Source organism: Microbacterium rhizosphaerae (assembly GCF_034120055.1).
Taxonomy (GTDB): domain Bacteria; phylum Actinomycetota; class Actinomycetes; order Actinomycetales; family Microbacteriaceae; genus Microbacterium; species Microbacterium rhizosphaerae.
Genome location: NZ_CP139368.1, coordinates 3,535,789 through 3,591,729 on the forward strand (window position 1 = coordinate 3,535,789; position 55,941 = coordinate 3,591,729).

57 protein-coding genes (2 of these 57 cut by a window edge) are annotated in these 55,941 nt (G+C 70.6%); 20 read left to right on the forward strand and 37 right to left on the reverse strand.

Going from position 1 to position 55,941, the window contains the following annotated elements:
- Together xylA and xylB are read left to right on the forward strand one after the other, a co-directional pair.
- Positions 1-214, forward strand: partial view of a xylose isomerase gene (gene xylA, locus SM116_RS16025; protein ID WP_320941965.1) — the 3' portion only. 980 nt of this gene lie to the left of the window's left edge; the window shows 214 of its 1,194 coding nt (coding positions 981-1,194); the start codon falls outside the window, past its left edge; its stop codon occupies positions 212-214.
- 1 nt (position 215) lies between these two features.
- A complete protein-coding gene (gene xylB / locus SM116_RS16030; RefSeq protein WP_320941966.1) occupies positions 216-1,610 on the forward strand; it encodes a xylulokinase in 1,395 nt (464 codons plus the stop codon).
- Here xylB and SM116_RS16035 read toward each other — a convergent pair.
- Complete coding sequence (locus SM116_RS16035) at positions 1,574-2,152, reverse strand: MarR family winged helix-turn-helix transcriptional regulator (protein WP_320941967.1); 579 nt, start codon at positions 2,150-2,152, stop codon at positions 1,574-1,576. The two genes, xylB and SM116_RS16035, sit on opposite strands and share 37 nt — an antisense overlap.
- Before the next feature lie 102 nt (positions 2,153-2,254).
- Here SM116_RS16035 and SM116_RS16040 point away from each other — a divergent pair, with 102 nt between their 5' ends.
- Complete coding sequence (locus SM116_RS16040; RefSeq protein ID WP_320941968.1) at positions 2,255-2,854, forward strand: NADPH-dependent FMN reductase; 600 nt, start codon at positions 2,255-2,257, stop codon at positions 2,852-2,854.
- A 56-nt stretch (positions 2,855-2,910) separates the two neighbouring features.
- On the opposite strand, the gene SM116_RS16045 is transcribed toward SM116_RS16040, so the two are convergent.
- The 4 genes from SM116_RS16045 to SM116_RS16060 all read right to left on the reverse strand — a co-directional run bounded on the left by SM116_RS16045 (position 2,911) and on the right by SM116_RS16060 (position 8,611).
- Positions 2,911-3,324, reverse strand: a complete 414-nt coding sequence (locus SM116_RS16045) for a DUF1622 domain-containing protein (RefSeq protein WP_320941969.1) — start codon at positions 3,322-3,324, stop codon at positions 2,911-2,913.
- Positions 3,321-5,423, reverse strand: a complete 2,103-nt coding sequence (locus SM116_RS16050) for a heavy metal translocating P-type ATPase (RefSeq protein WP_320941970.1) — start codon at positions 5,421-5,423, stop codon at positions 3,321-3,323. The genes SM116_RS16045 and SM116_RS16050 overlap by 4 nt, the downstream gene beginning before the upstream one ends.
- A gap of 344 nt (positions 5,424-5,767) precedes the next feature.
- Positions 5,768-6,733, reverse strand: coding sequence for an acetylxylan esterase (locus SM116_RS16055; RefSeq protein WP_320941971.1), 966 nt, complete (start codon positions 6,731-6,733; stop codon positions 5,768-5,770).
- A 45-nt stretch (positions 6,734-6,778) separates the two neighbouring features.
- Complete coding sequence (locus SM116_RS16060; protein ID WP_320941972.1) at positions 6,779-8,611, reverse strand: DUF2207 family protein; 1,833 nt, start codon at positions 8,609-8,611, stop codon at positions 6,779-6,781.
- 37 nt (positions 8,612-8,648) lie between these two features.
- On the opposite strand from SM116_RS16060, the gene SM116_RS16065 reads away from it, so the two are divergent.
- The gene (locus SM116_RS16065) at positions 8,649-9,089 is read left to right on the forward strand and encodes a MarR family winged helix-turn-helix transcriptional regulator (RefSeq protein ID WP_320941973.1); all 441 of its coding nucleotides are present in this window, start codon (positions 8,649-8,651) and stop codon (positions 9,087-9,089) included.
- Between the two features lie 13 nt (positions 9,090-9,102).
- On the opposite strand, the gene SM116_RS16070 is transcribed toward SM116_RS16065, so the two are convergent.
- From SM116_RS16070 to SM116_RS16090, 5 genes are all read right to left on the reverse strand, one after another.
- Complete coding sequence (locus tag SM116_RS16070) at positions 9,103-10,932, reverse strand: ATP-binding cassette domain-containing protein (RefSeq protein WP_320941974.1); 1,830 nt, start codon at positions 10,930-10,932, stop codon at positions 9,103-9,105.
- Positions 10,929-12,098 carry an ABC transporter permease gene (locus SM116_RS16075; protein ID WP_320941975.1) on the reverse strand — a complete coding sequence of 390 codons (1,170 nt, stop codon included), beginning with the start codon at positions 12,096-12,098 and terminating at the stop codon, positions 10,929-10,931. Before SM116_RS16075 ends, SM116_RS16070 begins: the two co-directional genes overlap by 4 nt.
- A gap of 41 nt (positions 12,099-12,139) precedes the next feature.
- Positions 12,140-12,748 (reverse strand): TetR/AcrR family transcriptional regulator, encoded by a 609-nt coding sequence (locus SM116_RS16080; protein WP_320941976.1) that lies wholly within the window; start codon positions 12,746-12,748, stop codon positions 12,140-12,142.
- A gap of 38 nt (positions 12,749-12,786) precedes the next feature.
- Positions 12,787-14,631, reverse strand: coding sequence for a peroxidase family protein (locus tag SM116_RS16085; protein ID WP_320941977.1), 1,845 nt, complete (start codon positions 14,629-14,631; stop codon positions 12,787-12,789).
- A gap of 164 nt (positions 14,632-14,795) precedes the next feature.
- Complete coding sequence (locus tag SM116_RS16090) at positions 14,796-16,292, reverse strand: L-serine ammonia-lyase, iron-sulfur-dependent, subunit alpha (RefSeq protein ID WP_320941978.1); 1,497 nt, start codon at positions 16,290-16,292, stop codon at positions 14,796-14,798.
- 153 nt (positions 16,293-16,445) lie between these two features.
- Here SM116_RS16090 and SM116_RS16095 point away from each other — a divergent pair, with 153 nt between their 5' ends.
- From SM116_RS16095 to SM116_RS16115, 5 genes are read left to right on the forward strand one after another with little or no spacing between them, the layout of a single operon-like run.
- Positions 16,446-17,738, forward strand: coding sequence for an efflux RND transporter periplasmic adaptor subunit (locus SM116_RS16095; protein WP_320941979.1), 1,293 nt, complete (start codon positions 16,446-16,448; stop codon positions 17,736-17,738).
- A complete protein-coding gene (locus SM116_RS16100; RefSeq protein ID WP_320941980.1) occupies positions 17,735-18,517 on the forward strand; it encodes an ABC transporter ATP-binding protein in 783 nt (260 codons plus the stop codon). Before SM116_RS16095 ends, SM116_RS16100 begins: the two co-directional genes overlap by 4 nt.
- Positions 18,514-19,740, forward strand: coding sequence for an ABC transporter permease (locus SM116_RS16105; RefSeq protein ID WP_320941981.1), 1,227 nt, complete (start codon positions 18,514-18,516; stop codon positions 19,738-19,740). The genes SM116_RS16100 and SM116_RS16105 overlap by 4 nt, the downstream gene beginning before the upstream one ends.
- Before the next feature lie 32 nt (positions 19,741-19,772).
- Positions 19,773-20,693 (forward strand): DUF5666 domain-containing protein, encoded by a 921-nt coding sequence (locus SM116_RS16110; protein ID WP_320941982.1) that lies wholly within the window; start codon positions 19,773-19,775, stop codon positions 20,691-20,693.
- Positions 20,686-22,341, forward strand: a complete 1,656-nt coding sequence (locus tag SM116_RS16115) for an HlyD family efflux transporter periplasmic adaptor subunit (RefSeq protein WP_320941983.1) — start codon at positions 20,686-20,688, stop codon at positions 22,339-22,341. The genes SM116_RS16110 and SM116_RS16115 overlap by 8 nt, the downstream gene beginning before the upstream one ends.
- Positions 22,342-22,415: 74 nt before the next feature.
- Here the strand turns inward: SM116_RS16115 and SM116_RS16120 are convergent, their stop codons facing one another.
- Together SM116_RS16120 and SM116_RS16125 are read right to left on the reverse strand one after the other, a co-directional pair.
- The gene (locus SM116_RS16120; protein ID WP_320941984.1) at positions 22,416-22,853 is read right to left on the reverse strand and encodes a hypothetical protein; all 438 of its coding nucleotides are present in this window, start codon (positions 22,851-22,853) and stop codon (positions 22,416-22,418) included.
- 127 nt (positions 22,854-22,980) lie between these two features.
- On the reverse strand, positions 22,981-23,346 hold the full coding sequence (locus tag SM116_RS16125) for a VOC family protein (RefSeq protein WP_320941985.1): 366 nt from the start codon (positions 23,344-23,346) through the stop codon (positions 22,981-22,983).
- Positions 23,347-23,493: 147 nt separating this feature from the next.
- Between SM116_RS16125 and SM116_RS16130 the strand changes: the two genes are divergently transcribed.
- On the forward strand, positions 23,494-24,351 hold the full coding sequence (locus SM116_RS16130; RefSeq protein WP_320941986.1) for an aldo/keto reductase: 858 nt from the start codon (positions 23,494-23,496) through the stop codon (positions 24,349-24,351).
- Between the two features lie 57 nt (positions 24,352-24,408).
- Here SM116_RS16130 and SM116_RS16135 read toward each other — a convergent pair whose 3' ends face one another.
- Entirely contained in the window at positions 24,409-25,602 is a 1,194-nt protein-coding gene (locus SM116_RS16135; RefSeq protein ID WP_320941987.1) for a metallophosphoesterase family protein, read from the reverse strand.
- Between the two features lie 152 nt (positions 25,603-25,754).
- On the opposite strand from SM116_RS16135, the gene SM116_RS16140 reads away from it, so the two are divergent.
- On the forward strand, positions 25,755-27,170 hold the full coding sequence (locus tag SM116_RS16140) for an outer membrane protein assembly factor BamB family protein (RefSeq protein ID WP_320941988.1): 1,416 nt from the start codon (positions 25,755-25,757) through the stop codon (positions 27,168-27,170).
- Positions 27,171-27,196: 26 nt separating this feature from the next.
- Here the strand turns inward: SM116_RS16140 and SM116_RS16145 are convergent, their stop codons facing one another.
- The 5 genes from SM116_RS16145 to SM116_RS16165 all read right to left on the reverse strand — a co-directional run bounded on the left by SM116_RS16145 (position 27,197) and on the right by SM116_RS16165 (position 33,429).
- Entirely contained in the window at positions 27,197-27,574 is a 378-nt protein-coding gene (locus SM116_RS16145; protein ID WP_320941989.1) for a group I truncated hemoglobin, read from the reverse strand.
- A gap of 76 nt (positions 27,575-27,650) precedes the next feature.
- Positions 27,651-28,286, reverse strand: a complete 636-nt coding sequence (locus SM116_RS16150; protein WP_320941990.1) for a DivIVA domain-containing protein — start codon at positions 28,284-28,286, stop codon at positions 27,651-27,653.
- Between the two features lie 12 nt (positions 28,287-28,298).
- Positions 28,299-29,516 (reverse strand): globin domain-containing protein, encoded by a 1,218-nt coding sequence (locus SM116_RS16155; protein ID WP_320941991.1) that lies wholly within the window; start codon positions 29,514-29,516, stop codon positions 28,299-28,301.
- Positions 29,517-29,728: 212 nt separating this feature from the next.
- Complete coding sequence (locus SM116_RS16160) at positions 29,729-30,097, reverse strand: DUF2255 family protein (protein WP_320941992.1); 369 nt, start codon at positions 30,095-30,097, stop codon at positions 29,729-29,731.
- A gap of 167 nt (positions 30,098-30,264) precedes the next feature.
- Positions 30,265-33,429: a beta-glucosidase gene (locus SM116_RS16165; RefSeq protein WP_320941993.1), complete on the reverse strand. Its 3,165-nt coding sequence runs from the start codon at positions 33,427-33,429 to the stop codon at positions 30,265-30,267.
- A gap of 210 nt (positions 33,430-33,639) precedes the next feature.
- Between SM116_RS16165 and SM116_RS16170 the strand changes: the two genes are divergently transcribed.
- A complete protein-coding gene (locus tag SM116_RS16170; protein ID WP_320941994.1) occupies positions 33,640-34,812 on the forward strand; it encodes an ROK family transcriptional regulator in 1,173 nt (390 codons plus the stop codon).
- 18 nt (positions 34,813-34,830) lie between these two features.
- On the opposite strand, the gene SM116_RS16175 is transcribed toward SM116_RS16170, so the two are convergent.
- The 8 genes from SM116_RS16175 to SM116_RS16210 form a co-directional block, all read right to left on the reverse strand.
- Positions 34,831-36,021 carry an ROK family transcriptional regulator gene (locus SM116_RS16175; protein ID WP_320941995.1) on the reverse strand — a complete coding sequence of 397 codons (1,191 nt, stop codon included), beginning with the start codon at positions 36,019-36,021 and terminating at the stop codon, positions 34,831-34,833.
- Between the two features lie 104 nt (positions 36,022-36,125).
- Positions 36,126-36,803 carry a substrate-binding domain-containing protein gene (locus SM116_RS16180; RefSeq protein ID WP_320941996.1) on the reverse strand — a complete coding sequence of 226 codons (678 nt, stop codon included), beginning with the start codon at positions 36,801-36,803 and terminating at the stop codon, positions 36,126-36,128.
- A gap of 14 nt (positions 36,804-36,817) precedes the next feature.
- A complete protein-coding gene (locus tag SM116_RS16185; protein WP_320941997.1) occupies positions 36,818-37,807 on the reverse strand; it encodes an aldo/keto reductase in 990 nt (329 codons plus the stop codon).
- On the reverse strand, positions 37,804-38,760 hold the full coding sequence (locus tag SM116_RS16190; protein ID WP_320941998.1) for a Gfo/Idh/MocA family oxidoreductase: 957 nt from the start codon (positions 38,758-38,760) through the stop codon (positions 37,804-37,806). Before SM116_RS16190 ends, SM116_RS16185 begins: the two co-directional genes overlap by 4 nt.
- Positions 38,757-40,106, reverse strand: a complete 1,350-nt coding sequence (locus SM116_RS16195) for a protocatechuate 4,5-dioxygenase subunit alpha/beta (protein ID WP_320941999.1) — start codon at positions 40,104-40,106, stop codon at positions 38,757-38,759. The genes SM116_RS16190 and SM116_RS16195 overlap by 4 nt, the downstream gene beginning before the upstream one ends.
- Before the next feature lies 1 nt (position 40,107).
- Entirely contained in the window at positions 40,108-41,058 is a 951-nt protein-coding gene (locus SM116_RS16200) for an amidohydrolase family protein (RefSeq protein WP_320942000.1), read from the reverse strand.
- 1 nt (position 41,059) lies between these two features.
- Positions 41,060-41,752 (reverse strand): 4-carboxy-4-hydroxy-2-oxoadipate aldolase/oxaloacetate decarboxylase, encoded by a 693-nt coding sequence (gene ligK, locus SM116_RS16205; RefSeq protein ID WP_320942001.1) that lies wholly within the window; start codon positions 41,750-41,752, stop codon positions 41,060-41,062.
- Between the two features lie 27 nt (positions 41,753-41,779).
- A complete protein-coding gene (locus tag SM116_RS16210) occupies positions 41,780-42,808 on the reverse strand; it encodes an amidohydrolase family protein (protein ID WP_320944198.1) in 1,029 nt (342 codons plus the stop codon).
- Positions 42,809-42,949: 141 nt separating this feature from the next.
- Between SM116_RS16210 and SM116_RS16215 the strand changes: the two genes are divergently transcribed.
- Entirely contained in the window at positions 42,950-43,873 is a 924-nt protein-coding gene (locus SM116_RS16215; RefSeq protein ID WP_320942002.1) for a LysR family transcriptional regulator, read from the forward strand.
- 12 nt (positions 43,874-43,885) lie between these two features.
- On the opposite strand, the gene SM116_RS16220 is transcribed toward SM116_RS16215, so the two are convergent.
- Complete coding sequence (locus tag SM116_RS16220) at positions 43,886-44,536, reverse strand: hypothetical protein (RefSeq protein ID WP_320942003.1); 651 nt, start codon at positions 44,534-44,536, stop codon at positions 43,886-43,888.
- 168 nt (positions 44,537-44,704) lie between these two features.
- Here SM116_RS16220 and SM116_RS16225 point away from each other — a divergent pair, with 168 nt between their 5' ends.
- A complete protein-coding gene (locus SM116_RS16225; protein WP_320942004.1) occupies positions 44,705-45,211 on the forward strand; it encodes a GNAT family N-acetyltransferase in 507 nt (168 codons plus the stop codon).
- A 68-nt stretch (positions 45,212-45,279) separates the two neighbouring features.
- Here SM116_RS16225 and SM116_RS16230 read toward each other — a convergent pair whose 3' ends face one another.
- Positions 45,280-45,534 (reverse strand): hypothetical protein, encoded by a 255-nt coding sequence (locus SM116_RS16230; protein WP_320942005.1) that lies wholly within the window; start codon positions 45,532-45,534, stop codon positions 45,280-45,282.
- A gap of 292 nt (positions 45,535-45,826) precedes the next feature.
- Here SM116_RS16230 and SM116_RS16235 point away from each other — a divergent pair, with 292 nt between their 5' ends.
- Positions 45,827-47,239, forward strand: coding sequence for an HNH endonuclease signature motif containing protein (locus SM116_RS16235; protein ID WP_320942006.1), 1,413 nt, complete (start codon positions 45,827-45,829; stop codon positions 47,237-47,239).
- Positions 47,240-47,319: 80 nt separating this feature from the next.
- Here SM116_RS16235 and SM116_RS16240 read toward each other — a convergent pair whose 3' ends face one another.
- Complete coding sequence (locus tag SM116_RS16240) at positions 47,320-47,754, reverse strand: nuclear transport factor 2 family protein (protein WP_320942007.1); 435 nt, start codon at positions 47,752-47,754, stop codon at positions 47,320-47,322.
- 41 nt (positions 47,755-47,795) lie between these two features.
- On the opposite strand from SM116_RS16240, the gene SM116_RS16245 reads away from it, so the two are divergent.
- A complete protein-coding gene (locus SM116_RS16245) occupies positions 47,796-48,296 on the forward strand; it encodes a MarR family winged helix-turn-helix transcriptional regulator (RefSeq protein WP_320942008.1) in 501 nt (166 codons plus the stop codon).
- Positions 48,297-48,428: 132 nt separating this feature from the next.
- Here the strand turns inward: SM116_RS16245 and SM116_RS16250 are convergent, their stop codons facing one another.
- Positions 48,429-48,965, reverse strand: a complete 537-nt coding sequence (locus SM116_RS16250; RefSeq protein ID WP_320942009.1) for a MarR family winged helix-turn-helix transcriptional regulator — start codon at positions 48,963-48,965, stop codon at positions 48,429-48,431.
- A gap of 24 nt (positions 48,966-48,989) precedes the next feature.
- Positions 48,990-49,226, reverse strand: coding sequence for a hypothetical protein (locus SM116_RS16255; protein ID WP_320942010.1), 237 nt, complete (start codon positions 49,224-49,226; stop codon positions 48,990-48,992).
- Positions 49,227-49,378: 152 nt separating this feature from the next.
- Between SM116_RS16255 and SM116_RS16260 the strand changes: the two genes are divergently transcribed.
- From SM116_RS16260 to SM116_RS16270, 3 genes are read left to right on the forward strand one after another with little or no spacing between them, the layout of a single operon-like run.
- Positions 49,379-49,588 (forward strand): hypothetical protein, encoded by a 210-nt coding sequence (locus tag SM116_RS16260; protein WP_320942011.1) that lies wholly within the window; start codon positions 49,379-49,381, stop codon positions 49,586-49,588.
- A 47-nt stretch (positions 49,589-49,635) separates the two neighbouring features.
- Positions 49,636-49,800 (forward strand): hypothetical protein, encoded by a 165-nt coding sequence (locus SM116_RS16265; protein ID WP_320942012.1) that lies wholly within the window; start codon positions 49,636-49,638, stop codon positions 49,798-49,800.
- A gap of 53 nt (positions 49,801-49,853) precedes the next feature.
- Entirely contained in the window at positions 49,854-50,048 is a 195-nt protein-coding gene (locus SM116_RS16270) for a CsbD family protein (protein ID WP_320942013.1), read from the forward strand.
- Positions 50,049-50,126: 78 nt separating this feature from the next.
- Here the strand turns inward: SM116_RS16270 and SM116_RS16275 are convergent, their stop codons facing one another.
- The gene (locus tag SM116_RS16275) at positions 50,127-50,957 is read right to left on the reverse strand and encodes a ribokinase (RefSeq protein ID WP_320942014.1); all 831 of its coding nucleotides are present in this window, start codon (positions 50,955-50,957) and stop codon (positions 50,127-50,129) included.
- 49 nt (positions 50,958-51,006) lie between these two features.
- Between SM116_RS16275 and SM116_RS16280 the strand changes: the two genes are divergently transcribed.
- The gene (locus tag SM116_RS16280) at positions 51,007-51,972 is read left to right on the forward strand and encodes a nucleoside hydrolase (protein ID WP_320942015.1); all 966 of its coding nucleotides are present in this window, start codon (positions 51,007-51,009) and stop codon (positions 51,970-51,972) included.
- Between the two features lie 9 nt (positions 51,973-51,981).
- On the opposite strand, the gene panD is transcribed toward SM116_RS16280, so the two are convergent.
- The 5 genes in view from panD to SM116_RS16305 are tightly spaced (at most 46 nt apart) and all read right to left on the reverse strand, a layout consistent with a single transcriptional unit that may run on beyond the window.
- Positions 51,982-52,362, reverse strand: coding sequence for an aspartate 1-decarboxylase (gene panD / locus SM116_RS16285; RefSeq protein ID WP_320942016.1), 381 nt, complete (start codon positions 52,360-52,362; stop codon positions 51,982-51,984).
- 46 nt (positions 52,363-52,408) lie between these two features.
- Entirely contained in the window at positions 52,409-53,932 is a 1,524-nt protein-coding gene (locus SM116_RS16290) for an acyl-CoA synthetase (RefSeq protein WP_320942017.1), read from the reverse strand.
- A gap of 42 nt (positions 53,933-53,974) precedes the next feature.
- Positions 53,975-54,427: a MaoC family dehydratase gene (locus tag SM116_RS16295; RefSeq protein WP_320942018.1), complete on the reverse strand. Its 453-nt coding sequence runs from the start codon at positions 54,425-54,427 to the stop codon at positions 53,975-53,977.
- 23 nt (positions 54,428-54,450) lie between these two features.
- Complete coding sequence (locus tag SM116_RS16300) at positions 54,451-55,332, reverse strand: amidohydrolase family protein (protein WP_320942019.1); 882 nt, start codon at positions 55,330-55,332, stop codon at positions 54,451-54,453.
- Positions 55,329-55,941, reverse strand: partial view of an SDR family NAD(P)-dependent oxidoreductase gene (locus SM116_RS16305; RefSeq protein ID WP_320942020.1) — the 3' portion only. It continues 305 nt past the right edge of the window; only the last 613 of its 918 coding nucleotides appear in the window; the start codon falls outside the window, past its right edge; the stop codon is at positions 55,329-55,331. The genes SM116_RS16300 and SM116_RS16305 overlap by 4 nt, the downstream gene beginning before the upstream one ends.

The following is a 55,941-nucleotide window of genomic DNA, read 5'->3' on the forward strand; positions in this document are numbered from 1 at the left end:
CCGCGCCGACCCTGAGGTGCAGGAGGCGCTCGCGGCCTCCCGCGTCGCGGAGCTGCGCACGACGACGCTCGCCGAGGGCGAGTCGTACGACGACCTGCTCGCCGACCGCTCGGCGTTCGAGAACTTCGACCCGAGCCAGTACTTCGGCGGCAAGGGCTTCGGATTCGTGCGCCTGCAGCAGCTCGCGAGCGAGCACCTCATGGGCGCTCGCTGACATGCCCGCACGGACGTTGGTGGCGGGCGTCGATTCCTCGACGCAGTCCTGCAAGGTCGTGATCGTCGACGTCGCCACCGGCGCCACCGTGCGCACGGGGCGCGCGGCGCACCCGGAGGGCACCGAGGTCGATCCCGAAGCGTGGTGGGTCGCCCTCCAGGCCGCGATCACGGATGCGGGCGGTCTCGCCGATGTCGCCGCGATCTCGATCGCGGGCCAGCAGCACGGCATGGTCGCGCTGGACGCGCAGGGAGCGGTCATCCGTCCCGCCCTGCTCTGGAACGACACCCGTTCGGCGGAGGCCGCGGCCGACCTCGTGACGGAGGTCGGCGCTGCGGAGTACGCGGAGCGGACGGGTGTCGTCCCCGTCGCGTCGTTCACTGCGACGAAGCTGCGGTGGCTGCGCGATGCGGAACCCGAGAACGCCGCGCGCGTGGCCGCCGTCGCGCTGCCGCACGACTGGCTGACGTGGCGGCTGCGCGGATTCGGCCCATCACGACCGGACTTCTCCGAGCTCATCACGGACCGGTCGGATGCCTCGGGCACGGCGTATTGGGGCGACGAAGGATACGACCGCGACCTGCTCGTCCGGGCGCTCGGACACGACGTCGTCCTGCCCCGCGTGCTCGGACCCGCCGAGAGCGTGCGGGCGGGCGAACTCGTCGTGGGCGCGGGCGCAGGCGACAACGCGGCCGGGGCTCTCGGTCTCGACGCTGCACCCGGCGATGTCGTCGTCTCGCTGGGCACCTCCGGCACGGTCTTCGCCGTGACGGATGCGCCCGTGGCCGACCCGACGGGCACGGTCGCCGGCTTCGCGGATGCCGCCGGCGGCTTCCTCCCGCTCATCGCGACCCTGAACGCCGCCCGGGTGCTCGACGCGATCGCGGCTCTGCTCGGCGTGACCCACGACGAGCTCGGCGACCTCGCGCTCGAGGCTCCGGCAGGCTCGGGCGGCGTGGTGCTCGTGCCGTGGTTCGAGGGCGAGCGCACGCCGAATCTCCCCGACGCCCGCGCATCCGTCTCGGGGCTGTCGCTCGCCACGGCGACGCGGCCGCACCTGGCCCGGGCCGCGATCGAGGGGATGCTGTGCTCCCTCGCGCTGGGCCTGGAGGCGATACGCGACCTGGGCGTTGACGCGCAGCGCATCCGGCTCATCGGCGGTGCCGCGCGCAATGCCGCCGTCGCGCGCATCGCTGCGCAGGTGTTCGACATCCCGGTGACCGTGCCGCAGCCGGGCGAGTACGTCGCCATGGGCGCCGCGCGCCAGGCGGCGTGGGCGCTGACGGGCACGCGTCCCGCGTGGGACGTCGAGGTCGAGGCCTCCCCGGCCGTCGACACCCGGCCCGAGATCCTCGCGGGCTATCGGATCGCGGCGGAGAGGGCGGCTTCGGCCTGATCGCTCCGGGGCGGGACCGCATCGGCGGTCTCGCCCTGAGCGTGCGCGGCCTCGGACTCCGCTTCGGCTTCGGCGCACGCAGACTCGCACTGCGCGCTCGCCGCGGCCAGGACCTTCGCCGAGATCTCGCCGAGTGCGCGCTGCTCGCGCTCGTCGAGGACGTCGAAGAAGATCTCGCGCATGGCCGTGAGGCGCTCGGGGAGCGCCGCGGCGACAGTCGCACGCCCGGCCTCGGTGAGCTCCACCCACGTGCCGCGCATGTCCGCACTGCACTCGCGGCGCGCGATGAGTCCGCGCGACTCCATGCGGCGGAGCTGATGCGAGAGCCGGCTCTTCTCCCAGCCGATGGATGCGGCCAGCTCACCGGCGCGCAGCGCCTGATCGTCGGCCTCGAGAAGCGCCGAGAGCACGTCGAAGTCCGGGCCGGACACGGATGCGCCGTTGAGCCGCGCCTCGACGGCGGCCTCCAGCATCCGGTGCATCGTCGTGAACGCGCGCCACACGGACCATTCGGTCTCGCTCACCGCCGGGCATTCATCCATGGATTCGATTCTCCCACGGGTTGGGTGACACGTCAATTTATGCGTTAGCATAAGTTGACGCGTCATCAACAGACGCGCGTCTCCCCAGAGATTGGACTCCCCGTGACTGACCTCACCATCGGCATCATCGTCGGCAGCACCCGCCCCGGCCGCGTCGGACATCTCGTCGGCGACTGGGTCAAGGCGAACGCATCGGCGCCCGGCGTGACCTTCGAGCTCGTCGACCTGCACGACTACAAGCTGCCGCTGCTCGAGGAGTCCTTCCCCTCCCCCGCCGGCTCGTTCGCGGGCGCCGAGGCCAACCGCTGGGCGCACAAGGTCGACGAGTTCGACGGCTACATCTTCGTCGTCGGCGAGTACAACCACTCGCTGCCCGCCGCCATCAAGAACGCCCTCGACTACGTGAAGTTCGAGTGGGCGAACAAGTCGGCCGGCATCGTGAGCTACGGCTCGATGGGCGGCGCCCGCTCGGCCGAGCACCTGCGCCAGATCTTCGGCGAGCTGCAGGTCGCCGACGTGCGCCAGCAGGTCATGTTCTCGCTGTTCACGGACTTCGCCGGCTTCGGGACGGCTGAGGTCGCGTTCACCCCGGCCCACATGAAGGTCTCCGAGCTCGACACGCTCGTCGAGCAGGTCGTGTCGTGGGCCGGCGCGCTGCGCTCGGTGCGCGAGCTCGCGACCGAGGAGCAGGCCGCAGCCTGACCCATCGCCATCGCGAAGCCCCGGCCGCCTCGGCCGGGGCTTCGTCGCGTCCGGCGTCAGGCCTGCCGGTTCGCGCCCGGCCGGACCGCATCCCGGATGCCGGACGCCATCACCTGGCCGCCGCTCGTGAGCAAGGCCCGCCGCCACGGCAGGATGCCGTCGATCTCGATCTGGATGGAGATCGAGAGGATCGTCCGGATCAGAACGATGATGCCGAGGATCAGCGCCTCCTCGAGGGTGGGCTCGCGCAGCGTGCGGATGAGGTCGGCCGCGACGAGCACCTCGAGGGCGAGCAGGATGGCGCCGCCGAGCGTCGAGCGAACGGTCCGGAAGGTGCTCACGGCACCCTCACGACGGATGACCGACCGGATGCTGAGAGCCAGCGCGAGGATGAACCCGACGACCAGCACCGCCGCACCCGCGATCTCGAACACGATCGCGAGGGAGTCGAAGAGGTGCTCGATGCTCATGACGCCGATCGTAGGGCGTGTCCGGGGCGAAGGTCGAGGCGGCGCAGCAGCTGCGCGTTGAGCGCCACGACGATCGTGGACAGCGACATGAGGATCGCGCCGACGGACATCGGCAGCACGAACCCGATCGGCGCGAGGACGCCCGCGGCGAGCGGCACCGCGATCAGGTTGTACCCGCCCGCCCACCACAGGTTCTGGGTCATCTTGCGATAGCTGGCGTGGGACAGCTCGATGACGGAGACCACCGAACGCGGATCGGAGCTCGCGAGGATGACGTCCGCCGATGCGATCGCCACGTCGGTGCCGGCGCCGATCGCGAGACCGACGTCGGCCTGCGCGAGCGCCGGCGCGTCGTTCACCCCGTCGCCCACCATCGCGACCCGGCGACCGGAACGCTGGAGCTCGGCGACCCTCCCCGCCTTGTCCTCGGGTCGCACCCCCGCGAACACCCTGTCGATGCCGAGATCGGCGGCGACGGTCCGGGCGACCGCCTCGGCGTCTCCCGTCATCATCACGACGTGGATGCCGCGCGCGTGGAGCGCGTCGACGGCCTCGCGGGATTCGGGGCGCACCTCGTCGGCGAGCGCCAGGGCTCCGACGATCAGCCCGTCGCGCACGACGTGCAGGACGATGGCACCCTCGCGGCGCCACCGGGTCACGGCATCCGAATCGGGCCGGGCGGCCCCCTCGATGTCGTCCCGCAGCCGCGGGCCGCCGACCCTGACGTCGTGGCCGTCGACGACGGCGCGCACACCGACCGCGGGCGACGACGCGAACCCGGTCGCCGGTCGGATCGGGATGCCGCGCTGCGCAGCCGCGCGCACGACGGCCTTGCCGAGCGGATGTTCGCTGTCCGCCTCCGCCGCCGCGGCCAGGGCGAGCAGCTCGTCGTCGGTCGTGAGGGATTCGACGCCGATGACCGAAGGCTCGCCCTTGGTGAGCGTGCCCGTCTTGTCGAAGATCACGGTGTCGACGATCCGCATGGCCTCCAGCGCCGAGCGCTCGGTGACGAGGATGCCGCCGCGGGCGGCGCGCTCGGTCGCGATCGAGACGACGAGCGGGATCGCGAGACCCAATGCGTGCGGGCAGGCGATCACGAGCACGGTGATCGTGCGCACGACGGCGTCGTCGGGAAGGCCGATCAGGGTCCAGACGACGGCCGTGACGAGCGCGGCGCCGAGCGCGAACCAGAAGAGCCACGCCGCGGCGCGATCCGCGAGCAGCTGCGCGCGGGACGTCGAGTTCTGCGCCTGTTCGACGAGTCGCCGGATGCCGGCCAGCGTCGTGTCGTCGCCGGTCGCGGTCACCTCCACCCGCAGCCCGGAGTCGGTGGCCACGGTGCCGGCGGTGACCGGATCGCCGACCGTCCGGTCCACGGCGCGGGACTCGCCCGTGATCATGGACTCGTCCATCGCCGCGCTCCCGTCGACGATGCGCCCGTCGGCCGGGACGCCGCCACCGGGACGCACGAGCACGACGTCTCCGACCATCAGATCCGAGGGGCTCACGGTCTCGATGCCGTCCGGGGTGACACGTTCGGCCTCGTCGGGCAGCAGAGCAGCCAGCGAGTCGAGCGCGGACATGGTCTGGACGAGCGCGCGCATCTCGAGCCAGTGCCCCAAGAGCATGACGACGATCAGGAGCGCCAGCTCCCACCAGAACTCGAGCTCGTGATCGAGGACGCCCACAGTCGCGCCCCATGATGCGACGAAGGCGACGGTGATCGCGAGACCGACGAGGAGCATCATGCCGGGCTTGCGCGACCTCAGCTCTGCGACCGCCCCGCTGAGGAACGGCCACCCGCCCCAGAAATACATGACGGTTCCGAGCACGGGCGCGATCCACGCCGCCCAGGACGGGACGTCGTAGCCGACGATCATGGCGAACATCGTCGATGTCGCGACGACAGGGACGGCGAGGACGAGGTTGATCCAGAACAGCCTTCGGAACCTCAGGGCGTGGCCGGCGCCGTGCCCCGCGTGCCCCGCGTGACCACCGTGATCGGCAGGGCTTGCGGCGCCGGAGTGGTCCGAGTGATCGGCGTGCGGCCTCCCGTGGGCGGGGTGATCGGCGTGATCGGTGCCGTGGTGATCTGTCATCTCGCCGTCCTTCGTGTCGCGGTCTCCACACCTTCAATCAAGATACCCCAGGGGGGTATTCCCGGAGGGAGGCCATCACGTCCCGTCTCCCGCCTCAGACCCGTGCCCCCGCTCGGGCGACGGAGCACGAGCTATGAGTCGCATAAGAATCACGAAAAGATAACGCCAACCCCTTCCCCCTCGTTACCGTTCCGTTATAGAGTGTGAACACGGTAGTTGTTTTGCTGTGGCAGCTGCCGACATGTGATTGCAGGACACTCTTGGTGCAAGGGACAAGGGCCGATCGGGAGCCTCTCCGATCGGCCCTTTCTCCTGCGCCAGCCCGTGGCGAGGAGCGCTGAGCACTAGACGCGAGCGCGCAGGAACGCCGCCTGCTCGAGCCACTGGTAGGCCTGGCCGCCCTCGTGGTCGTTGAACGGGTACACCGAGATCTCGCGCGGGGCCGCGTACCGGTTGAACGCCGCGTAGACCGTGGAGGGCGGGCAGGTCTGATCCATCAACGCGACCGAGAACAGCGCCGGTGTCGTGGCGCGCCGGGCGAAGTTCGCGCCGTCGAAGTACGAGAGCGTGTCGAAGATCCGGCTCTCCGCGCCCCGGTGCACGGAGAGATAGCGGACGATCTCCTCATACGGGAAGTGGTCGGTGAGACCCACGGCTCGCTCGAAGTGGCAGAGGAAGGGGACGTCCGGCATGACCGCGACGAGCCCCTCGCAGAGGGCGCCGGCCGCCAGCGTGATCCCGCCGCCCTGGCTGCCGCCGGTGACCGCGACGCGAGAGGGGTCGACCTGCGACATGGTGCGGACGGCATCCACCGCGCGGGCCGCATCCGTGAACACACGCCGGTAGTAGTAGTCGGCGGGGTCCTCGATGCCGCGCGTCATGAAGCCCGGCGTAGACGGGCCGGTGCCGTGCGGATCGGGTGTGTGGCCGCCCATCCCCCAGCCCGCACCCTGCCCGCGTGTGTCCATCAGGAAATACGCGAACCCGGCCGCGGGCCACTGCAGGCGCTCGGTGGGAAGGCCCCGGCCGCCGCCGTATCCGATGAACTCGACGACGGCGGGCAGCGGCTCGCTCGCTCCCGCCGGAACGACGAACCATCCCTTGACGGGATCGCCGCCGAAGCCGGGGAAGGTGACATCGAAGACGTCGAACGCGGTGAGCGGCGTCTCCACGCGTTCGGCGACGACCTCGCCCCCCATCGCACGGGCTTCGGCCAGCGTCGCCCGCCAGAAGTCGTCGAAGTCGGCGGGCTCGCGCACGTCCGGACGGTAGGACTCGAGTTCGGGAAGGGTCATCTCCAGCCACGGCATGCATCCCACGCTATCGGGGCCGCGAGGTGCGAGAGGACATCGCGGCTACACCCCGCCCCCGCCTCCGCCACCGCCGCCACCGCCGGCGCCGCCTCCGCCGCCGGAGCCGCCCGACGTCGACGATGAGGACGCCGCGGCCGCCGACAGCGTGCCGACCTGAGAAGAGAAGGTCGACGCGTCGAAGCCGTTCACGCCGACGTACCAGTACGGGCCGGCGACACCCGTGGCGGCGTAGAGCACGACGAGCTGCTTCGCCCACTCCTTCTCCTGGCCGAAGATCACCGCGAAGGGCAGGAGCTTCTCGTAGAGCTTCAGCATCTGTCCCGGGTCGTTCACGTCGATCTGCCTGCGCTCCGCGCCGCGCGGGGACTGCAGCATCCGGATGCGGTCGGCCTCCGCCCATTCGATGAAGACACGGAGGCCTTCCAGGTGGTCGCGGGCCTCCGCTCCGGCGGCAGACAGCGGCCGGCGGGAGAGCAGGCCCGCCGTCACGAAGGCCGCCACGACCGACACGATGATCACCGGGATGACCCAGATCGCCGCCACGCCCGCCCCGATCGCCGCGATCCCCGCGACGATGACGAGGGCGGCGAGGAGCCAGGCGAGAAGGATCGGCACGGCGCGCACGCGGCGCGGCACCTGCCGCCGCAGGCCGCGCGTGCTCAGCTGCGCCGACGCCCAGGACGACACCTTGCGGGCCGCGGCCGCGAAGGCGCTGTTCTGCTTGCCGAAGAGGAACACCGTGTCGGAGCCGAACATGCCGTCCAGCAGCATCTGCCCGTCCACATCGGCGCGCGCCCGATCGACGAGCTCCGCCTGCAGCCGCGTGCGCCCCAGGATCCCGTGCTCGACCTCGACGATCCGGATGCTGCCCGCCACCGCCTGCTCGAGCACCTCGGCGGGGACGACCTTCGACGTCCGGGTGAGCAGGGCCGCGCTCAGCGCGGCGTCGAAGCCCGCGGGCGGCTCGTACTCCGCGATGATCGTCGGGCGTCCGGGGTCGTCGCGCAGCCGCCGGATGCGGACCACGATGGCCGCGACGAGCATCCCGATCGCACCCACGAGTCCCACGAGCTGGATCCAGCCCCACGGCGACGCGAAGGGCGAGTTGTCGAAGAGCACGAACGTGCCCTTCGCGAAGCCGACGGCGATCGTGAGCGTCTCGTGCGGCGGCACGTTCGTGATCGCGGCGTCGGCGGTCGCACCGCCCGACGTCGTCGTCACCGTGATGTCGCACTGCTGCGTCGACCCCTGCGGTCCGTGGTAGCAGGCCTGCCGGCCGGTGAGCGCCGCGGCGAGCGACGCATCCATCGTCAGCGTCGTGCTGACGCGACCGAATGTCTGGGGCCAGTCGACGCCGTTCACGTCCCAGTAGAACTCGTCTGCTCCGGTGTCCGCGAAAGTCCACGTGACGTTGCGCAGCGTGTACGTGAAGACGTACGTCTGCTGCCCGTGCACGAACTGCGCAGAGCGCGAGGTCATGGTGAACGTGCCGTCGCTGCTGTCCGTCTCGGACTCGCGGGGATGACCCTGCCCGTCGGTGATCGACACGAGCTTCGGGAAGAGCGGCTGGCCGTTGTACGAATCGGGGATGCTGCGCCGCATCCCGTGGTTCTGATCCGTCCGCGGGAAGTCCGCGACGAAGGTCTCGACCACGGTCAACGTGCTGGTCCCGTCCCTGGCGCGTCCGAGCGTGTACCGCGCGTCCATGCTCGCGAACGAGAAGTCGTCGACGCCCGCGACGACGACACCGGCCGGAACGGCCGTCCGGGCGGTCGCGGGAGCCGAGAGGAAGACGACGGATGCCGCCACCCCCACGACGATCGCGAGCCACCGCATCGCGCCTCGACCCCGGGGAAACCGCTGCATCCGCTGCATGGATCCATGGTAGAGAGGGCGCCGCTACAGTGAGTCCATGACCGACCGTCGCCTCGCCGTCGACGCGTGGGAGAGCCTCTTCCGCGCGCAGCACGAGGTGTTCGAGGAGATCTCGGCGGACTTCGAGGGCACCGAGCTGTCGCAGGGCGAGTACGACGTGCTCCTGACGGTCATGCGCTCCCCCGGCACGACGGCGCGCCTTCGCACGGTCACCGCCAACATGCTGATCAGCCAGCCGAGCGTGTCGCGGCTGGTCGAGCGGATGGTCGCGCGGGGCCTTCTCACGAAGTGCCCCGATCCCGAGGACGGCCGTGGCGCCCTCGTGACGGCGACGGAGGAGGCGGCCGACCGCTTCACCGCCCTCGCGGCGCGGCACGGGGTCACGATCGCCGCCCGGATGTCGCGGCTCGACGACGCCGAGCTCGCCGAGCTCCAGCGCCTGACGGCGAAGCTGCGCGTCCCCCGCGACGAGCGCTGACGCGCGCCGGCGTTCAGAGAACGGCCGGGGCGCGCGAGTCGCTGTCGAGCAGCACGACCGTCTCCTCGAGCGTCGCCGGCACCGGCTGCACCTCGGCCGGGATGCCCCGGAGCGCCTCGTCCACCCGCCGGCGCAGGGAGGCGGCATCCTCGCTCCCCGCGACGCGGATGTCGCGCCCGCTCAGCATGATGGGCAGCTCGGACCGGTCCAGCACGGCGAAGGCCGCCTGCCAGTCGGCGCTGCGGACGAGCACCGCCGTGGCGGCACCGACGAGATCGGACACCGAGCCCCGCGCCGCGACCCGTCCGTTCGCGAGCAGCACGAGCCGGCTGCACTGCTCGGCCTCCTGCAGATAGTGGGTCGTGACGATGACCGCGCGGCCGGCGTCGGCCTGCGCGTGGATCGCGTCCCACAAGCGGGCGCGGCCGATGGGGTCGACGCCCGAGGTGGGCTCGTCGAGCACCAGCAGCTCCGGGCCGTGGCTGAGCGCGAGCGCGAACGCCAGCTGCCGCTGCCGGCCGAGCCCGATGTCGGAGACGACGCTCGAGCGCACCTCGCGCAGCGCGGGCGGGAGCTGCGGCTCGGGCACCCCGTACACCCGCGAGAGGAAGGCGGCGTTCTCCTTCACGCTGAGCGTCGTGTAGAGGCCGAGCCCCTGCGGCATGTAGCCGAGCCGCCCGCGCGACCCGCTGTTCGGCGTCTGTCCGAACAGCGAGACCTCGCCCTCGTCGCCGCGCTCGAGGCCGAGCATGATGCGCAGCAGCGTCGTCTTGCCGGCGCCGTTGGCGCCGATGAGCCCCACGATCTCGCCCGGGTGCACATCGAGGCTCACATCGTCGACAGCCGTCAGGTGCCCGTACCGCTTGACGACGTCGCGCGCGGTTGCCGTCGCCCCGCCGCCTCGGCGCGACTCGCCGGCGGATGCGACCTCGTGCCGCCCGCCCCGCGAGTTCTCGGAATGCGTCGCCCGCCATGCGGCTCTGGTCCCCGGGGCCGGCTCGGTGGGCGCGGTCTGCACGTCTCCGGCCGCGAGCGACAGCGCGATGAGAGCGTCCTCGAAGTCAGGCGGATCGAGGACCGCCGCGCCGTCGGCATCCACCCCCGGCGGTATCCAGACGTGCCGCTCCGTCCCCCGCCGCCAGGCCCGCCCCGCCATCGCTGCGGCCGGCGGTGCGGACGGGGCGAGCACTCCGACCGACCCCGGCACCGCCGCGACGATGTCGCCGGGCGTGCCGGATGCCAGCATGCGCCCGCCCTGGAGGGCCAGGACGGATACCGCCCGCTGCGCCTCGTCGAGGTACGTGGTCGACATGACGACGGTGGTCCCCTCGCGAGCGGTGGCGGAGATGAGCCGCCAGAGCTCGAGCCGGCTCACCGGGTCGACGCCCGTGCTCGGCTCGTCGAGCAGCACGAGGTCGGGCTCGTGCAGGATCGCGAGCACGAACCCGAGCTTCTGGCGCGTCCCTCCGGAGAGCTGGTTGCCCAGCTTGCGGCGCGCATCCCCGAGCCCCGCGCGTTCGAGCAGAAGCGACGACCGGGACCGCATCGCAGGCTCCGACATCCCGTACGACCGGCCCACGAATGCGACGTTCTCGTCCACGGTCATCATCGGCCAGACACCCGAGGTCGCGTGCTGATAGCCCAGACGAGCGCGGTTCAGCGTGCGCACCTCGCCGGCGTCCGCGCGCACGCGGTTCGCAAGCACCCGCAGGAGCGTCGTCTTACCCGCGCCGTCTCCGCCGACGACCGCGGTCACCTCACCGGGATGCGCCGCGAGCGTGACATCCGACAGGGCCTGCACCTCACCGAAGCGGACGGCGACGCGCTCGACGCCGACGATCACGCCGTCACCTTCTCGGCGGACTGCTCGGGGGCCGTGTCGGCGACCTTCTTGGCGTGCACCGGAGAGATGCTACGGCTCAACCGCACGACGGCGAGTCCGAAGATCACGATCGCCATGACCGCGAGGATCACCACCGGGAACCACAGCGAGTCCCATCCCGCGCCGCGGATCATGACGCCCTGCGAGACCATCGTGAACCACGTCAGCGGCAGAAGGTAGCCGATCCACCGGACGCCGGCCGCCATCGCCGACAGCGGGAAGATCATGCCGGACAACAGGATCTGCGGAAGCAGGATCAGGAAGGCGAGCTGGATCGCCTGACCCGTCGTCTGCGAGACGGACGAGATCAGCACCCCGAGCCCGAGCACGACGAACAGGAAGAGTCCGGCGCCGACCGCGAAGATCCAGGGGCTGCCGTTGAACGGCACACCGAACAGCAGCAGGCCGAGCGTCGTGATGAGCGCCATGTCGAAGCACGCGAGCAGGAAGTAGGGCGTGATCTTGCCGAGGACGACCGAGCCCGCCCGCAACGGCATGACCGCCAGCTGCTCGAACGTCCCCGCCTCGCGTTCACGCACGAGGCCGATCGACGTGATGATCGTGCCGATGAACGTCAGGATCAGGCCGATGATCGCGGGGATCATGACCCACGAGGTCTTCAGATCGGGGTTGAAGAGGACACTCACCGTGATCTTCGGGACCGGCACGACGGTGCCCGGCGGGGCGGATGCCTGCGCCTGCGCCGCCTGCACGGCCAGCTGCTGCTGCACCTCGGCGAAGATCGTCTTCGCGGCCTGAGCGGCGAAGAGGTTCGAGCCGTCGATGTAGACGTCGGCGGTCAGGGGTGCGGACGCACCGGGCCCCGACACGGCGTAGATCGCCACATCCGCCTTGTCGTCGCGCAGCTCCGTCGTCGCATCGTCCTTCGTGCCGCTCGGGTCGGTCACGACGACCGTGAGGTGGTCCTTGAGCTGCGCGTTGTCGTCGATGAGCTTCGTGACGTCCTGCGCGCCCGATCCGTAGACGGCCACGCTCAGGTTGTCGACGGTGAAGTTCGCCGCGTAGCCGAAGATGATCAGCAGCAGCAGCGGCATCACGATCAGCAGCGCGAGCGTGCGCCGGTCACGGCGCAGTTCCTGGAACTCCTTGAGCATGATCGCGCGCATGGCAGCCTCCGGCTCAATAATTCACCGTGCGATGAATTGGTTCAAGGGGACGGCGCATCCAGATATCGCTGCACGCTCGGCGCGACCCACGCGACGAGCTCGTCGACGGATGCATCGGCCAGCGGCGCGAGCCGCAGGACGTACCGTGCAAGGAGGAGCCCGGCGACCTGCGTCGCGATGAGGCCGGAGCGCAGCTCGGCATCCGGCGTCCCGATGTCGGCCGCGATCCTGCCCAGCAGCTCGCGGGAGAGGAAGCCGGCCAGCAGCGGGGTGGCGAGCTTGTTGCCGATGGCCGTGCGCATCACGAGGATGCCGCGGCGCCGCGCCTCGGGCTGCTCCCAGACGTCCAGGACGTACCGCACGATGGCCTCGCCGACCTGCTCGCGCGGACCGGCGAGGATCTCGGGGATCTTGAGGTCAGGACGCATCGGAGCTCCGACGATCTCGCCGAAGAGGTCCGCCTTCGTGCCGAAGTAGTGGTGGAGGAGCGCCGCATCCACGCCCGCCCGGCCGGCGATGCCGCGCATCGTGGCACCGTCGTACCCGAGCTCGGAGAACTCCGCCGTCGCGGCGGTGACGATGCGCTGCCGGGCGTCCGATCTCCCCCGGGGCCGGCCCCGGCGCCTCGCCGGCGCCGCGTGTTCGGACATGCGTTCAGGCTAGCCGTGCGCTCCGCGACCCGCGACCGCTATGAGGGCGAACTCGCGCGCTTCCAGATGCCGAACGCGTTCGGCAGACCGTCCACGTAGGGCGCGAGCTCGGGGCAGTGGCGCGTGAGGACCGTCCCCATCGAGGCATCCCGGACCCACTGCATCCCCTCCGGCGTGTACACGTCGTCGGTGAAGGCCTCCGTGAAGAACCGATCGCTGTTCAGGCGCCGCGAGGCCATCAGCACGAAGATGCGGAAGGCCGTGTCGCTGAAGGCGAAGCCCTCGGGCAGGTCCTCGGCCATGACGCCCGGGATGAGGTCGAGGTCCTCGAGCTTGCCGTCGTAGACCTCGGCCAGCTCCGCCGCCCACTCCTTGTTGCTCGTGACCTCGTCGAAGGTCTTCGGCACGGTGAGGTGCAGCAGCCGTCGGAACTCGCAGTAGCGCGGAACGCCGAGCTCGCGGCAGCGCGTGATGTCGAGCGCCGCCATGTCCATGATCTTGCCGTCCGGGCGCGTGTACTGCTGCAGCCCGCGGGGGAAGTTGTGCAGCGTCACGAGCCCGGGGTTCATCGTCCCGAACGTGTAGAGCAGGTCGCCCAGCGAGACGTTCTGCAGGATCGGCACGGCGTGCGGCCCGGTGAGCTCTGTGAACTGCTTCGCGCCGAGCGTCGGCGCGTCGTCCTTCGCCGCGCGGAAGTCGTAGTCGTCCGGCACGAGCGGGTGCATCCGGTACACCGCGACGAACTCCTCGGTCAGCGCGTACGGCACGCCGTAGTCCTCCGTGCGAGTGCCGGGGATGCCGCGCAGCGCCTCGTTCTTGGAGAACGTCGCGACGAAGTCGTGCAGCTTCTCGCCGGCCAGGCCGTACCAGTTGACGTGCAGGGCCTCGGCGGCGGTGGGGTGCGCCGTCACCGCCGGCGTCCACTCGACCGTGTGGATCTTCGCGATCACCGCACACGTGACGAGTCGCGCCTTCTGGAACAGCGTCTCGTCGTCGAATTCCGGATGCGCCGCGGCCAGGTGATCGGCGACGGCGTTGTGCTCATGCGTGAACAGCGCCTGCATCATGCCGAGTCCGAGCCAGAAGCCGGGCGTGCGGGTGGGGTCCTTGTCCGGGTCGTCGGGCACCGGCGGCAGGCCGTTCACCAGCCGCAGGCGGCCTCCGCTCCCCTCGCGCAGGAACATCTGCGCGGCGCGGTCGTTGCCGTAGATCGAGGAGCCGTCCCACCAGTGCGTGTTGGTGTTGATGAAGGTGCGCGGACCCGTGGCGTCGGGCGGTGAGGTCGGGTCGTCGGGCACGCGCATCACCTGCACGGGCGGGGTCGGCCACGTGTCGCCCTCGACCGGCGGCATGACCCACGGACGGTCCGTCGGGCTCGTGCCGTGCCGGAACCAGTCGTGGATCATGAACTGCAGCCACGACGCGATGATCGCGTTCCCGGCGGTCGCGGCGTCGAGCTTGTCACGCGTCATGAGCTTGAGGCTGACCACGCGCGGGTTGGGGATCAGCATCCGCTCGTCGTCGCGCATGGTGTTCTCGAGCGGCACGTTGCGGCCGAAGCGCGTGTTCGCCATGCCCATCTCGGGGTGTTCGAGGTCGTTCCAGCTGCCGTCCGGCGTGCGCTCGGTGAGGAAACGCTCTTCGAACGGCGGGGCGGTCGTCGGATTCACCGCGGGCAGGCGGCTCGTGTCGTAGAGGTTCTGCTGGCGAAGCGTGTCGCGGATGCCGATCAGCTGCGCGAGGCCCAGCGCCTTCGGCAGCTCATACCACGGCTTCTCGCGCGACCAGTCATCGGTGACGTGGTCGTACCAGCGCTGGAACGCACCGGGCTTGTCCGGCTCGTCCGCGGTGCTCTCGTACTCGGCGACGCGTTCGTCGGTCACGCCCGTGCCGACAGGCGAGGCCGGCTCCGCTGGCGCGGGGGGCGGGGCTGACGCTGAATCGAGGGTGGGGCTGGCGGCTCCGGCGACCGGCGCGCTCTCATCCTGGGGTTCCATGGTGCGCTCCTCTCACGACGAGGAGCAGGATCAGCGCCCCCTGATACGGCTTAGCACTCGATGACGTTCACGGCCAGACCGCCCTCGCTCGTCTCCTTGTACTTGTGCGACATGTCGATGCCGGTCTGCCGCATCGTCTCGACCACGGTGTCGAGCGACACGTAGTGCGATCCGTCGCCGCGCAGCGCCAGTCGGGCCGCGGTGACGGCGGTCGAGGCGGCGATGGCGTTGCGCTCGATGCAGGGGATCTGCACGAGGCCGCCGACCGGATCGCACGTGAGGCCGAGGTGGTGCTCCATGGCGATCTCGGCGGCGTTCTCGATCTGACGGTTCGTGCCGCCCATGACGGCGGTGAGGCCACCGGCCGCCATGGCGCACGCCGAGCCGACCTCGGCCTGACAGCCGCCCTCGGCACCCGAGATGGATGCGTTGGCCTTGAACAGCGAGCCCAGCGCGGTGGCCGTGAGCAGATAGCGACGGATGCCGCGGCGGCGGTTGGCCTCGGCGAGCTGCGCCGGGTCCTCGATCGCACCGTCCGCCGCGAGGGAGGCGTGCGCGCCGAAGCCGAGGAGGGCCGAGCCGACGAGCTCTCCGTACGGAGTGACGGCGTTCTCGGCACCGAGCCCCGCGTCGGCGAGGAAGCGCCACCAGTACATCGCGACCGCGGGGACGATGCCCGCCGCGCCGTTGGTGGGTGCCGTGACGACGCGTCCGCCCGACGCGTTCTCCTCGTTGACCGCGAGCGCGAAGGCGCCCAGCCACTCCCCCGGCAGCTCGCGATGCCGATGCGCCTCGATCGAGTCCAGCTGCTCCCGGATGGATCCGGCCCGGCGCTTGACCTTGAGCATGCCGGGCAGCACCCCGTCGGCGTGGAGCCCGGCGTCGACGCATGCCGACATCGCATCCCAGATCGCATCGAGCCCTGCGGCGACCTCCGCCTCGGAGCGCTGCGACTCCTCGTTGCGACGCGCGACCTCGGCGATGGTCCAGCCGTTCAGATCGCACAGCTCGAGCAGCTCCTCGGAGCTGCCGTAGTCGAACGGATAGACGTGGGCGTCGAGCTGGGGCGGCTCGCCGTCGCGGCGGATGAACCCGCCGCCGATGGAGTAGTACGTCTCCTCGGCGACCGTCGCACCGTCGCCGTCGTACGCCTTCAGTGTCATGGCGTTCGGATGACCGGGCAGTCGCGTCCGCGGAGCGAAGACGACGTCGGCCTTCGAGAACGGCACGGCGTGGGTGCCGTCGAGCATCAGCTCGCGACCGTCGGGCCACTCGGTCCACACGGACCGCACCGCCTCCGGATCGACGGTCTCGGGCCGCAGCCCCAGAAGACCCGCCACGACCGCGTCGGGGGTGCCGTGGCCGAGTCCGGTCGCGCCGAGCGAGCCGAACAGGTCGCACGTCACGCGGCAGACGCGGTCGATCACACCCCCGGATCGCAGCCGGGCGGCGAAGTCGACGGCCGCGCGCATCGGGCCGACTGTATGGGAGCTCGAGGGTCCTACACCGATGGAGAACAGCTCGAACGCCGAGACGTAAGCGCTCACCCACCAAGGCTACCCGGGGCCGGCCGACCGGGCGCTGCGCGCATACGGCTGAACCCTGTGCGAGTCATAGGGAATCCTTGGCAAGCGCTGAAGGTGCTGACCGGAAGGCCGCTTAGTTTCCTCAGTGGAACTTCTTTGCCCGAAAGGTCCCCGATGACGAGTCCCGACTCTCCGCCGCAGCCGTCTCCCGGCAGACGCCCCTGGTGGCGCCGGCCGATCACGATCGCGAGCGCGGTCGTGGTCGTGCTCCTCGTGGCCGGCGGTGTCACCGCGTTCGCGATCCTGCGCCCGTCCGCTGCGGCGGGGGCGGCCCGCACGTACACCGTGACCACGGGCACGGTCGAGCAGACGGTGAGCGCGACGGGGACCCTGGAGCCGGCGAATCAGGCGAATCTCTCCTTCGCGTCGAGCGGCACGGTGCAGACCGTCGACGTCAAGGTCGGCGACACGGTCGCCGCGGGGCAGACGCTCGCCACCATCGACCCGGCCACCCTGCAGGCGGACGTCGATCTGGCGCAGGCCACGCTCGCGCAGGCGCAGGCGCAGGTCTCCGCGGCCTCGGGCTCGACCGCCGTCGCCGCCGCCGACGCGCAGCTCGCGTCCGCGCAGGCGAAGCTCACCCTCGCGCAGTCGGCGCTGACAGGGGCGACCATGACCTCGCCCATCGCGGGGATCGTCGCATCCGTCAACCTGACGCCGGGCACGACCGAGAGCGGCTCGAGCGGATCGAGCTCGACCGGATCGACGGGTTCCACCGGGTCGGCGGGCGGCTCCGCGCGCGGCGGCACCGGCTCGACGGGCGGCGCGGGCTCCACGGGATCCGCCGGCTCGACGGGCTCGAACAGCGCGCAGATCACCGTCATCTCGCCGACGGCGTGGGTCGTCGACGCCTCGGTCGGCAGCAGCGACCTCCCGTCTCTGAAGCCCGGGCTGCAGGCGCAGATCACGCCCACCGGCGCCCGGCAGACGCTCTTCGGCACCGTGCAGACGATCGGCATCGTCGCGACCTCGTCGGGCACCGGAGCGGCGACCTTCCCCGTGACAATCGCCGTGACGGGGGCGCAGAGCGGGCTGTACTCGGGCACGACGGCATCCGTCTCCATCGTCGTGAAGCAGCTCGACAACGTGCTCGCCGTGCCGACTCTCGCGCTGAGCTCCGCGAACGGCAGGACGACGGTCACGGTCCGCAGGAACGGCAAGGACTCCAGCGTCCCGGTGACCGTCGGCGCCGTCTACGGCGCCGAGACGCAGATCACCTCGGGCCTGCACTCGGGCGACGTCATCGTGCTGCCGAGCTTCATCGGCACCGGAACGACGGGCACCACCGGCACGACCGGCCGCGGCTTCGGCGGCGGCGGGTTCGGAGGCGGAGGAGGATTCGGCGGAGGGGGATTCGGCGGGGGCGGCCAGGGCGGCGGCGGCGCCCGCACCGGAGGCAAAGGATGAGCAGCGACCCGTTCAGCAGTCTCCGCATCCCCGAACAGCCCGGGGCCGAGCCGGCCGACGGCGACCGGACGGATGCCGGTCAGACCGACACCGATCACCCCATCATCGAGCTCAGCGGCGTGCGCAAGACCTACCTCGCGGGACAGTTGGCGGTCGACGCGCTGCGCGGCATCGACCTCCGCGTCGACGTCGGGGACTACATCGCGGTCATGGGTCCGTCGGGCTCGGGGAAGTCGACCCTGATGCACATCCTGGGCTGCCTCGACGTGCCGACCTCCGGGGTCTACCTGTTGTCCGGCGAGAACGTCGGAGCGCTCGGCGAGGCGCGACTGGCGCAGATCCGCAACCGCCGGATCGGGTTCGTGTTCCAGCAGTTCAACCTGCTGGCGTCGATGACCGCGCTGCGCAACGTCGAACTGCCGCTCGTCTACGCCGGCGTCGGCCGCGAAGACCGGCGTGCCCGCGCGGCCGCGGCGCTCGAGAGCGTCGGGCTCGGCAACCGCCTCGACCACCGCCCCGGCGAGCTGTCCGGCGGCCAGCAGCAGCGCGTCTCCGTCGCGCGCGCGCTCGTGACCGAACCGAGCCTGCTCCTGGCCGACGAGCCGACCGGAAACCTCGACTCCGCCTCCACGGACGACATCCTCAGCCTGTTCGACGACCTGCACCGGCAGGGCCGGACGATCGTCGTCATCACGCACGAGCACGACGTCGCGGCGCGCGCCGCACGCACGATGCTCATCCGCGACGGCGAGCTCACTGCGGCGGAGGTGGCCGCATGAACTTCGGCGAGACCGTCCGCACGGCGCTCGACGCCATCCGCAGCCGTCGGCTGCGCTCCGCGCTGACCGTGCTCGGCATCCTGATCGGCATCGCAGCGGTCATGCTGACCGTCGGCCTCGGACAGGGCGCGCAGCAGAAGGTGACGGAGCAGATCAACTCGCTCGGCTCCAATCTGCTCGTCGTGACGCCGGGCAGCACGACCAGCACGACGGGCGTGCGCGGAGGCTTCGGCTCGGCGTCGTCGCTGACCTCCGCCGACGCGTCGCTCCTCGCCGACGCGAAGGTCGCACCCGACATCGCGGCTGTCGCGCCGGTCTCGACGGGCCAGCAGGAAGTCGACGCCGGGGCGCAGAACTGGACGACATCGGTCGTGGGCACGACCCCGGCGTGGGAGCAGGTGCGGGCCAGGACCACGAGCCAAGGGCGCTTCTTCAGCACGCAGGAGCTCGACTCCGCGGCCCGCGTCGCAGTCATCGGGTCGACGACCGCGAGCGAGCTGTTCGGCGTCCGCAACCCCGTCGGTCAGACGGTCACGGTCGCTGGCGTGCCCTTCACGATCATCGGGATGCTGAACACGGCCGGCTCCACGATCGGCGGCGACCAGGACGACCAGCTCGTCGTCCCCGCCACCACGTGGGCCGCCGCGTTCTCATCGTCCGGCGGCGCGTCCGTCTCGTCGATCTATCTGCAAGCGGCCAGCCAGGACACGCTGTCGGCGGCCTACCAAGAGGCGTCGAACGCCCTGATGACCAGCCACGGGCAGTCGGCGGCGACGGCGGACTTCACCGTCAACAGCCAGGCGTCGCTCGTGCAGACCGCGACGGCGACGACGTCCATCCTGACGGTCCTCCTCGCCGGCATCGCCGCGATCTCCCTGCTCGTCGGCGGCATCGGCGTCATGAACATCATGCTGGTGTCGGTCACCGAGCGCGTGCGCGAGATCGGCCTGCGCAAGGCGCTCGGCGCGACGCCCCGGGCGATCCAGCGGCAGTTCCTCGTCGAGGCCAGCATGCTCGGGCTGGTGGGCGGCGTGATGGGCGTGCTCGTCGGCGTCGTCTTCGCGCTCATCCTCACACCCGTGATCGGCTTCCCGGTCGCGATCTCGATCCCCGCGGCGCTCGGCGCGCTCGTCGTGTCGCTCGGCATCGGCGTCGTCGCCGGCGTCTACCCCGCGCGGCGGGCCGCCAGGCTCGCCCCCATCGACGCGCTGCGCAGCGAGTGACTGCGCTGCGATGACCTCCCAGGAGTGATGACATGAACACCCGCCGACTCGCCCTCGTGGCACTGGTCGTGGCTGCAGGCCTCGGACTCGCCGGCTGCGCCGCCGCCGGATCGCCCTCCCCCGCCGCGTCGGCCGCTCAGGGCCCGCGCGGCAACGGGTTCGGCGGCGGTCAGGGCGGACAGGGCCGCTTCCAGGGCGGCGCGTTCCCCGGCGCCGCCGGCCTGGTCGCCGCCGTCTCCGGGAGCACAGCGCAGGTGCAGAGCGCCACCCGCCAGACGGCCGTGAGCTGGACGCCGTCGACGGTCTTCACGAACCAGGTGCGTGCGGCATCCACCGATCTGACGACCGGCGACTGCGTCGTCGCGCGTCCCGCGCTCCGGTCGGGCACGGGCGCGAACGGCGGATCGGGGAGTTCGGGCAGCCCGGATTCCGGCGGTGCGCCGACGACGATCGCGGCGGCGACCATCGAGATGTCCGCGCCGGTGGACGGCACCTGCGCCGCAGGCTTCGGCGGCAGCCGCACCGGCCAGCGCCCGAGCGGCGCGCCGACAGCGGCACCGGGCACGGGCAACGCCAACGGCAACGGCTCCGGGCGCACTCCGCGCGGCTTCGGCGGCTTCGGGGCCGTCGGCACGATCACGTCGGTGTCCGACGGCTCGCTCGTCGTCGCCGAGAAGCGGGGCGGCTCGACGCAGAACGTGACCGTGACGTGGGGGTCGTCCACGATCTTCACGAAGCTGCAGGCCGGGTCGGCCTCCGACGTCGTCGTGGGCGTGTGCGTGCTCGCCCAGGGCAAGACCGATGACACCGGCGCACTCACCGCGAGGACGATCGCGGTGAGCCCCGCGGTCGACGGCACCTGCACGACCGGCTTCGGGGGGCGAGGCGCAGGCCAGGGGGGCCCCGGCGACGGCGCCACGCCCGGCACGGGCACAGGGGGAAGGAATGCCTGACCTCGGACACTCGAAGCGGCCGTGGCTGATCGGCGGTGCCATCGCCGCCGTGATCGTCGCGGCCGGCGCGGGCATCACCGCGAGCGCCCTGGGGGGCGGCGGCGGGAGCGGGCAGCGCACGGCCGTCGCCGACACCGGCACCGTCGAGCAGACGCTGACCCTCAGCGGCACGATCGCCCGCCCCAGCGAGGTCACCGCGTCGTTCCCGACCACCGGGACCGTGACGGCCGTCTCGGTGTCGGTGGGCCAGACCGTCCCGGCGGGAACCCCGCTCGCGACGATGGATGCCGGTCCCCTGAACGCCGCGGTCCTCTCGGCGCAGGCGACGCTCGCGCAGGACGAGGAGACCCTCGCCCGCGACCAGACCACCACGGCGTCGACGGGCTCGACCGGGTCGTCCGGCTCGTCGAAGTCCACCGGCGCGTCGGCGTCGAGATCCGGCACAGGCACGACACAGGCGCTCGCCGAGCTCACGAGCACGCTCCACGCGGAGCAGACCGCGTGCGCGCCCGTGCTGAAGGCGGGCTCGGGGGCGAAGGCCGCCTCCGCAGGCTCCGGTACCGCCGCATCGGGAACGGCGGGGGCCGGGGGAACCGGGGATGCCGGCGGCGGCGGAGCAGCAGGGGATGCGACACCCGCGCCGACGGCATCCCCCACGGACACCCCGACGGCGACGCCCGCTCCGACGCCGAGCCCGTCGCCCTCCTCGGGGTCGACCGGCGGCTCCGGCGCCGTGACCGCGGCGCAGATCGCGGCGTGCCAGACGGCGATGGAAGCCGCCGATCGCGCGCTGCAGCAGGCGGGGGCGGTCGTGCAGAAGGCGCTCGCATCCGCCACCCAGGCGGCGACCTCCGCCGCCACCCTGGCAACCCGCAGCGGCAGCACCGGTGGCGGCTCCAGCGGCAGCGCGAGCGGCTCCAGCGCCGCGACGGCGTCCCGCGTCGCGGCGGACCAGGTCGCGATCCTCCAGGACCAGGCGGCCGTGACGCAGGCCCAGACCAACGCGGCGGGAGCCACCCTCACCGCGCCGATCGCCGGCACGGTCGCCCGCATCGACTACTCCCCCGGGCAGACCGCGACGTCGGGCGCCGGCATCGTCATCGTCGGCCCGGGTCCGGCCACCGTCACGGTGGAGGTGCCGCTCGCCGACATGCCGCTCGTCAAGGCGGGCCTCACGGCGACCGTCAGCCCCGCCGGGGCATCGGCATCCGCCGCCGGCACCGTGGACAGCGTCGACCTCGTGCCGTCGTCAAGCTCGAGCACGACGCCCACCTACCCGGCCCGGGTCGTCGTGGCCACGCCGACGGCGTCCATGGCTCCGGGCTCGGGCGCGGTCGTGGTGATCGGCATCCGCACCGTCGGCGACGCCGTGCGCGTGCCCGCGTCGGCCCTGTCCGGGGTGACCTCCGGCAGCGGAACGGTCACCGTGATCAGCGGCTCCGGGAGCACCGTCACCCGCGTGGCGGTCGGCGCGGTCGGCGGCGGCTGGGCGCAGATCACGAGCGGCCTGAAGGCAGGCCAGCAGGTGCTGATCGCCGACCCGTCGCTGCCGCTCCCGTCGAACAACACGACCGGCCGCATCGGGGCCGGTCTCGGGGGCGGCGGCTTCGGCGGCGGCGGGTTCGTCCGTCGCGCCACCGGCGGCTGATCCGCCGGCGGAACGCCGACAGAGGGATGCCTCGGCACGGTGTGCCGAGGCATCCCTCTGTCGTGACCGTGCGGTCAGCCCTGCTGGGCGCCCGCGGACGCCACCCGGACGGCCGACTCGTGCAGACTCTCGAGCGCACCCGCCCCCTTCAGACTCGCCCACCCCGCCGAGGACGCCTCGAGGGCGAAAGCGAGACCGAGGGCGTAGTCGATGTCGCCCTCATCGTCGCCGCGGTGCGGTGCGGGCGGCCACGGGAACGGCGGCCACCGGCGCGGCGGGCAGATGTCGTCGCCCGGCTCGAACGCGACATTCAGCACCTGTGCGTAGCCGGCGGCGCGCACGAGCTCGGCGCCGACGGCGGCGCCATACGCCATGGCGGGAGGCATGTGGACCTCCGCCTTCTCCACGGCGGAACGCTGGCGCAGACCGCCGCCGATTCCGCCGCCGACGATCTCCCAGATCTGCGGATATCTCCGCGCGATGATCGCGATGATCGAACTGCTGAGCGCCATCCTGTCCTCCTTCGACCCGCCGGTGCCGCGTGAGACGACCCCGGGCTGCCTCGGCGGCTCGCAGGTCACGGGTCGCCACAGCGAAGAGGCCGGCCGCGCATCGGCTGATACGCCCGAGCGGGCTCGTTCAGGGCATCTGGAAGGCGACGAGTCCGACGGTGTTCGACTCGGAGTCGCGGATGAACGCCTGCCACTCGTCGTGACCGGCGGGCCCGAGCGTGTCGTCCTCGTGGTGGAAGATCACGTGCGGGTGCGTCACGACCTCGACGTCGCCGGGAAGGCGCTCCAGCGCCGCCTGGACGTTCTCGACATGAAGATAGATGAGGGATGACGGCGCCCCGCGATCGAGGAGCAGCCGTACGCCCTCCAGGTCGAAGAACAGCAGCCCGGGCGGATCGAAACGCGCCGTCGGCTCAGCGCCGAGCAGCCGCCCGTAGAACGACGCAGCACGGTCGAGGTCCTCGGCGCGCTGCGCCACCTGAACGAGTCTCATTCCGCCGTGCCTCCTCCTGGAATCCTGCCGTCAGCCGGATTGTCGCAGACCAGACGCTCCGTGTCACCGGCGGGCCTATCCTGTGGATGGATGGCGTCCTCCCGAATGCCCTCACCCCACGGCACACCTCACCCGAACGGAGCAGCCATGGTCACGAGCGTTGCGCTCTCGAACGGGATGCGGATGCCTCAGATCGGCCTCGGCGTCTACCTCGTCACCGATGTGGAGGTGTGCGAGGCGAGCGTCGAGACCGCACTGAACGACGGCTACCGGCTCATCGACACGGCCGTCCTCTACCGCAACGAGCGCGCTGTCGGGCGCGGGATCCGGGCGTCGGGAGTGCCACGCGACGACATCCTCCTGACGACGAAGATCTGGCCGTCCGACTACGGCTACGACAAGGCGCGCGCCGCCGTCGCCGGCTCGCTCGAGAGGCTCGACTGCGGCCCCATCGACCTGATGCTGCTCCACCAGTCCGTCGGCGACATCCTCGGTGCCTGGAAGGCGCTCGAGAAGGAGGTCGAGGAGGGGACGGTCCGCGCCATCGGCGTCAGCAACTTCCGGGTGCAGGACCTCGAACGGCTGCTGCCGAACGCCCGCATCACGCCCGTCGTCGACCAGGTCGAGCTTCATCCGCACTGGCAGCAGCCGGAGCTCCTCCCCTACCTCGCGGCGCACGGCATCCAGCCCGAGGCCTGGTACCCCCTGGGCCACGGGTCGGCCAAGCTGCTCGCCGAGCCGGCGATCGCGAGCGCCGCCGCGGCGCACGGCAGGTCGCCGGTGCAGGTCATCCTGCGCTGGCACGTGCAGCGGGGCATCGTCGCGATCCCCAAGTCGACGAACCCGGGCCACATCACAGCGAACCTCGACGTCTTCGACTTCGCGCTGACGGATGCAGAGATGGCCGGCATCGACGCCCTCGGGCGCGACCGCCCGATGTTCCGGGCGCCCCGCTGGATGCTCGCCGCCTCCGCACCCCTGATGAGAGCGCGCCCGCTTCCCTGATCGACAACGGCGGCTCGGCTCCCGCAAGGAGCCGAGCCGCCGTCTTCTGCCGATCGATCAGCCCCGGCAGTCGCCCGAGCCGGAGTCGGTGTAGTCGAGGGCGGAGGCGGGCTGTCCCGCGCCCTTCAGCGCGGGCGCATAAGAGAACTCGTAGCCGTGCTGCGTGAGGGTGAGCTTCAGCACGCCGTAGCCCTGGTCGTAGCCGGTGACGACGTTCGGGTTCGCGAAGGTGCCGTCGGCGTTCTTCGCGAGGCTGTCGAGGCCCTCGCCGCCCGTGCCGACGATGATCTCCGGGATGCCCTTCTTGGTGTCCACAGCACCCGTGGGGTCCATCGGCTGGAAGCGCGCGTAGGCGTGCTCGTGGCCGTTGAGGACGAGGGTCGCGCGGTCGGCGTACAGCAGCTTCCACCATGCGTCGGTGACACCGCCCTCCTGACCGCCCGCACCCGGTGCGGATGCCGGGACCGTCGCCGTCGACGCCGTCGTCGCGCTGAAGGCCGGCTGGTGCCAGTACGCGACGGTGCACTGCTGGTGGTTGTTCTCGAGGTCGTCGGCGAGCCACCGCGTCTCCTGCGCGAGCAGGCCGTTGCCGGTCGTGGAGCAGTCGTTGCCGAACGCGGCGGAGTTGCACTCGGCGTTCAGCGAGATGATGTGCCAGTTGCCGAGGTCGAAGGAGTACCAGCCCTGCGTGTCGGCCGTGTCGTCGCCCGCCTGGCCGGTGGCGTTGGGCGTTCCGCTCTGGTCGTGGCCGTTGAAGTAGGCGAAGTAGCCGTTGCCGTTCTGGCCGGTCTCGCTGTCGCCCTTCTTGGTGTACGAGTAGTACTCGTGGTTGCCGGGAGCGGGGCGCGCCAGGAACTTCAGCCCGCCCCACGCCTGCTCGAACGACGCCTCGAAGTCGCTCAGCTTGCCGACCTGGTACTGCTCGTCGCCGAGGAGCGCGATCGCGTCGGGCTTCATGGCGAGCGCCTGCTTCGCGGTCGCGAACTCGGCGTCGTAGCCGCCGAGGCTCGGGCTGCCGCATTTGAGGGCGGCGGGATTGTTCGCGTTGTCCGCGTCATTCGGCTCGCAGGCGATGTCGCCGACGGCGGCGAGCGTGTAGGTCTTGGCGTTGTCCGCCTTGACCGCGTGGTCGTAGGGCCAGCCGTTGTCGATCAGCGGTGCGGCGACGGCAGCGGCACCGCCGAGGAACGTCGCAGCGACGACGCCGGCAGCGATCAGGGTGAGTGTGCGGGTGCGGGAGCGGGAGCGCATGGACGTTCCTCCTGGGGGCGCGGACGGGGATGCGAGGGAGACGGTACTGACCCACGGATGCTCCGACGGTTAACCCGCGTGAACATTCCGGTGAACCCTGCGTGTCGCCGGGGTGCCGGCCGTGCGATGCACGGAGAGCGGACACTGGATGCATGCGAGGACGACGGATGCGCGCGGCGGCGCTGTGCGCGGCGGCGCTCGCACTCGTCGCGTGCACCTCCACCGGCGGGTCGACGCCACCGCCCACGGCGCCCGCCGCCATCCCGGACTCGGCCCCTGCGAGCACGCCGGGTGGGTCTGCCGTCCCGGCGCTGTGGGCGGGCTATCACGGGGACGCCGCGCGCACGGGGTACGTCCCCGGCGCCGTCGCCGATCCGGCGCGCGAGCTGTGGAGCGTCGACCTCGGCTCCGCGGTCTACGGCCAGCCAGTCGTGACAGGCGACACGGTCATCGTCGGCACGGAGTCCGACGAGGTGGTCGCGCTCGACCGGCGGACGGGGCGCAGGCTGTGGTCGCACGGGCTGGGAGCGCCGGTGACCGACATCGTCGGGCGCACGGGATGCGGCAACATCGACCCGCTCGGCATCACCTCGTCGCTCGCCGTGGACTCCGCCCGCGGCGAGGTCTTCGCGGTCGGGGAGGTCCTCGGCGCCGCCGGCGCTGTGCACCATCGCCTGGTCGGGCTGGATGCCAAGACCGCCAGGCAGCTGCTCAGTGAGGACGTCGACCCGCCCCTCCCCGCCGGCGAGAAGGCGGTGAACCTCCTGCAGCGGGCGGGGCTCGCGATCGGCAACGGCCGCGTCTACATCGGCTACGGCGGCAACATCGGCGACTGCGGTCGCTACCACGGGTGGCTCGTCGGCGCGTCGGAGACGTCGCCCGGCGATCTGGTGAGCTTCGAGGTCGCCCGCGACGGCGAGGGCGGCGCGATCTGGTTGTCCGGCGGCGCTCCGGCGATCGGCCCGGACGGCCACGTCTACGTGACGACCGGCAACGCGAACCCGTTCCCCGCGGCACGGGACGAGTTCGAGCACACGGAGAGCGTCCTGAAGCTGTCCCCCGACCTGAAGGTGCTCGCCGCCTTCAAGGATCCCGACGCCGGCGGCGACGAGGACCTCGCTACGGGCAACCCGGTGCTCCTGCCCGGCGATCTCGTCTTCGCGGTCGGGAAGACGGATGCGGGCTACCTCCTGCGCACGTCCGACCTCTCGCGCGTGGCCGTCATCCGCGACGTGTGCGGGAGCGATCCGGATGGCGGGCCCGCGTACGACCCCGCCACGCAGAGGCTGTTCGTCCCGTGCCGGGGCGGCGGCATCCAGATCGTCGATGTCGCCCGGCACAGACTGGGTCGCCGTTTGGAGGGAGCCAACAGCGCTCCCATCGTGGTCGGCACGACGGTGTGGGCGACGTCGTATCCCGCCGGGGGGCTCACGGCCTTCTCGGCTGCGTCGGGCGCGCAGACGCAGCGCGTCGGCACCGATGCGGTGCCGACCTTCGCGACGCCCTCCTCCGCGGGGGGCATGCTGTTCCTTGGAACGCGGACGGGCGTCTCAGCCTTCGGAGGCTGAGACGCCCGTCTCGCTGGTCGTGTCGGTCAGGCGTTCGCCGCGGCTGTGACGACCTGGGCGCGCAGCGGCATGAGAGCGCCCGCGACCTGCTCGATCGTCTCGGGCGCGACACCGGCCTCCGACAATGCCTGGGCGGCGTACCCGATGACCTTGTCGAAGTCCTCGTCGGTGATCCCACGGCCGGAGTGCGCAGCATCCAGGTCGAGACCCTTGTAGCCGTTCGGGCCGCCGGTGGCCGCTGCGAGGAACAGTGCCATGTGGCGCTTCTGCTCGACGAGTCGCGTCGTGGCGAAGTACGGCGCGAGCGTCTCGTCGCCGATGATGAGCTCGTACAGGCGGTCCACAACCGTGGCGATGCCGGCTCCTTCGCCGAGCTGCTGGTAGAGCGTCGTCGCGTCAGTCAATCGTTACTCCGATCATTCAGGGGGAGAGTGCGACACAAGCGTGCCACGAGTCGGGTCGTCGCGTCAGACGCGAGCGTCACTCGTGCGGGTTCACGCCGAGCCGCCCGAGCTCGCGCTCGATCGATTCGAGCAGCGAGTGGGCCTGCGCGGCCGCCATCCGGGTGAACTGGCGGGCGCGTACGACATCCTCGGGGCTCGCCGGCCCGGCGGCCGCGAGATCGTCGGTGGCGAAGGCGGCAGCGGGCGACTGATCCGGCGACCATCCCCCGCCCTGCGGCGCCGGCGCCGGCGTGGCCGGTGCGACGGGTCGGGTCTGCGGCGCCTCCGCGGAGGCAGCGGATGCGTCGCGTGCGGCGCCGGCCTCCTTCTCGATGTTGTGCGCGACCTGCTGCGCGCGCTCGACGATCTCGCGGTACTGCTTGCGCGCGGTCTCGATGAGGTCCTTCGAGTAGGCCTCGGCCTCGGCGACCGCGTCGTCGGCGATGCGCTGAGCGCTGCTCAGGAGGAGGACGGCGCGGCTCGAGATCTCGGTGTCGTCCGCGGTCAGACCCGCGGTCAGATCGTTCTTCTCACGCCACGCGAGCTCGAGGGCGTCTGCAGCGGCGGAGAGCAGCGCGCGCACCTCGTTGCGGTCGTAGCCCTCGTGCTCGGTGGAGAACGCCACATTGCGCAGCTGTTCCGGGGAGATGGAAACGGATTGAGTCCCTGACATGTCCTACCGCCTCTATTGGATGCCCAGCCCGACGCCCGGCTGGATGACTTCGTGGGGGCCTGCCTGGCTGCCCGCGTGGATGCTCTGTTGCGTGAATGGGTCTTCGTACTTCTCGCTGCGGATGCGCTCGCCGTCCATGCCGGCCGCGGTGAGCGCCGCGGCAGCGTGGTCGACCATGCGGGGCGACCCGCACAGCATGGCGACGTACCCGTCCCACGGGCCGTCCGCGGCGGCGACGTCGCCGATGAGCCCCCGCTGTCCCGGATACGACGGGTCGTCGGAGACCGCGTAGCGAGTCGTGAGCCAGGGCGCGCCGGTGTACCGCGCGAGCTCCGGCTTGGCGTAGAAGCCCCACGGATGCCGCGCCCCCTGGTACAGCGCAACACGAGGCCCGCGTCCCGTCGTCCGGTGCCGCTCGGCCACCTGGTCGACGATCGCCAGGAGGGGTGCGAGGCCGGTGCCGCCGGCGACGAGGAGCAGGTCTGGCCACTCCTGGTCGTGCGCGAGGGTCAGCAGCTCGCCGATGGGCGGGCCGAACCGCACACGGTCGCCCGCCTTGACGTCGCGGAGGATGGCGCCGCTGACCTGGCCGCCGGGCACGAGCTGGACGTGGAACGTGATCGTGCCGTCCGCGCGAGGCACGTGCGTCGGCGACAGGTAGCGCCACTGCCGGGGCCGCTGGGGCACCTCGACCGAGATCGACTGTCCGGGCAGGAACGGGTAGTGGTCGTCGGGCTGGACGGTGAGGGTGCCGACATCCATCCCGCGCCGCTCGGTCGCGACCACCTGGCCGCTCCAGGTCGCCGGCTGGCCCTCTGCCTCCTCTGCAGCGGTGATCATGGTCGTCGCGATGAGCCCGTAGGCCTCGGCCCAGTCGGAGGCGAGCTCCGGCGTCCAGTCGTCGCCGAGGAAGTGCTTGAGCGTCACGAGGAGCGAGGCGCCCACGGCCGGATAGTGGCCGGCGATCGTCCCGAACTTGCGGTGGTCGCGGCCGAGATCCTGGATGTAGTCGACCACGTCGCCGATGCTGTCGACGTTGCTCACCATGCGTCCGAGCGCCGTGACGAGCCGGTCGCGCTGCGCCGCCATCGTCACGGGGAACATGTCCCGGACCTCGGGGTGCGCCAGGAACAGGTGGGCGTAGAAATAGCCGGGGACCGCATCCCCGTGTGCCGCAACCTGAGCCCAGCTGCGCTTGAGCGCGTCTGCATCCACCTGTGTCGTGTCCAATCCATCGGCGTTCGCCGATCCCGGCCGACGCTAACCCGCGCCGCGCTCGGCCACAAATCCAGGTGGCGCCGGGTCGCCATCTCTCACGGACTTCTCACGAAGCAGCGAGTGCCTCTTGCCACGGTGGCACTGCTCGACGGCGAACGCAAGCGGCCGTAGCCTTGCGCCGGGTTCGCCTGGCCCTCCGGACTCGCGGCATCCGGACCCGCCGATCAGGCCGGGTCGACGCGGAGAGTCGTCGTCTTCGCCGTGTCGCTGTTGATGGCTCGCGTCGCGGATCCGTTGCCGTACTTCGCGAGGTAGGCGGCGTCGATCGCGTCGTCGTGCTCGTCGTCGGCGGTGAACACCACGGGCCGGGCGGCGCCGCCGTTCCAGCTGACGAAGCCCTCGTGGTGGCGGACGACGCCCTTGTACCACTCTCCCTCCGGTCCCTTCACGGATCGGACGTAGAGCACACCGCCCACGACGACCTGCCACACGATGACGAGCGTGCGCGAGGAGCCGTCGACCCTGCGCCCGGCGACGCGGATCGTGTTCGCGCGGTCCAGCTGGTCGAGCTCTTCCGGAGTCCATGCATCCATGTCGTCATCCTCCCCCGCGCGAGCCATCGTGCGGCCGATCCCGGCGAAACCGGTACCGGCAGGGCCTCCCCGGGCCAGGGCATCCGAGCGCAGCACGACGCGGCGGCGCCGCCGACCCGGTCGGGTCGGCGGCGCCGCGTGCGCGGGAAGGGCGTGCCGGGCGGCGATCAGTTGGCGCCGTTGCCGAGCACCTTGCCCTTCACCGCGCCGACGAACTGCGCGAGGCTCGTGAATTGGTCCGTGTAGGGGTTCACGGTGATGCCGCTCACTCCCTGCTCGGAGGCCAGCTGCGCGAACTGGGGCGACTGCATCGCCGTGTTCAGCACGCGCATCGCGGAGCGCTGCAGGTCGCCCAGACGCATGTTCTGCGCGGCGGCGTAGTTGCCCTTGATCACGACGGTGTAGGCGATGACGGTGGTGCCGTCGGCCGCGTACTGCACGTTCGTGATCGAGATGCCGGCCTTCTGCGCCGCGGTCAGCGCCGTGCTCGCGAGCATCGCCACCGTCTGCGTGTACGCGTCGTTCACCGAGGTGAAGGCCGGGTTCGCCGCGAACGTCTGGTTGTTGATCGCGTCCACGGTCGTGGTGCCCGACGCGGGAACCTTCGACAGGTCGGTCGACGCATCCACCGTCGTGCTGAAGGTCGACGTGCCCGCGGCCGACGGCGTGATGCCGTTGAACTGCCACGCGTACGACGTCCGCGTGGGCGACACCGTCTTGTTGTAGACGGGAAGGCCGTTCACGTCGATGGTCGGCGGAACCTTGACGATCGAGTTGATCACCGTCTGCGGGCTGCCGCCGGGCTCGATCAGGTCGTTGCCCGAGTACAGGGTGGACACCGGATCGTGGCTGCCGCCCCAGTCCGACATGACCAGACCCTTGTAGCCCCACTCTCCGCGCAGGAGGTCGGTCAGCAGGTCGTAGTTCTGCGCCGACCAGGAGCCGCCGATCTTGTTGTAGGAGCTCATCACGGCCATCGGCTGCGCCGACTTGACCGCGTACTCGAAGCCCTTCAGCTCGATCTCACGTGCGCCGCGCTCGTCCATCACATCGTTGGCCGACGTGCGGCTGGCCTCCTGCTCGTTGCCGGCGAAGTGCTTGATCGTGACTCCCTCACCCGGGATGGACTGGACGCCCTTGGTGACGGATGCCGCGGTCAGGCCGGACAGCAGCGGGTCCTCCGAGTAGTACTCGAAGTTGCGGCCGTTGAGCGGGTCGCGGTGGATGTTCATGCCCGGAGCGAGCCACAGCGACACACCGAACTCGGCCATCTCCTTGCCCGTCGCCTGGCCGACCTGCTGGATGAGATCGGCGTTCCATGTCTGCGAGAGCAGCGTGCCGATCGGCCAGGCCGTCGTGTACTGGTACTGCGGCGGCGTGACGGTCGTGATCTGCTGGGTCAGGCGCAGGCCCGCGGGACCGTCGGACAGCGTCATGCCGGGGATGCCGAGCTTCTCGTAGAGAGAGGTCGTGTATCCGGCGGCGCCGATCGCGTGAGCGGTCGTGCCGAAGACGCTCGCGCCCTCGACGATGTTCGCCAGCTGGGTCACGTTGAGCCCGGCGACGAACTGCTCCATCGACGTGGTGCCCTTCGCGACGTCGAACAGAGTCGCGTTCGGGTTCGTCGTGACGGGCTTCACCGTCTCACCGGTCTTGGCGACGTAGGGTGCGCCCGTGCCTTCCCAGTTCGTCTGGGACGGGTTCACGTAGGCGTCGATCGAGGAGATCAGGCTGCCGTCGATCGCGTAGTACGGAGACGTGGAGTCCACGCCCACGTTCTGCGAGAACGGCGACGCCGCGTTCACGGTCTGGAACCCACTCGTCTTCAGCGGGACCGTGATGGCCGTCTGGGCCTCCTTGGCCTCACCCGGGTACGAGTAGAAGTTCGCCGGGTCGCCGTGCAGCAGCGAGGTCGGGCTCTGGTCGTTGAGCTGGTTGGAGTCCTGCTCGGTCGTGACGCTCGACGGCACGACCACGTTGGCCGCGATGTGCGTGTTGCGCGACGAGTCGCCCACCCGGATGCGGTACTTGCCCGGGTCGAGGATCCACGATGCGCTCGAGTCGTAGTACGACGCCATGTCGCTCGTCGCGAACGAGACCGTGACCTCCTGCGACTGGCCGGGAGCCAGCGCGTCGGTCTTCGCCCAACCGGCGAGCTCCTGGTACGGCTTGTCCTCGCCGCCCGCGGGTGCCGAGAAGTAGACCTGCACGACGTCCTTGCCGCTGTACGTGCTGCCCGTGTTCGTGACCCGCGCCTTCACCGTCACCTGCGACATATCCGCCTGCACGGACTGCGCCTTGACGTCGAAGTCCGTATACGACAGGCCGTAGCCGAACGGGTAGTTGACGACGGAGGCCGGGTCCGCCGCGTCGATCGTCTTGTAGAACGAGTCGAAGTACCGGTAGCCGACGTACACGCCCTCCGAGTACTGCTCCGTGACCGTGTTGCCGTCGTTCGCCCCGAACGTCGCCGACGCCGGATAGTAGGAGTACTTCGATGCCCACGAGTCCGTCAGGTGGCCGGACGGGGTCACGTCGCCGTCGAGAACCTCGGCGAGGGCGTTGCCGCCCTCCTCGCCGGCCTGGCTCATGAGGAAGAGCGAGTCGAGCGCCGGGCCGCCGTTCGGGTCCGCCTCGGACGTGTTGATCGTGTCGAAGAACGACGTGTCGACGATCCCGCCGGTGTTGAGCACGACGACGACGTTCTTGTATGTCTGGCCGAGGAGGGCGACGTCGTTGTACTCGGTGTCGGTCAGCTGGTAGTCGCCCTTGCCGGAACTGCGGTCCCTGCCCTCACCGGAGTTGCGGGCGACGACGTAGATCGCCGTGTCCGTGTCCGCCGTCGGCTTGACCGAGTCGGCCGTCAGCACCTGCTCAACGGAGGAATAGTCGACGGTCGACCCGAAGCCGCTTCCGCCGGAGGTGGCCGGATACTTCGTGTCGTAGGCGGACTTCATCGCGTCCCAGTAGGCCGGGCTCGTCGTGATCGTGAAGCCCGCGTTCTCGAGCCCGGTGCGGACGTTGATGGCGTAGCGCTGGTTGACGTTGCCGGAACCCGTGCCGCCCTTCACGGTCGCGTAGGCGCCGACGCCGAAGATCGCGACGTTGGTCTTCTTCTGCAGCGGCAGCGAGTGGTTCCGGTTGGCCAGCAGGACCATGCCGTCGGCGGCGGCCTGCTTCGAGAGCTGGGCGTTCGCGAGCTCCAGCGGGTTGGGGGTGGGGTCGGTGCTGGCCGCGAAGGCGGTGCCGCCGCCCGCGACCACGATGGCCGACGCGACGGCGAGGGGAACGATCGCCCCACTTACCCTCCGCCGACGTGTGTGATTGCGCATCACTGAGTCCTCTCTGACTTCATTGCTTGTAGTGATCGATCGGGAATGAATGCCCCACGCCGGTCACGAGCCTCACGGTAGTGAGGCGTATTTCGGACTGTCAACGATCTGAAAGGACTCGTTAAAACGAATCATTCGAACAGTTAATGACCGAAAACCGAGCCGGAAAGTCTCGCGCTTCTGCCGACGCGCCAGTACGCTCTGGAGATCATGAGTGCGACGACCCCGACGTCTTCTCGAGCGCATACCTCGGCGCGCGATCAGACGCGTGAACTCCTGTTCGACATCATCCGCAGCGGGGGCTCCGTGACGCGCACGGATCTCGTGGATGCGACGGGCCTCTCGCGCAGCACGGTCAACAACGCCGTGACGCGGCTCATGGAGATGGGGCGCATCTCGGAGACCGAGATCGGCCCCAAAGGTCCGGGCACAGGCAGCGGGCGGGCGGGCAATGTCCTGTCCGCTGTCGCCGCAGGTTCCCACGTGGCGGGCATCGACTTCGGGCACACGCACATCTCGGTCGCGATCGCCGACTCACTCGGGAGCGTGGTCGCCGAGACGAGCGCCCCGTTCGGCGTCGATCTGCAGGCGATGGAAGCCCTCGACACCGCCGCCGATCTGCTCCGCTCCCTGTCGGCGGAGACCGGCATCGGCGACCTGGCCGAGGTCACGGCCGGCATCCCCGGACCGCTGGATGCCGCGACCGGCCTCGTCTGCTCGCCCACGATCCTCGCCCGCTGGGTCGGGCTCGACCCGGCCGCGGAGCTGCAGCGCAGGCTGGGCGCACACGTGCGCACCGAGAACGACGCGTACCTCGGCGCCCTCGGAGAGCGGCTCGCCGGCGCGGGCCGCGCGCACGCCGACTTCCTGTACGTCAAGGTGTCCGACGGCATCGGCGCGTGTCCTGTGCTGAACGGGCAGCCCTACCGCGGATCCCGCGGCATCGCCGGCGAGCTCGGGCACACCCAGCTGCCCGGTCGCAGCGAGCCGTGCCGGTGCGGGCGCCGCGGCTGCCTGGAGGCGGTCGTCTCCTCCGGGGTCGTCCGCGAGCAGATCAGGGTCACGCATCCGGGCGACCCGTTCGCTCTCACGGCCGCGCTGCAGGATCTCGACGACCCGCCCATCCGGCGGGTGCTCGACGAGGCCGGCCGCACCCTCGGCGGGGTCCTCGCCGACCTCGTCAGCCTTCTCAACCCCGCCGCACTCATCCTCGGCGGCGAGCTCGGCACCGCCGGGCCTTCATTCGTCGCGGGCGTGCGCGCCGAGGTGGACCACCGCGCGCTCGCAGCCTCCGCCGACCTCGAGATCCGCAGTGCCGAGCTGGGCACGCGCGCCGAGCTCATCGGCGCCGTCATGCACGCCGCGGCATCCATCCGACGCTGAACAGGACGCGCGCACGGCTCACACAGCGCGCGAAGCAGGACTGCGCTCATGCGCGAACAGGGCGGCCGCGCCCAGGATCATCGCGCGCCCCGGAAGCTCGCCGCGCCGGATCTCCAGGTGGGTGAACACGTTCGCAGGCGACGACCGGCGGATGCCCTCGGACAGGCCCTCCACCACGGCATCTGCGGCGGAGCCGAGCGCGGCGTCGACGATGATCATGCTCGGATTCAAGAACATGCAGGCTGTCGACAGGTAGGGCGCGAGCACGCTGCCCTGCTCGCCGAGCATGCGCCGAAGGCGCTGATCGTCCGAGTCCAACAGCTCCCGCCCGTCCAGCGCGCCCTCGGCGCGCTCCGCGGTGGCGTATCGGATCTCGTCGATCACCGCCTTCGCCTCCGGCTGCATGAGGACGCAGCCGCGATTGCCGCAGAGGCACAGCGGCCCCCGCTCGTCCACCTGGATATGTCCGATTTCGCCGGCGATGCCCCTGGCGCCGCGAACCAGCCGGCCGTTGGAGACCACCCCGGCACCGAACGCGGGGATGAAGGTGAGATGGATGACGTCTCTCGCACCCCGGCCCGCACCGAACGTCTGCTCCCCGATGGCTGCCAGGTTCGCGTCGTTCTCCACGAACACGTCGACGCCGAACTCCGCTCGCAACCGCGGCTCTGGATCGACGGCCCACCACCGCGGCATCCCGAGCGGGCGCCCCACCAACGTCGACTCCGAGAACATCGCCGTCGCCGTGCCGTGGTGGTTCGGACGCGGCACCGCGACGACCAGCCCGCTGATCGTCGGGTGAGCGGCATCATTCAGCGTCGCCTGAGTCTCGTGGAGCAGACCGATCCCCGGGTCGAGGGCGTCGTCCGCGCGCATCGAGTCGAAGGCGCGCGCGGCGTGTGCGACCACGGTTCCGTCGGGCGTCACGACGGCCGCCTCGAGGGAGTGGTGCCCGATGACGAGGACGGCGACCTGCGATGCGCGGCTGAGCTTGACGAGATTGGGCGGTCGACCGACGCGGCCGCCGTGCTCGGACCGCACGTCGGTCTCCTCGTGCACGACGCCACGCGCTATCAGCCGGTCGACCGCGCTGGCGATGCTCGAGGGCGGCAGGTCGAGCGCGACCGCGAGCTCTCGGCGCGTCGACCCACCGCGCTTTTCCAACACACGGACGATCTGATCGCCGAGCCGGTCGCGATGCGCGGGCATGGCGACATCCTAGGGATCATCGACGGCATTTCGTAAGAATCGGGCCGAATGCCGTCATCTTGAGTTCACTACTTGACCGTTTGACTCCGGCCCGACGGAGCCTGTCAGGGCGTTGCGAAGCTGTGCGCGATGCGGATTCCGACGGTGGCGTCGGACGCGAGGAACCCCAGGATGCGCCGCGCCGACGCCGGCCCGGCGCAGACGGTCGCGACCGCGCCGGAGAACACCGTGTCGATCGCGCAGTCGGGCGGGAGCACGCCGAGGATGCGGATGCCCGGCTGCCCGACGAGCTCGCTCAGCTGCTGGAAGCCCAGGTCGACCTCGCCATCCGCGAGCAGCTTCGCGACGGGGATGCCGGGCCTGGCCTGCACCAGCCGGCCGTCCAGCTCGCCCGTCATGCCCCACTCATCGATCATGCGCGCGAGCGCCGTGCCGCTCGGGCCCGTCGACGAGCCGATGCGGGAGGCATCCCGCAGCGCCGTGCGCACGCCCGCTGCATCGGCGAACGCGGCGCCCTCCGGTGGTGAGCCGACCGAGTCGTCAGCAGGCACGGCCACGGCGACCTGCGACAGGACGAGCGGAGTCAGGGATGCGGCATCCACGTGTCCGTCGTCGGCCAGCCGGCGCAGCGCGTCATCGGCGAGGAACACGAGGTCGAACGGCTCGCCCGCGGCGACGCGGGAGGCCGCATCCACTCCGCCGACCGACTCCATCTCGACCGGGGGCAGTCCCGCGGCCTCCGAGGCGGCGAGAAGATCGGCCAGCACGTGCCGCGTCGCCATCGATGAGATCGCCCTCACGCGGCGACCTCGAACGACTCGGCGTCGACCTCGGCCGACTGTCCGGCGGGGTAGCGCGGGCCCGAAACGGTGTCGGTGTCGATCAGGTCGCCGGCGCGCGCCAGCAGTGCCGGGTCGACCACGAGGTCGACGGCGGCGACGTTCTCGCGCAGGTGCGCAGCATCCGTCGTCCCCGGAATCGGGACCACGTGATCGCCCCGCGAAAGCAGCCACGCGAGCGCGAGCTGCGCAGGGGTGCAGCCGGCCTCGGCCGCGAGGTCGCGCCAGCCCGGCAGCAGCGCGGCGTTGGCGGGCCAGTGGTCGGGCTGGAACCGCGGCATCGCGCGACGGATGTCCGCGGGGGCGAGCTCGTCCGGGTCGTGGAGGGCGTCGGCGAGGAACCCGCGCGCCACCGGCGAGAACGCGACGAGCGCGACGCCGGTCTCGCGCGTGGCCTCGAGCATTCCGAGCTCGGGATTGCGGCTCCACAGGGAGTACTCGTTCTGGACGGCGGTGATGGGCGCCGCCGCCTGAGCCTCGCGCAGCCGCGCGACCGACACCTCGGACAGTCCGATGGCGCCGATCTTGCCGGCGTCGACGAGCTCGGCGAGCGCACCGACGCTCTCGCCGATCGGCACCGTCTTGTCCCACCGGTGCAGGTAGTACAGGTCGATGTGGTCGACGCCCAGGCGCGCGAGCGAGGCATCCACCTGCGCGCGCAGCGTCTCCGGCCGTCCGTCGATCGTCTTCACGCCGTCGACGAGGGCCATGCCGCCCTTGCTCGCCAGCAGCACGTCGTCGCGGCGCCCGGCGATCGCGCGCCCGACCAGCTCCTCGTTGCGGCCGCCGCCGTACAGCGTGGCCGTGTCCAGCATCCCGACGCCCTCGTCGAGCGCGGTGCGCAGCAGCGTCAGCCCGTCGTCCACGGACGGCGGCACGCCGTACGCGTGACTCAGCGACATGCAGCCGAGGCCGATGCGGGGCAGACGGATGCGGACCGGACTCACGCCAGCTGCTCCTCGAGCGCGCCGAGCACGCGATAGCAGTCGATGACCTGGCCGATGGACGAGTTGGGCTCGCGGCCCTCTCGGATGGCGGCGACGAACTCGCGGTCCTGCAGTTCGATGCCGTTCATGCTCACCGCGACGCGCGAGACGTCGATCGGCTCATCGCGGCCGTTGACGAGATCGTCGTAGCGCGCGATGTAGGTCTCGGTGTCGCCGATGTATCGGAAGAAGGTGCCGAAGGGTCCGTTGTTGTTGAACGACAGCGACAGCGTGCAGATCGCCCCGCTCTCGCTCTTGAGCTGGATCGACATGTCCATCGCGATGCCGAGCACGGGGTGGATCGGGCCCTGGATGGCGTTGGCCTGCACGATCCGGCCCGCCTGATAGGCGAAGAGATCGACCGTGTGCGCGGCGTGATGCCACAGGAGGTGGTCGGTCCAGGAGCGCGCCTCGCCCTTCGCGTTCGTGTTCGTGCGGCGGAAGAAGTACGTCTGCACGTCCATCTGCTGCACCGCGAACTCGCCCGCGGCGATCCGATCGTGCACGAACTGGTGCGACGGGTTGAAGCGGCGCGTGTGGCCGACCATCGCGATGCGGTCGGACGCCTCGGCGACGGCGAGGGTCTCGAGCGCGCCCGTGAGCGAGTCCGCCAGGGGGATCTCGACCTGCACGTGCTTTCCCGCCTCCAGCACGGCCCGGGTCTGCGCGGCGTGCTGCTGCGTCGGCGTCGCCAGGATGACGGCATCCACGTCGTCGCGCTCGAGGACGGCGTCGAGGCCGAGGACGGCGTTCGCGACGCCGTATTTCTCGGCGACCGCCTGCGTCGGCTCCGGACGGGTGCCGCTGACGACGGTGACCTCGGCATCCGGGATGTTCACGAGGCCGTCGAGGTGCTTCATGCCGAATGCGCCGGCGGCGCCGACGACCGCGACGCGGACCTTGTCGCTGCTCATGCGTGGATTTCCTCGGGTTCGCCCACGCTCGCGGACTCCTCGATTCGCGGAGCGGTGGGATTGGTCAGCACGAGGTGCCCGACCGCGGTGTTCGAGGCCGGCACGTGGTAGAAGCGGTGGTTCGTCTCGGGGCTCTCGCCGCCGAACTGATCGTCCATCGCACCGCGGGCGATGAGCCAGTCGACGAGCTCGATCCCCTCCGACCCCGCCTCGTCGACATACTCCATGTGCGGCCAGGCCGTCAGGCCCAGCGGGTCGGCGATGAGGTGGTCGAGGAAGGCGTTGTCCCACTCCTCGTTGATGAGGCCCGCGCGCGGCCCCTGCAGCTGGTGGCTCATGCCCCCGGTGCCCCAGATCTGCACGTTCAGCGGCTCGCCGTCCCACTTGTCGAGGGCCCGCCGGATCGCCTTGCCCAGCTCGTAGCAGCGCCGCCCGGACGGCACGGGGTACTGCACGACGTTCACGGGCAGCGGGATGACCTTGCACGGCCACTCCTCGACGTCGCCGAACACGAGCGACAGCGGCACCGTCAGGCCGTGGTCGACGACCATCTCGCCCACGAGGGTGAGGTCGAAGTCATCCTGGATCACCGACTGGGCGATGTGCGCCGCGAGCTCCGGGTAGCCCTCGACGTCGGGCACAGGACGCGGGCCGTAGCCCTCGTCGGCGACCGGGTAATGCGCGCCGGTTCCCAGGACGAAGGTCGGGATGATGTTGGAGTCGAACGCCGTGGCGTGGTCGTTGTAGACGAGGATGATGACGTCGGGCGTGTTCTCCTTCGCCCATGTGCGGGTCCACTCGTAGCCGGAGAAGACCTTCTTCCAGTACGGCTCCTCCGTCTTGCCGAGGTCCATCGCCGCTCCGATCGCCGGCACGTGCGAGGTGAACAGGGCCGACGTGAACCGCGCCGGGGCATCGGGGCGCATGACCTCGGCCTTCTCGGTCGACGGCGGCGCCCAGCCATCCAGGTCCTTCAGGCGGTTGCCCTCGGGACGCCGCCCGCCGCCGACCATCATGTCGCGGTAGGCCGCCTCGGACATCCCGGTCATCGAACCGGCCATCTGCTGGAAGCTCAACCCGTGCGTGGCGCCGATCTTGGCGAGGAAGTAGATGTTCCCGCCCTCCTGGATGCACGTGTTCAGGTCGAGGTCGAGCACGGCCTGGCGCTGCACCGGGTTCAGCGGCCACTCGTCGAGGTACGCCTCGCGGTCGGCGAGGTAGCGCTCGCGGTTCTCGGGCCTCATCAGCGACATCGAGAACTGGTTGAGGTGGTAGCCCTTGCGTGCCTGCTCGGCATCGAAGATCGTCGTGCCGGGGATGTTCTTGTACGGCTTGTCGAGTGCCATGTCAGTCTCCTGCGGTGTGTAGCGAGTCAGCCCAGTAGAGGCGGCGCGGATTGTCGACGAGAAGCTGCTGCTGCAGCTGGGGGGTCGTCGCGATCTGCGGGATGAAGTCGACCAGCAGCCCGTCGTCGGGCATGTGGTCCTTGAGGTTGGGATGGGGCCAGTCGGTCCCCCACAGCACGCGGTCGGGGAACTCCTCGACCACGCGTCGGGCGAACGGCACCACGTCGGTGTACGCGTGCTGCTCGCCCTCGAGCGCGCGGGGACCGGTGACGCTCAGCCGCTCGGGGCACGACACCTTGGTCCACACGTTCGGGTTGTCGCGCATGAACTGCAGGAACAGGGCGAACTCCGGCCCGTCCGGTTCCTTCGTGACGTCGGGGCGGCCCATGTGGTCCACCACGACGTCAGTCGGAATCGCCGAGAAGAACTCGTACAGCTCGGGCAGGTCGTCGGCCTCGAAGTAGATGACGACGTGCCAGCCGAGCGGCGCGATCTTGGCGACGATCTGGTCGAGCGAGTCCGTCGGGACGCGGTCGACGAGCCGCTTCACGAAATTGAAGCGCACGCCGCGGACGCCGGCGTCGTGCAGCTCGGCGAGCTGCTCGCCGGTGACGTCGCGGCGGACCGTCGCGACGCCGCGGGCGCGGCCCTCGCTGCGACGCAGGGCGTCGACGAGCGCCCGGTTGTCGGCACCGTGGCACGTGGCCTGCACGATGACGTTGCGATCGAAGCCGAGCGTGTCGCGCAGGGCGAACAGCTCGTCGGCCGACGCGTCGCACGGCGTGTACTTGCGCTCGGGCGCGTACGGGAACTGCGCGCCCGGACCGAAGACATGGCAGTGCGCGTCGACCGCGCCCGCCGGCAGGCGGAACGTCGGCGTGCTCGGCCCGTCGTGCCAGTCCAGCCAGCCCGGCGACTTCTCGAAACCGCCCGTGGTGTCTCCGTGCGCCATGTCAGTCCTCCACGTACTCGAGACCGGCGGCGGCGAGCGGCTCCCGCATGCCGTACAGGTCCAGTCCCAGCACGCCGTCGCGGAACTTCTGGCGCTTCGACTCCTCGTTGTCCTCGCGCTTCCGGGATGCGTCTGCCACCGCCCCCACGAGCTCGCGCGGGACGACGACGACGCCGTCGACGTCGGCGACGACGACATCGCCGGGGTTCACCAGCGCGTTCGCGACGACCACCGGGACGTTGACCGAGCCGAGGGTCGCCTTCACGGTGCCCTTGGCGTTGATCGCCCGCGAGAAGACCGGGAAGTCCATCCTCTCCAGGTCGGCGACGTCGCGGACACCGCCGTCGATCACGAGGCCGCGGCATCCACGGGCGGTCAGCGAGGTGGCCAGCAGCTCACCGAAGAAGCCGTCCTCGCTCTCGGTGGTGCAGCCGGCGACGAGGACGTCGCCCTCCTGCACCTGCTCGGCGGCGACGTGGAACATCCAGTTGTCGCCCGGCTGCAGGAGCACCGTCACGGCGGGGCCGCACAGCTTCGCACCGGTGTACGCCGGACGGATGTAGGGACGCAGGAGGCCCACGCGACCCATCGCCTCGTGGATCGTGGCGACGCCGAACTGCGCGAGGCGTGCGACGTCGTCCGGGTCGGGCCGGTCGATGTTCGTGCGGACGATGCCGAGGTTGTTCAGGCGCATTCCGGTCTTCTCCTCAGGGCGGATGATTCAGAGCCCGCGGGCGTTCAGGGCGCGCTCGACGCGCGGGTAGACGCGCCGGGCGTTGGTCTCGTACACCTGGGCGCGCTCGGCATCCGTCAGATTAGGCGTCGCGTCGACGTAGCGCTTGGTGTCGTCGAAGTGGTGCCCGGTGCGCGGGTCGATGTCGCGCACCGCGCCGATCATCTCGCTGGCGAACAGGATGTTGTCGACCGGGACCACGGTGGTCAGCAGGTCGATGCCGGGCTGGTGGTAGACGCACGTGTCGAAGAAGACGTTGCCGAGGATGTGCTCCTCGAGCTCGGGCTTGCCGAGCGCCATCGCGAGGCCGCGGAAGCGTCCCCAGTGGTAGGGCACGGCGCCGCCGCCGTGCGGGATGACGAGCTTCAGGTCGGGGAAGTCGCGGAACAGGTCGCCCTGGATGAGCTGCATGACCGCGGTGGTGTCCGCGTTGAGATAGTGCGCGCCGGTGGTGTGGAACGCGGGGTTGCAGGACGTGCTCACATGCACCATCGCCGGCACTTCGTACTCGACGAGCGCCTCGTAGATCGGATACCACGACCGGTCGGTCAGCGGCGGGGCCGTCCACCGTCCGCCCGAGGGGTCGGGGTTGAGGTTCACCGTGACGGCGCCGAGCTCCTCGACCGCGCGACGGAGCTCGGGCACGCTCGTTCCGGGGGCGGCGCCCGGCGACTGCGGCAGCATCGCACCGGGCAGGAACCGGTCCGGATAGAGCTCGCTCACACGCGCGCACAGGTCGTTGCAGATGCGCGCCCAGGTCTCGCTGACCGCGAGGTCGCCGATGTGGTGCGCCATGAACGAGGCGCGCGGGCTGAAGACCGTCAGGTCGCTGCCGCGGTCGTTCATGAGCTTCAGCTGGTTCGCCTCGATCGTCTCGCGGATGTCGTCGTCGCTGATGCGGAGCGTCGCCGGGTCCGGCGCATCCCCGCGTCCCTCCGCGAACGCGACCTGGAGGTCGCGCCACGCGCCCAGCTGCGCGGGCGCCGTCGTGTAGTGGCCGTGGATGTCGATGATCATCGCGAGTCCTGCTGCTTCCTCGTCGCTCGGGCTCGGTCCCCGGTCGGATGCGGTGCGACCGGGTGCTTTCGTCACGACTGTAAGACGGCGCGTGGTTATAGTCCAATAGATATACGGCACACCATGTATAGAGGTGATCGATTGTCTATCGCAGACCTGAACCAGCTCCGGACCTTCGTCGTGCTGTACGAGCTGCGGAGCCTCACCGCCACCGCCGAGCGGCTCCATGTGACCCAGCCGACCGTGAGCTACACGCTCGGTCGCCTGCGCCAGCGGTTCGGCGACGACCTGTTCCGCCGCGAGGGCCACGCGATGGTGCCGACGGCCCGCGCCACGCAGCTGTTCGGCCCGCTGCACGAGGCGCTCATGCAGATCGACGCGGTGGTCAGCGACCCCGACGCGTTCGATCCGACCACGTACCGGGGAGAGCTGACACTCGGACTCACCTCGATCGGCGAGCAGACGTTCCTGCCGCCGATCATCGCGGCGCTCGCGCGAGAGTCGTCGGACGTGCACCTGAAGGTGGAGCGATTGGATGCCGACCAGGTCGAGGATCGCCTCGTCCGGGGCGCGATCGACCTGGCGATCACCGTGTCCCTCATGGGCACCCCGCGCCTCTGGCGCACGCGCGTGCGCAGCGTCGAGTACGTCGCGCTGTCGTCGCGAGAGCATCCGCTGCCCCCGACCGGGCCGCGCATGTTCGCGGGCCGGCGCTTCGTGCGGGTGTCCGCGCGCGGCGGTCACGTGTTCCCGGTCGAGGCGCTCGTCGAGTACGGGCTGATGAGCCAGGTGGCGCTCACCGTCGAGGAGTACGCGACGGTTCCCGCCGTCCTCGAGACCACGGACCTCGTCGTCCTCCTCCCGCGGCACGTCGCCGAGGTGTTCCGCGGCTGGTTCCCGGGACTGGAGATCGCCGAGCTGCCCTGGCCCGGCGAGAGCACGCCGGTCGCGCTCTACACGCGACGCGAGGTGAGCCTCTCGCCGGCGCAGCGGTGGTTCCGCTCGCTCACGCTCGAGGCGGTCTCGTCCGGCGAGTTCGAGGACGACAGCGACGACGTGGACTAGCGGCAGTGCCGGCTAACGACCGCGCTTGTTCCAGCTCGCCTTCGCCGGCGCGAAGGGGCTGCGCACGTGGATCGACCACGACGAGTGCGGATGGATCGAGAGGATCGCGCGCTCGTACCAGCTCCTGGCGTCCGCAGACAGCTCGGGGAGCACCGCATCCTTGTCGACGTCGTCCTGCGGGCGAGGGCGCAGGGCCTTCCAGACGAGCTGCACCTCGGGAGCGCCGGTCGGGATGCCGCCGATGTCGAGCACGGCGCGATCCCAGGGCAGCTGCAGCCGGGGGTCGCGGCGGTAGAGCCACGCCTCCTGGGTGCCGTCCTCGACGTCGAGCTGCAGCATCCACTCGCCCTGCTCGTCATCGTGGATGCGCAGGGGCTGCAGATCGGCGTCGTCCGGCGCCGCATCCCATCGGACCAGCTCGTCCTCGAGCGACGCCCAGGCGCTGTACCGGCCGGGCAGGCTGCCGAGCAGCTGCGGCAGGTCGGCCGACGTCGTGCTCACGTCGGTGTGCGGCCGCACGCGGATGGTGCGACCGAGCCAGTGGTCGAGCGCCACGCCGCCCGAGAGCCACCACCGCGCCGGCGCGGCGCCGAGCAGCTCGGCGACGTCGCTCGGGGCCGGAACCGTCCAGGGCGCGTCGGGATCGGGGGTCTGCGAGGCCATGGCATCGAGGCTACTCGCGCCCTCGCACGACCCCTCCGGCCGGCCGTCCGCGTCGTGGCGATCGGAGATCCGGCTCGGGTACCGGGAATTGATCGCCGTCGCGGTCGCTTTCACCCCGCAGTGCGTGCAGCGACGCAGTGCGCGCACTGATCACAGGAAGGATGCGGAATGCCGGAGAGCATCGGCACCGCCGAGGTGTCATTCATCCAGGTGTCGCCGTCCGACGAACGGGCGGCGATCCTTCTCGCCGACCTCGAGCGCGAGTACGACGAGCGGTACCACGACCTGCTCGACGAAGCGGCCGAGGAGGAGATCAACCGCTACCCCGCGGATCGCTTCCTGCCGCCGGACGGTGCCTTCGTGCTTCTGCTGCTCGACGGCGAGATCGCCGCGGGGGGTGCGTTCATGCGGTTCGACGACGACACCGCGGAGTTCAAGCGCATCTGGACGCACCCGGGGCACCGCCGCAAGGGCCTCAGCCGCCGGGTGCTGATGGAGCTCGAGGCCGAGGCGGCGCGGCGGGGCTACAGCCGCGTCTTCCTCACGACAGGGCCGCGCCAGCCCGAGGCGCAGGCCCTGTACGCGACGAGCGGGTACACGGTGCTCGACATCATCGAGGTGGAGCCCGGGTTCCTCGTGCACCCCTTCGAAAAGGCCCTCGAGCCGGCCGCCTGAGCCGGCGCGCAGCGGCCCGGCGGCATCGCCACGGCCCTCGCTCGGATGGGCGGCGGTCGCTTCTCGGCTCAGGGTCGTCGCTTGCCGGCGCGCAGACCGCCGAGGAACGCGAGCCCCACGAGCCCGATCGTCAGCAGGACGAAGCCGATCACGGTGGCGCGAGACACGACCACGCCTGTGCCGGTCGGCGTGAACGTCGCATCCGCAAGCGGCTGGTACGCGAACCAGCCGAAGGAGACCGGAGTCGCGAGTCCGAGGGCGAGGGTGACGACCCCTGCGACCGAGAGAGCGCCTGCCGCGACCCACGCGACTGTGCACCTCACGTTCCGCGCCATTCGTCGACCGTCGTGAGGGACGGAATCCGTTGCAGCTTTCGGCACCCGACCGGTCCTGTCGAGCTTCACAGGCTACGTGCCGGAGACGATCTTCGTGCTCACGTCGAGTTCGGGTGAATTTCTCCCACATTGGCATGAATTCGTCCGCGAAGGCAGAGCTGACGGCGGAGCGCCTTCGAGGCCTCCTCCCCAGACGAAGGGCCTCAACAGCCGTCCACGCCCTGTTACTAACTTCTGACCTGGTATTTTCAATGTCGGAGCCCCTCACCAGAATGGAGGTATGGAGAGCTTCGTCGACGACCTGACCATGCTGCGGTCGCACGTCGATGAGCTGATCGACACCGGGGCTCGCGAGGACGGTATCCACCGCGCCGGCGACGCGGATCTCGTCGAAGCGGTCGCCCGGGCGGGCGATCTGGCGCGGGCGGTCGAGGCCGTGCTCGTCGAACTGGTCGGCGAGATCGCTGAGCGGTCGAGGTCGATGGCGCGCGATGAACGGCTCACCACGCGGATGGGATGCCGCAGCGTCAACGAGCTCGTGCAGCGGCTGACCCGCTGCGGATCGAACACCGCCGCCCGACTGGAACGGGCCGCCACGGCGACCGCCCGCTCGTGGGACCCGGTCACTGCAAACGGGATGCCCGCGCGCCTACCCGCCACCAGGGGCGCTCTGCTGGATGGCGACGTCGGCGTGGACGGGGTCCTCGCCGTCGCCCGACCAATCCTGGCGATGCGGGAGCGGGTCGACCCCGAGCGGATGCTCACCGCCGACAGTCTGCTCGCCGAGGCGGCCCGCGGCGAGGGCGCGGATGGGCTGCCGCCCGCGTGCGCGGAGCTCCTCAGTGTGCAGGCGCAGGTGTGGGCCGCGGTACTCGACCCTGACGGGGCGGAACCCGACGAGCACGCGGCGGCGCGGAGGCGGGGAATCACCCTGGGAACAGCGCACGACGGGGTCATCCCCATCCGTGGGGCGCTCCTGCCGGAGGTCGCCGCGCAGCTGCAGCGCATCTACGAGGCCACATGCTCTCCCCAGGCCGTCCGCTTCCGGGACAGCGAGACATCGGCCCAGGAGCCGGTGCCGGTGCCGGTGCCGGACGAGCGGACCAGGCCGCAGAAACTGCACGACGCGCTCGCCACCGCACTGACGGTCGCTGCGGCCAGCAGGGCCCTGCCGACCATCGGGGGCGCCGCGCCGACATTGGTCGTGTCCGTGCGGCACGAGGATCTCACCGCCGGCACCGGACGTGCCTGGGCGGAAGGATGCGACGAGCCCGCTTCGATCCTCACCGCTCGGCACATCGCCTGCTCCGGCGTCATCCAACGCATCACCCTCGACGGTACGGGCCGCATCGTGCGTCTCGGCATCGAGGAACGCGTGTTCAACCGGCACCAGCGGCGCGCGATCGCCCTGCGAGACGGCGGATGCATCATCCCCGGATGCGGGGTGCCGGCCGGCTGGTGCGAGATCCACCACGTCACCGCACACGCCCACGGCGGACCCACGCACACCGACAACGGCGTCCTGCTCTGCTGGCATCACCACCGGTTCATCGAGACGGGACCCTGGCGCATCCGCATGAACCGCGGCGTCCCCGAAATCCGAGCTCCCCACTGGCACGATCCCACAGACCGCTGGCGGGCCGTCACCACCTCCCGAACCCGCATGCTCGACCTCGTCGGCCGACGAACGTGACCGGCGGACTCCCCCGCTCGCGCGCCTCCCGGAATCGGCGGATCACCGCAGCGGCGCGCACTCCTGCGCACCGCCGCCGCTCATCGCGGAGGCATGGTCGTGAACGGCTCGTAACAGTCGAAAGTCTCGTGGCGCGCAATCAGGCCGTCGCGCACCGTCAGCATGGCCGCGACGTGGGCAACGAGTTCCTGGCCCTCCTGAAGCGGACCGATCGATGCCCCGACGACCCCGCGCCACGTGGCACGCACGGCAGCTCGCTCACCCTGCACGATCACCTCGTGGACGACGAAGCCCTGCTCGCGCAGCAGCGCCTTTCCTCGGCGGAAGCCTTCCAGGCTCTGCGCGAGATCCCGCTGGGCCCCCGTGGCCGTGAGGGCGTTCGGATGCTCCACGATGACCACCTCGGGCGCCAGCACCGCGCGAAGCTCGTCCGCACTCGAGGACAGGTCGGAGACGATCCCGTAGTAGCGACGCACGACGTCTTCGACCTCGACGGGGTCAGCGACTTCATCCATGCCGCGAGTATTACACAACCTTGGTTGTGTACTCTAGGTGTGTGCCAGATTCGAAGCCGCCGGACAACGAACCGACCGTGGCCGAAGATCTGGATGCCGCCACCCTGCTCTCGCTCGCGGGCTCGCTCGCCGACGGGGCCGTACTCGAGGCGTTGCGGGCGCGCGGGTTCCGCGTCACCCGCGCCCACGGCTACATCTTCCAGCGGCTGTTGACCGGCGATCAGACGATCACGACGCTGGCCGCCGATCTGCGCATCACCCAGCAGGGGGCGTCGAAGCACGTCGATGAACTGGAACGAGCCGGCCTGGTCTCGCGCCGCGTGTCTCCCCATGACCGTCGAGCGCGCATGGTGGCCCTCACCGACGAAGGTCGAATCGCGATCCGCACGGCCCGAGAGGCACGCGCGGCGTTCGACGAACATGCGCGCGCGGTCGTGGGAGACGAGCTCCTCGCCGCAACCCGCCGCGCGCTCGCGCTGCTGCTGGACGACAGCGGGATGTCTCGGCACATCGCAGACCGAACGATCCCGTGGGCGGACTGATACGGGGGTCTCCCGGTCGCTTCTCGGCGATCGCGACAGCCGCGGCGACGTGGCGGGATGCCCGGGCAGCACCACGTCGCGCAACACTCCGCCCCACCCGCTGTGGCCCTTTACGTACCGTAGACGGAGAGCCTAGAGCTGAGGTGCGACGGTGTCCGTGTCCTGGCGCGGGCCTGCGATCGTGTCCAGCTGCCTGACGATCGCCTCGATGACTTCCGCGGCCGCCGCGCTCTCGCTCTCGCCGAGGGAGTCGATGACGTTGACGATCGCCGCATGGTGGTCGTGGTAGGCCGACTCGACGAGCTCGACCGCCGCCTGCGTGGGCACGAGGTAGTGCGCCCGACGGTCCCGAGGGTGGCTCACGCGGGTCACGTAGCCGCGGTTCACGAGCCGTTCGATCACATTGGTGACCGTCGCGCTCGAGGTGTTGAGCATGACGATGACGTCCTTGGGGCTCAACATCCGCTCGTCGCGCTGCGCCTGCACGAGATAGCGGAGCGCGGTGAAATCGAGGGTTCCCAGCCGCGTGGAATGCAGCGCTCGGTCGGCGTGCGCGTTCTCCGCTCGGCGGAGCGCAAGCAGCGCATCGCTCAGCCTGCGACCGATATCGGTCTTCGGCTGCGCGGCGTACAGATGCTGGCGTTCATGAAGGACAACGGTCTGCGGCACGACTACTCCCGGTGTTGAACGGAATCAGAGGCAACTCGCCAGGTGGTGTCGGGCCGAAGCCAGCGTCGGGTGCGAACCCTCCGACTGGCCTCGTGCCCCGCGGGCGAGATAGACCCCACCGTGGCGCTCAATTGTTCCGACGAACTCTCCGAGCGCGGACCCGACCCAGAAGCCTCGATCGGCCTGGACCCACGTCACCGCTTCGGGGACGGTGACGCGGTCCTGCTGGGTGCTGAACTCCACGTTTTGGATGACGCTCATCATTCACTCCTTCGCGATGTTACCACGTTCATGTGTATCTCGACGTGAATCTAATTCTGTAGATTACTCACTTGACGAATCTCTCGGCCACTGTAATAGTTACATGTTGTAGCGATCTTCACCGAGTTCGCCAGACAGCGAAGGAGGCCATCGTGGCCACGCTCCACCCCATCCAGATGCTCCGAAGCGACTTCCGCGACATGCCGGCCAGCCAGAGCGTCGCCGCGACGAGCGGCCCCGTGGATCTGGTTCCCCGCATCCGTCCGCTCTTCAGCGGCGGGTACAGCGACGTGCTGGCCATGGCGCGTCACCGCCGGCGGGAGCGCGACCGCCAGACGGCCGCACGCTCTCACGCGGCGTGAGTGCTCGACATCCCCAGACCGAACGCATCCGATCGAAAGGCAAGAACATGGGAATCCTCCTGATCATCGCCGCCGTCATCGCCATCCTCCTGCTGGTCACCGGCGGGCTCATCCACGCCCTGAACTTCCTGCTCTGGGTCGGCGTCATCTTGCTGGTGCTCGCCGTCATCGGCTGGCTGATCCGCTCGATCAGCAGCCGCCGAAGCGTCTGATCCCGGGGAAGACCGAGAAGACCCGGGGAAGACCGAGAAGAAAGGTGAGAACCATGAGTGGTACCGACCACATCAAGCACACCGGCGAAGAGATCGCCGGCAAGGCCAAAGAGGTCACCGGCGAGGCGACCGGCAACGAGGAACTCGCCGCGAAGGGCCGCGCCGAGCAGACGGCTGCCAACGTCAAGCAGGCGGCCGACAACGTGAAGGACGCCGGTTCGGACCTGAAGGACGCCTTCAAGAAGTAGGACCCGCATTCCAGCACCCCCTGGGCGCGCAGCCAGGGAGGCGGAGAACCGGGATGGCGTCCGACGGCGCGCTGACTGTCAGCGGTAGTAGGCGAGCGGCTGCAGCGGCGGCTGGCTGTCGGGATGCGTGACCGCGGCCGCACCGACCGCGCACGCGACGCGCAGCGCCTCCTCGTCGCTCGCGCCGGTGCGCAGGGCGAGGACGAGCGCCGCACAGAACGCGTCGCCGGCGCCCACCGTGTTGACGACATCGACCCGCACGGCAGGGACGCGCGCGACCTCGACCCCGCGCTCGACTATGGCTGCGCCGTCCCCGCCGTACGTCACGGCGACCCGCCGCGCGGCGGCGAGCTCGGGCAGCAGCGCGTACTCCGTCTCGTTGACGATGAAGAGATCCACGCGATCGACGACCGCCTGGGGCAGGTGCCGCGCGGGCGCGGCGTTGACCACGAGATATCCGGGGCGGCGCTCGGCGAGCTGCACGACGACCTCGAGGTCGATCTCCAGCTGCGTGAGCACGGTGTCGTCGGCCTCGATCCGCGCACCGCCCAGAGAGACGTCGCCGTTCGCGCCGGTGCACACGATGATCTGGTTCTCGCCGTCCCGGTCGACGCCGATGAGGGCGGTCCCTGTGGGGTTCGCCGACACCATGACGTCGGTCGTGTCAACGCCCGCATCCGCCAGCCGCTGCAGCGACCACGCGCCGTCCCCGTCGTCGCCGACGGCACCGACCATGCGGACGTCGGCGCCGAGTCGCGCGGCCGCGACCGCCTGGTTGGCGCCCTTTCCGCCCGGTGTGCGGTGGAGGATGCCGCCCCCGACGGTCTCTCCCGGCCCCGGCAGCCGGTCGACGGTGGCGGTCAGATCGACGTTGATGCTTCCGACGACGACGAGGTTCACCCTCGACATCCTGGCCCACTCCGCACTCGATCGCCCCCCATCCACCCAGAATGGGCTCATGGATTCGCCTGCACCGATCTACCTGGACTGCGACACCGGCATCGACGACGCCCTGGCGATCGGGTACCTGCTGAAGACTCCGGCCGTCGAGGTCGTGGGCATCGGCACGGTCAGCGGCAACACGAGCGCCGGGCAGGCGGCGGAGAACACCCTGCGTCTGCTCGGTGTCGCCGGGCGGTCGGACATCCGTGTCGCCGTCGGCGAGCACGACTGGCTCGCGCAGCCCTACGGCGGTGGGGCCGCGCACGTCCACGGCGACAACGGCATCGGGGGCACCGAGCTGCCGTCGGTGCAGCAGCATCCGATCGACGAGTCGGCCGTCGACCTTCTCCTCCGGCTGTCGCACGAGCATTCCGGCACTCTGCGGATCGTCGCCACCGGACCGCTCACCAACCTGGCCCGCGCGCTCGAGCGCGACCCGTCGCTGCCCGAGCGCATCGCCGAGGTCGTCGCGATGGGGGGTGCCGCGCTCGCCCCCGGCAACATCACCCCGGTCGCGGAGGCGAACATCTTCCACGACCCCGAGGCCGCGCAGGTCGTCGTCTCGGCCGACTGGGACGTCATCCTGGTCCCGCTCGACATCACGATGCAGCACGTGTTCGATGAGGGGCATCAGGGGGCTCTGCTCGACTCCGGCGACCCGCTCGCGCGCGCCCTCGGCGACATGCTGGGCCACTACTTCGACTACTACCAGGGCGTGTTCGGCCGCCGCAGCAGCGCGCTGCACGATCCGCTCGCGGCCGCCATCGCCGCCGGCGTGGTGCGGCTGACGCGCGCGCCGGCCGTGCCCGTCGAGGTGGACACGACCGGCGGGCCGGGACGCGGACAGACGATCGTCGACATGCGGATGCAGCGGGCCGGACACGTCGACCATCCCGAGGTCAGGACGCGGGTCGCCCTCGACGTCGATCCCGAGGACTTCGCATCCCACCTGCTCGGCGTGCTCCTCGGCACCCCCGCCTGAGCGGAGAGGTCAGCCTGCTTCGGTGAGCACGCCGATCGGCTGGTTGGGCTCCGCGGCGTCCTCGTCGATGTGCACCACGACGGGCTGGTGGCACAGCACCTCCGCCGCCTCGTAGGCGGCGTAGGACATGACGATCACCACGTCACCGGTGTGCACGAGGCGTGCCGCGGCGCCGTTGATCTGGATCACACCCGACCCCGGCTCGCCGGCGATCGTGTAGGTCTCGAAGCGGGCGCCGTTGTTGACATCCACGACATGCACCTGCTCGTGCTCGACGATGTCGGCGAGCGCCAGCAGGTCGGCGTCGATCGTGATCGACCCGACGTAGCTGAGGTCGCTCCCGGTGACCGTGGCGCGATGGATCTTGGACTTGAGCAGCGTGCGGCGCACGGGGACCTCCGTCTGAATCTGGACTGCGTCCAAGAATAAACGAGAGTCAGCCGCTGTACCTCTCGCGCAGATCCGCCTTCCGCACCTTGCCCGACGCGGTGCGCGGCAGGTCGTCCACGAACTCCACGCGGCGCGGGATCTTGTACTTCGCCAGGCGTCCGCCGAGATGCTCGCGCACGGCGTCCGCGCCGAGGGAGGCCCCCTCGGCCAGGACGACGAGCGCGACGGGCACCTCGCCCCAGCGCTCGTCGGGGATGCCCACGACCGCGACCGACGAGATCTCCGGTAGCTCCATGATCATCTGCTCGACCTCGGCCGGGTAGATGTTCTCCGCGCCCGAGATGATCATGTCCTTGAGCCGGTCGGTGACGACGAGGTAGCCCTGCTCGTCGACATGGCCGAGGTCGCCCGAGCGCAGCCACTCCCCGTGGTGCGCGTCTCGCGTCGCATCCGGTCGCAGCCAGTACTCCTTCATGACGTTGGGGCCGCTGATCTCGATCTCGCCCGTCTCGCCCGGATCGGCCTGTTCGCCGTCGGCGCCGACGATGCGGACCTCGGTGAAGAAGTGCGGCAGACCCGACGATCCCAGGTGCTCGCGCGCCGTGCGATACGGGATCGAGGTGGCCCCCGGCGAGGTCTCCGTCATCCCGTACCCGCTCGAGAAGTGCAGGCCGCGCGCCTCGTACGCGTCGATGACCCGGAGCGGCACGCTCGAGCCGCCGCACGTCAGCTTGCGGATCGACGACAGGTCGCTCGCGGCCCAATCAGGGTGCTCGGCGAGCATCTGGAAGGTCGTCGGCACACCCGACAGGCTCGTGATGCGATGGCGCTGGATCGCCGCCAGCACAGCGCCCGGGTCGACCTTCTCCTGCAGCACGAGAGTGCCGCCCTTCAGCAGCGTGGGCAGGGCGCCCATGCCGAGCGAGGCGACGTGGAACATCGGCGCGATCATGAGCGACCGCTCGTCCGACGTGACGTCGTAGTCGACGAGCACGTTGAGGGTGTTCCACGTGAGGTTCCCGTGCGTGAGGACGGCACCCTTCGGACGGCCGGTGGTGCCCGACGTGTAGAGGATGATCGCGGGGTCGTCGAGCGACACATCGACCTCCGGCGGAACGGCGGATGCCGCGGCGAGCACGTCGTCGAGCGCCTCGACGGCCGGCACCTCCGGCGCCCCATCGACGACGATCCGCCGCTCGATGCCGCTCGACCATGCGGCGGCGCGGGCGAGCGGGCGCAGCTCCTCGTGGACCACCAGCACACGCGCGCCTGAGTCCTCGATCATGTACTCGAGCTCCCGCGGCGCGAGCCGGGTGTTCAGCGGCACGAAGATCGCGCCGAGCGTGCCGCACGCGAAGAGCGTCGTCAGGAAGTCGGGATGGTTGTTGCCCAGGTACGCGACCCGGTCGCCCCTGACGACCCCGCGCTCCTGCAGGCCGTTGGCGAGCCGGCCGATCCGGTCGGCGAACTCCTCGTAGCGCAGCTCGCGGTCGCCGTGGACGATCGCGACGTCGCCCTCGGACTTGACGCGCCGCCGTGCGATCCACGAACCCAGTCCTTGATTCCTCATCCTCGTGCCCCTTCGCAAACGATCGAGTGTGCCGGGACCCGCTCAGGCGTAGAAGCGGTAGATCCCGCGCGCGACGACGGCGGGCTTGGTGGCGCCCTCGATCTCGATGGTCTGCTCGACGGCGAGCTGGTAGCCGCCGGGCACCTCGATGACCTCGGCGACGACCGCGTGCATCCGCACATTCGCGCCGACCTTCACGGGCGACACGAACCGCACCCTGTCGAGCCCGTAGTTGACCTTGGTCGTGACGCCCTCGACCTCGAGGAGGTCGGTCCAGAAGCGCACTGCGAGCGACAGGGTGAGGAAGCCGTGCGCGATCGGCGCGCCGAACGGGCCGTCGGCCGCGCGGGCGGGGTCGACGTGGATCCACTGGTGGTCGTCGGTGGCGTCGGCGAAGACGTCCACCCGCTCCTGGGTGATCTCGAGCCAGTCGGTGACGCCGAGGTCGGTGCCGGCGAGTCCGGCGAGGTCCGCATACGCGATGGTCGTGGTCATGGGGTGCCTTTCGGGAGCGGGATTCAGAGACCGAGCAGACGGATGGCATTGCCCGTGAGGATGCCGGGCATCACCTCGGGTTTGAGGGCCACACCCTCGGCATCCCGCATCCATCGATCCGGGGTGAGGAGGGGGAAGTCCGAGCCGAACAGCACCCGGTCCTTGAGATACGAGTTCGCCGCGCGCACGAGCGACTCGGGGAAGTACTTCGGGCTCCAGCCCGACAGGTCGATCCATGTGTTGTGCTTGTGCGTCGCGACCGAGAGCGCCTCGTCCTGCCAGGGCACGGACGGGTGCGCCATCACGATCCGCAGGTCGGGGAAGTCCGCGGCGACGCCGTCGAGCAGCATCGGATTCGACAGGGCGAGCCGCAGCCCGCGCCCGCCGGGGAGCCCCGCGCCGATCCCCGTCTGGCCGGTGTGGAACAGCGCCGGCAGACCCGCATCCTGGATCGCGGCATAAAGCGGGTACCAGCGCTCCTCGCTCGGGTCGAAGCCCTGCACCGTCGGGTGGAACTTGAACCCACGCACGCCGCTGACCTCGGCGAGCGCGCGGATCCGGTCGACGGCGTCCGGCCGGTGCGGGTCGACCGAGCCGTACGGGATCAGCACATCGTTGTGGCGCGCCGCGCCTGCCGCGATCCCGGCGCTCGAGATGGGCGGCTCGCCGAGGTTCGTCTCGGCATCCACGGTGAAGACGACCGCCGCCATGCGCCGCTCGCGGTAGTACTCGGCGATGCTGTGAAGATCCGGACGCGGCCCGTCGGCCTTGAAGTATTTGGAAGCCGCCTCCTGCAGATCGGCCGGCAGCGACGAGTGGCCGTGGTCGTCGACCTCGATGTGCACGTGCGTGTCGATCGCGACGAGCGCGTCGACGTCGACCGCCGATTCGTAGCGGGTGGTCACCGCCGGAGCTCCTCGGGCAGCGGCGGGAAGCTCTCCCCTACCGACTGCTGACGCTCGGCGGCGACCTCGGGGAACTCCTCGCGCAGCGACTCGTACGACCATCCGCCCTCGTGATAGGTGGTGAAGACGGGCTCGGGATGCGACCACACCTGCAGCCGGTCGCCGCCGATGCCGATCGCCTGGCCGGTGACGCCCGAGGCGTCGTCCGAGGCGAGGTAGGCGATCAGGCCCGCGACGTCGTCGGAGGTGCCGAACCCGAGGTCGTGCCGGAAGAACGCCGGCATCGCCTCGCCCTTCTCGTCGGCTTCGACCGCCGCGGCGAAGTACGGCACGGTGGCGGTCATCGCCGTCGCCGCCACCGGGATCACGGCGTTGACCGTGATCCCCGCGCGCTTCAGCTCCAGCGCCCACGTGCGTACCATCCCGACGATCCCCGCCTTGGCGGCCGCGTAGTTCGTCTGGCCGAAGTTGCCGCGCTGGCCCGTCGGCGAGCCGATGCAGATGATCCGGCCGGCGACCTCGTGCTCGCGCATCCAGCTCGCCGCCGCGCGCGCGCACGTGAACGTTCCCCGCAGGTGCACGTTGACCACCGTGTCGAAGTCGTCGTCG

Bases quoted from the DNA above. Each gene is read 5' to 3' on its own strand.
- xylB (WP_320941966.1), top strand. From the start codon at position 216: ATGCCCGCACGGACGTTGGTGGCGGGCGTCGATTCCTCGACGCAGTCC.
- SM116_RS16295 (WP_320942018.1), bottom strand. From the start codon at position 54,427: ATGACCACGACCATCGCGTATGCGGACCTCGCCGGACTCGCCGGCACC.
- SM116_RS16105 (WP_320941981.1), top strand. From the start codon at position 18,514: ATGAACTTCGGCGAGACCGTCCGCACGGCGCTCGACGCCATCCGCAGC.
- SM116_RS16220 (WP_320942003.1), bottom strand. From the start codon at position 44,536: ATGGCCTCGCAGACCCCCGATCCCGACGCGCCCTGGACGGTTCCGGCC.
- SM116_RS16270 (WP_320942013.1), top strand. From the start codon at position 49,854: ATGAGTGGTACCGACCACATCAAGCACACCGGCGAAGAGATCGCCGGC.
- SM116_RS16050 (WP_320941970.1), bottom strand. From the start codon at position 5,423: ATGACAGATCACCACGGCACCGATCACGCCGATCACCCCGCCCACGGG.
- SM116_RS16095 (WP_320941979.1), top strand. From the start codon at position 16,446: ATGACGAGTCCCGACTCTCCGCCGCAGCCGTCTCCCGGCAGACGCCCC.
- SM116_RS16065 (WP_320941973.1), top strand. From the start codon at position 8,649: ATGACCGACCGTCGCCTCGCCGTCGACGCGTGGGAGAGCCTCTTCCGC.
- SM116_RS16125 (WP_320941985.1), bottom strand. From the start codon at position 23,346: ATGAGACTCGTTCAGGTGGCGCAGCGCGCCGAGGACCTCGACCGTGCT.
- SM116_RS16210 (WP_320944198.1), bottom strand. From the start codon at position 42,808: ATGATCATCGACATCCACGGCCACTACACGACGGCGCCCGCGCAGCTG.
- SM116_RS16130 (WP_320941986.1), top strand. From the start codon at position 23,494: ATGGTCACGAGCGTTGCGCTCTCGAACGGGATGCGGATGCCTCAGATC.
- SM116_RS16235 (WP_320942006.1), top strand. From the start codon at position 45,827: ATGGAGAGCTTCGTCGACGACCTGACCATGCTGCGGTCGCACGTCGAT.
- SM116_RS16190 (WP_320941998.1), bottom strand. From the start codon at position 38,760: ATGAGCAGCGACAAGGTCCGCGTCGCGGTCGTCGGCGCCGCCGGCGCA.
- SM116_RS16140 (WP_320941988.1), top strand. From the start codon at position 25,755: ATGCGAGGACGACGGATGCGCGCGGCGGCGCTGTGCGCGGCGGCGCTC.
- SM116_RS16275 (WP_320942014.1), bottom strand. From the start codon at position 50,957: ATGTCGAGGGTGAACCTCGTCGTCGTCGGAAGCATCAACGTCGATCTG.
- SM116_RS16180 (WP_320941996.1), bottom strand. From the start codon at position 36,803: ATGGCGACGCGGCACGTGCTGGCCGATCTTCTCGCCGCCTCGGAGGCC.
- SM116_RS16175 (WP_320941995.1), bottom strand. From the start codon at position 36,021: ATGCCCGCGCATCGCGACCGGCTCGGCGATCAGATCGTCCGTGTGTTG.
- SM116_RS16255 (WP_320942010.1), bottom strand. From the start codon at position 49,226: ATGAGCGTCATCCAAAACGTGGAGTTCAGCACCCAGCAGGACCGCGTC.
- SM116_RS16160 (WP_320941992.1), bottom strand. From the start codon at position 30,097: ATGGATGCATGGACTCCGGAAGAGCTCGACCAGCTGGACCGCGCGAAC.
- SM116_RS16195 (WP_320941999.1), bottom strand. From the start codon at position 40,106: ATGGCACTCGACAAGCCGTACAAGAACATCCCCGGCACGACGATCTTC.
- ligK (WP_320942001.1), bottom strand. From the start codon at position 41,752: ATGCGCCTGAACAACCTCGGCATCGTCCGCACGAACATCGACCGGCCC.
- SM116_RS16120 (WP_320941984.1), bottom strand. From the start codon at position 22,853: ATGGCGCTCAGCAGTTCGATCATCGCGATCATCGCGCGGAGATATCCG.
- SM116_RS16060 (WP_320941972.1), bottom strand. From the start codon at position 8,611: ATGCAGCGGATGCAGCGGTTTCCCCGGGGTCGAGGCGCGATGCGGTGG.
- SM116_RS16265 (WP_320942012.1), top strand. From the start codon at position 49,636: ATGGGAATCCTCCTGATCATCGCCGCCGTCATCGCCATCCTCCTGCTG.
- SM116_RS16115 (WP_320941983.1), top strand. From the start codon at position 20,686: ATGCCTGACCTCGGACACTCGAAGCGGCCGTGGCTGATCGGCGGTGCC.
- SM116_RS16100 (WP_320941980.1), top strand. From the start codon at position 17,735: ATGAGCAGCGACCCGTTCAGCAGTCTCCGCATCCCCGAACAGCCCGGG.
- SM116_RS16165 (WP_320941993.1), bottom strand. From the start codon at position 33,429: ATGCGCAATCACACACGTCGGCGGAGGGTAAGTGGGGCGATCGTTCCC.
- SM116_RS16055 (WP_320941971.1), bottom strand. From the start codon at position 6,733: ATGCCGTGGCTGGAGATGACCCTTCCCGAACTCGAGTCCTACCGTCCG.
- SM116_RS16045 (WP_320941969.1), bottom strand. From the start codon at position 3,324: ATGAGCATCGAGCACCTCTTCGACTCCCTCGCGATCGTGTTCGAGATC.
- SM116_RS16280 (WP_320942015.1), top strand. From the start codon at position 51,007: ATGGATTCGCCTGCACCGATCTACCTGGACTGCGACACCGGCATCGAC.
- SM116_RS16150 (WP_320941990.1), bottom strand. From the start codon at position 28,286: ATGTCAGGGACTCAATCCGTTTCCATCTCCCCGGAACAGCTGCGCAAT.
- SM116_RS16225 (WP_320942004.1), top strand. From the start codon at position 44,705: ATGCCGGAGAGCATCGGCACCGCCGAGGTGTCATTCATCCAGGTGTCG.
- SM116_RS16075 (WP_320941975.1), bottom strand. From the start codon at position 12,098: ATGCGCGCGATCATGCTCAAGGAGTTCCAGGAACTGCGCCGTGACCGG.
- SM116_RS16110 (WP_320941982.1), top strand. From the start codon at position 19,773: ATGAACACCCGCCGACTCGCCCTCGTGGCACTGGTCGTGGCTGCAGGC.
- SM116_RS16135 (WP_320941987.1), bottom strand. From the start codon at position 25,602: ATGCGCTCCCGCTCCCGCACCCGCACACTCACCCTGATCGCTGCCGGC.
- SM116_RS16240 (WP_320942007.1), bottom strand. From the start codon at position 47,754: ATGGATGAAGTCGCTGACCCCGTCGAGGTCGAAGACGTCGTGCGTCGC.
- SM116_RS16200 (WP_320942000.1), bottom strand. From the start codon at position 41,058: ATGGCGCACGGAGACACCACGGGCGGTTTCGAGAAGTCGCCGGGCTGG.
- SM116_RS16080 (WP_320941976.1), bottom strand. From the start codon at position 12,748: ATGTCCGAACACGCGGCGCCGGCGAGGCGCCGGGGCCGGCCCCGGGGG.
- SM116_RS16035 (WP_320941967.1), bottom strand. From the start codon at position 2,152: ATGGATGAATGCCCGGCGGTGAGCGAGACCGAATGGTCCGTGTGGCGC.
- SM116_RS16290 (WP_320942017.1), bottom strand. From the start codon at position 53,932: ATGAGGAATCAAGGACTGGGTTCGTGGATCGCACGGCGGCGCGTCAAG.
- SM116_RS16170 (WP_320941994.1), top strand. From the start codon at position 33,640: ATGAGTGCGACGACCCCGACGTCTTCTCGAGCGCATACCTCGGCGCGC.